Genomic DNA, 56,757 nt, shown 5'->3' with positions numbered 1-56,757 from the left:
AGACGCCGACCGCGGCCGACTGACCCGATCGCGCGGGCCGATCGTTCTCGCCGAAACACGCGTCCTCGAGTGGCGACGCCGTCACCCGCCGGGGCGACGATGTCGTCCCGCCGCCGGGACGACGTTATCCTGCGGCGGACGGTCCGGTTGCTTTACATCGCAAACCCAACGGGTTCGTGGAACGGTGCCGAACTTCCGGTGATGTCGCCGACGTCTTCCGTCAAACGGTGGCTGGTTAACGGGGTCGCGATCACGATCCCGCTCGCGGTCACGCTCATCGTCCTCAGTTTCGTGCTGAATTTCGTACTGAACGTCCTCTCGCCGGTGGTGCTCGCGATCCTCTACGTCTGGCCGACCGATCCGCCGACGCCCGTCGTCCAGCTGACGACGCTCCTGTCGCTGTTCGGAACGGTACTGCTTGTCGGATTCGTGGCCGATCACACCTCTGGCCAACGGATCTCGCAGAACGTCCACGCGACGATCGAGTCGATTCCCGGCGTGAGCACGCTCTACGCGAGCGTCCGGCGGGCGAGCGACCTCCTCCTCGACGACGATACCGACCAGTTCCAGGACGTCAAACTCGTCGAGTTTCCCCACGAGAACGCGCACATGCTCGGGTTTCTCACTGCGGACACGCCCGCGTCGATCGAGCGCTGTCTCGGCAGAGACGATCTGCAGACGATTATGATCCCGCTCGGACCGAACCCCACGACGAACGGGTTCGTCCTCCACGTCCCCGCTGACCGCGTGTACGACGTCGACGTGTCCGTCGAAGCGGCAGTCCGATCGATCGCGACACTCGGCGTCGCGATCGGGCCAGCCGACGACGCCGAAAGCGGGGAAACCGATCGGTCCCCGCAGGCCGTCCCCGCAAGCGACGCGTAGCTTCCTGCAGGAGACGACGGCGACGGGCCGGTTAGCCGTCGTGACTGACCGGTGATCCGACGTATCAAGGTCCCTGTACGGGGATATCATTGGCCGTGGGATGGGAGGGAGAGCCATGCAGTCAGCATCCGACCTGCTCGTCGCCTGTCTCGAGGCCGAAGGAGTCGCGTCCGTCTTCGGTGTACCGGGAGAAGAGATCGAGGACCTGCTGTTCTCGCTACGGGATTCCTCGATCGCGTTCGTTCCGACCCGTCACGAACAGGGGGCGTCGTTCATGGCCGACGTACACGGTCGCCTCACCGGCGAGGCGGGCGTCTGTTGCTCGACGCTGGGCCCCGGCGCGACGAACCTCATCACCGGCGTCGCGGACGCCCACCTCGACAAGAGCCCCGTAGTCGTGATCACGGGCCAGGGCGGCCGGGAACGACTGCACAAGGAGAGCCACCAGGCGCTCGACGTGGTCGACGTCTTCGAGCCGATCGTCGAGTGGAACACGCAGATCGCGGAACCCGAGATCGTCCCCGAATCGGTTCGCAAGGCGTTCAAACTCGCCGAGTACGAGAAGCCGGGCGCGACGCACCTCGAATTTCCGGAGGACGTCGCCCGGGCAGAAACCGACGCCACGCCGATCCCCACCCGCGATCGGGTGCGCCGCCCCGATCCGGACGACGATGCGGCCGATCGGGCCGCGACGCTGCTCGAATCGGCCGAACGACCGATCATCCTCGCCGGCAACGGCGCGGTTCGAACGCGCGCAGCAGACACCATTCAGGCCCTCGTCGATCGACTCGGCGTGCCCGTCGTCGCGACCTACATGGGCAAGGGTGCGATCTCCGACCGGGAACCGGCCTCGCTGATGACGCTCGACTCCGGGCCGAACGACGAGGGTGCCAGGGCGATCGAGCGCGCCGACTGCGTCGTCGCGGTCGGCTACGACATCGCCGAACACGACCCGGCCGGCTGGAACCCCGACCTCGAGAAAACGATCGTTCACGTCGACCACGAACCGGCCGAAGTCTACCGCCACTACAATCCCGACGTCGAAATCGTCGCGGACGTGGGTGCGGCGGTCACGGCGATCGACGATCGCGTCCCCGACGGGGCGTGTTCGCTCTGGTGTCCGGAGCTCCACGACCGCCTCCTCGAAGCGGTGACGGACCCTCCAGGGTCGGATGAGCCGATCACCGTCGAAGGCGCCCTCCCGCTGCTGCGCGAGACCATGGCCGACGAGGACGTCTTGGTCTCGGACGTCGGCAGTCACAAGATGGCGATCGCGCAATCGTTCCCGGTGTACGAGCCGAATACCTGCGTCATCTCGAACGGGCTGGCGAGTATGGGGATCGCCGTCCCGGGGGCGGTCGCTGCGGACCTCGCGGTCGACGCCAACATCGTCGCGGGGACCGGAGACGGCGGATTCCTGATGAACGCCGCGGAACTCGAGACGGCGACGCGGCTCGATTGCGGGTTCACGGTAATCGTGTTCAACGACGACGACTACGGACTCATCTCCGAGAAGCAGCTCGAACACCGCGACGAACAGTTCGGGACGGGGCTCACCAATCCCGATCTCGTGACGTTCGCCGAGAGCTTCGGGATCGAGGCGTATCGTCCCGACACGTGGACCGAGATCGATCGAGTACTCTCGGAGACGGTCCCGTCGGACGACCTGGCTCTCGTCGAACTCCCGCTCGAGTGATCCCGCTCTCTCGATGGACCCTGCTCGGGATCACGAACTGACGGGAGTCGCGGGGTGCGTTCCCGTCCACCGCTGGTTCGCACAACGTTCTTCGAACCGCATCCCGTAGCGGCTCCCATGTCACCGCCGACCCGGCGACAGTACCTCCTCGCGATGGGATCGGCCGCCACCCTCGCCGGCTGTCTCGGCCCCCTCCTGGACGACGACCTCGAACTGGCGACGCCCGAGAGCGTCCCCGAGGACGACTGGGAACCGCCGGACTGGGAGCCGGCGGCGGACGCCCCGGTCGAAGACGACGTCTCGGCGACGACCGTCGTCACCGACCTCGAGATCCCGTGGGACCTCACGTTCGCCGGGGACGACGCATTCGTCACCGAGCGCGACGGGGGCGTGTACAGGTTCGCGACCGACGCCCTGACGAGCGAGGCGGGACTCACGCCGGCCGACGGAGATCGGGTTCTCGACGGCGACGACCTCCCCGATCGGGCAGCGCCCGGCGAGGGCGGGACGCTCGGCGTCGCAGCGCACCCCGACTCTCCCGATCGGTCCGGCCTGTTCGTCTACTACACGGTCGACGACGGGGACCTCTCGAACCGCGTCGTTCGGTACGATCGCGACGGCGACGACCTCGAGCCGATCGTCGAGGGGATTCCGGGGGCGCGGATCCACAACGGCGGGCGGATCGCCTTCGGACCGAACGACGACCTGTGGGTGCTCACGGGCGACGCGGGCGCTCCCGCGTCAGCGCAGGATCCCGGCTCGCTCGCGGGTGCCGTGCTCCGCACGACGCCGGATGGCGATCCGGTGGCGGCGAATCCCGACTGGGGGGCGGACGGCGATCCACGGACGTACACGCTCGGCCACCGAAACCCGCAGGGGATCGACTTCACGCCCGAGGGACGGCCGATCGTGACCGAACACGGCCCGCAGGCTCGCGACGAGGTCGCGGTGATCCAGCCGGGCGGGAACTACGGCTGGAACGTCGCCCGCGGTGGACCGGACGATCCGCAGTACGGCAACTACGCCGAGTACGACGACGCGACACCGCCGATCGTCAACACCGGCGAGACGACGTGGGCACCGTCGGGACTGACGTTCTACGACGGCGACTCGATCGCGAACTGGCAGTACAGACTCCTCGTCGCCGGACTCGTCTCGAACACGCTGTACGCCGTCTCGCTGTTCACCGAGCGCGTTCCGACGTTCGAATCTGGTGTCGCGTTCGACGCACCGTGGCTCGACGATCGGTTCACGGCCATCGCCCACCCGCTATTCGACGGCGCGTACGGACGACTGCGCCACGTCGACCAGGGACCAGCGGGGGCGTTGTACCTGCTCACCTCGAACCGGGACGGCCGGGCGAGTGGCGAGTTCCCGCGTGACCGCGACGATCGGATCGTCAGACTCGATCCGGCGTGACCCGCGGTCGGGCCACCCGATCGATCGGCCCGGTAGTCGGCGTACCGGCAACGTCGAACGGGGTCGATGACGCAAGGCCTATGCCGTTCACCCTCATATGACCCGACATGGACTTCCCACCGAACCAGGGCCTCGATCAGGACGAAGTCGACGAACACGTCGAAGAGACGATCGCCGACAACGAGGTCGTCCTCTTCATGAAGGGGACCGAACTCATGCCCCAGTGTGGGTACTCCCGTCGTGCACTCGGTCTGATCGACCAGTACCGCGACGAGTACGAGACGGTCGACGTCCTCGAATCGCTCGACGAGTACCGCGCCGCGCTCGAGGCCCACAGCGGCTGGGAGACGATCCCGCAGACGTTCGTCGACGGCGATTTCGTGGGCGGTTCGGACGTTCTGGCCGAACTCGAGGAACGCGGTGAACTGGCCGAGACACTCGACGTAGAATAAGAACACCTCCCAGACCGGAGTTAAATTTATCCAGACGCGTGACTGATGCATTTAATAGCAGATCATATAAGTCACCCTCCCGTACTAGAAACTCAGCGACTGTCGCCGCACACCTTCCCACTATGTCAACAGAGGAATCCAGACACGTATATCGGCTGCACTCGACCCTCGAACTGCCACTCGAAGACCTTCGCGAACACGTCGAGGGCGCCCAGTTCCCGAACGGGATCGCTGACGTGGAGATCACGCGGCGAAACAACACCCTCATTCTCAAGGCCGTCGCCGAAGACGATTCCGTCAGCAAGTACACGCCGACGGCCCAGCTCAAAGCGAGCGTCACCGAAAACCGGGTCTACGAGGAAGATCCGGAAGAGCGCCGCAACTCCTTCCGGTGGGACGAAGAGGAAGAAGAGGAGATCGAGTCGGAGCTCGTCGAATTCGCCGCGTTCAAGGGCGATCGCGAGACCGTCCTGCAGAACTCGCTGCTCCAGTACGAGATGTTCCTCGTCCTCTGTGGGATCGCCGAGACGGCAGAGAAAGGCACGCTGACGGCGATTTCGGAGCGTGGCGGTGACCTGGAGGCGACGCGGATCGTCGAGGGTGAACCGCGCCCCGCGGACATCGAGGTCGTGGAAGGCCCACGAGACTCGGGTTCCGGGCAGGGCGGGGTCAACTGGCGGGACAACAAGTTCATCAGCGACTGAGAGTACACAGCAGCGTTCTATATTTTCCGCCGCCGGGAGCGGCCGGTGGAGCCGGTGAAGTTGGTTCGACGCTCAGAGCATTCAACGGCGCGGACTAACCGGATTTCAGTGGGTGTAGCTGGCTGCTATCAAGTCGATGTGTCCACTGCCAGAGCATGCCGTACACGGGTTCGACACCGAGCAAGCAAAGACTCGCTTGTGTCCTCCATCGGAGCTGACTTCCGGGAGGAGGGAACGCTCTCGAAGGACCCTTATTCGTCTTCGTCCGCTTCGACGAACCAAACAGGTTCGGATTCGGGCGGCTCCGTCTCGTCGTCCGGCGCCTCGTTGCCGACGGTCTCGTGGTCGGCGTCACCGCGTTCGCGCGGTCGTGCTTGCTCGGCCGAACGGTCATCGATCGACGGCCGGGATTCGTCGTCGTGTTCGAACTCGTTGACCGGACCGCTCTCGCCGAGTTCTGTGTTGGAGTCGTCGTCCGGCCGTCCGAGGTCCTCGTCGGCAGTGGCGGCGAGGTCAGGTTCCTCCGCGTCCGTAGTGGCCACCGCCGGAGGAGACCCGTCGCCGCCAGCGTTATCGCCGGACGACAGCGATGCAGGGCTGCTGTTCGCATCGGTCACGAAGGTATCGAGTTCCGTAGCGAGCACCGACGCCTGTTGGCTGAGGTTCGTGATGGCTCGCGAGACCTCGGTGAGTGCGCTCGTCTGCTCTTCGGCGGCTGCGGCAACGTTTTCGGCTTCGGAAACCGTCTCCTGCGAGATCGTCGCCGCATCGTCGACCATGGCGACGACCTCCTGGGTCGAGGCGGCCTGCTGCTCGGTGGCTGCGGAAATCTCCTGGACGCCCTCGTTGGTCCGCTGGGCGTAGGTGGCAATATCATCGAGCGACTGTGCGGCGTTCTCGACCGCGCTCTTGTGTTCGGCGACCCGGTTGCTGGTCTCCTGGACCTCGGCGGCCGTCCTGTTGGTCTGGGACTTGATCTGCTCGATCGAGTCCTCGATGTCCGCTGCGGCCTCTTTGGTGTCGGCTGCGAGTTCTTTAACCTCCGTGGCGACGACGTCGAAGCCGCCGTCGTCTTCGGCCGTCGAGCGAGTGGCCTCGATGTCTGCGTTCAGCGCCAGCAGATTCGTTTGATCTGCGACCTCGGTGATGAACTCGACCAGTTCGTCGATCTGCTCGATCTCGGACCGGAGCGACTCGATCTCCTCGACAGCCCGATCGGACTCGGATTCGATTTCGTTCATCCCGTCGATCGCGGCCTGAGCGGCTTCGCGACCCTCTTCGCCCGTCTGAGCGGTTCGTTCTGCGATGTCCGCCACCTGGTTTGACGAGGAGGCAATCTCCTCGATAGTCCTCGAGAGCCCACTCATCTCGGCGTCGACCGACTGGAGGCTCTCGTTCTGTCGCTTCGCACCGTCGGAGATGTCCTGGATCGACGAGGTAACCTGCTCGGAAGCCGAGCGGACCTCCTCAGAGCTAGCCGTTACTTCATCGGAGGCGATCGCGACGTCCTCAGCGAACTGCTTGAGGTACTCGGTGGTCGACTCGATCTCGGTGATCATCTCGTTGAATTCGATCGCGATCTCACGCATCGCTTCGTTCTCGCTCTCGGGATCCATCCGTCGTGTCAAGTCGCCAGCTGCACACGCCTGCATCACGTCGGAGTACTCGTCGCCCTTCTGCTCCAGATGCCGGTTGACCTCTTCCGCGTTCTCCCGGAGACGAACAGCCTCACGACGGGCATTCTCCGCCTCCTCGATCTTGGTCTGGAGTGCCTCGCTCTTGTGCTGTAGTTCGTCGATGGTCACGAGCCCGGTATTGACCACCAGAAAGACGAACACCGCACCGAACAGGAAGACGAATCCTGTGAGTAGCTGGAATATCTCCTCGAATCCACTGATCGTAACCCAGAGGGCAGCGACGTATCCGACCAGAAAAAACGCCATCAGTACGAGCAGTCCGCGCCACCGTCGCCGATAGGCGTTTTCATCGAGTCGCTGCAACAGTGTCCTCGTATAGATGGTCGAACTGAACATCACGACCGTCCCGAAGACGATGAGAAACTGTACTACTGTCGATACGTTCATCGACGCACACCCCAAGCATATCTCTTCCCGAAACCGTCCGGTAAACGACCACTATTTATCACCGGCCTCATTCCCAACGAAGAATTCACGTGACGTAATACGAGCGTCCTCGGTGTCGTCTGGAGATTGGGTATCGGATGTATTTCCGAAGCATCTTGTTCGAGCATCAGGTTGTATGCTGTCGCAATGTACAAACTCATAACAGTGATGTTGCAGGTATTGTTTGAATCCATATGTTATGAAAAATACAATCGCATAAACTACAGCTTGGCTAACAGGAGACCAGTGTGACGTCGCCTTCCGATCGCCCAAGACGTCTCGTTGTTGTCACGTAGTGGTGCTGACGAGGTTTGTTCCGGCTCTCTACCACCGCTCACCTCTCTCAACTGACCGCCTACTGAGATGTGACAAGTTCTGGAACTCGGCTTCGTTTTCCTCTACGTGCTCTTGCCGGCGTATTTTTTGTCTTCGGCCACGTCCACGATGACCTGCTCGTTGCATACGATTTCGGGCCACCTGTCGGAGTTGCGATCAGTCGACGACGCGTATAGTTCATCATCGATCGAAGAGGTGTATTTCCGTCTCGGGGTCGTCCGAACCCTATGGGACCTCCGCAGGGCCGACGGCGATTTCTGACGATGGCGGCCGTCAGCACGATGACGGGGTTCGCCGGATGTGCGCTGCGATCGTCCGCCGACGAATCCAGGTCGAACGAAGCGCAGGATGCGATCGAGCGACTACCGGAGACGCTCGGACTCGAGACGCTGATCGACGGATTGGCGTTTCCACTGGCCGTGGAATTCGCACCCGGCGTGGATCGACGGTACGTCGCAGAGCGGGACGGCCGCGTCGTCGTCCACGAGTCGGACGGCCGTCTCGACGACCCGATACTCGATCTGCGCGAGGCGATCGAGACCGGAGGTGAGCGAGGCTTGCTGGGCATGGCGCTTCATCCCGAATTCGACGAGAACCGACGTCTGTTCGTCCACTACAGCGCCCCGCGCCGGCCGGGGACGCCGGACGACTACGATCACACGGGAGTGGTCGCGGCGTTCGAGGCGACCGACGACGGCAGGCGAGCGAAGCGTGATTCCGAACGCATCGTCCTCGAAATTCCGCAGCCACAGGACTTCCACAACGGCGGCGATATCGCGTTCGGACCGGACGGCTACCTCTACGTCACCGTCGGTGCGGGCGGCGGTGGCGGCGGCGGTGGACAGGACGTGACCGAAGACTTCCTGGGCAGTATTCTGCGTCTCGACGTCGACGAGCGGACGAGCGAACAGGAGTACACCGTGCCCGACGACAACCCGCTGGTCGGTCGACCGGGACTCGACGAGTACTACGCGTGGGGGTTCCGGAACCCGTGGCGGATGTCGTTCGACGACGGCGACTTCTTCGTCGCCGACGTCGGCGAGAACGACTACGAGGAAGTGAATCTCGTCCAGAAGGGCGGCAATTACGGCTGGAACGTCAAGGAGGGAACCCACTGCTACAGGGACGAGGACTGTCCGGACGAGACGGCCGCGGACGTCCGGGGCGGCGAACCGCTTCTCGATCCGATCGTCGAGTATCCACACGCGGCGGAAGGAGCAGGCGTTAGCGGCGTGTCGGTCATTGGCGGATACGTCTACCGCGGCTCGGCACTGCCGGCGTTAGAGAGCGTCTACGTCTTCGGTGATCTCGCGTCGGACGGACGGTTGTTCGCTGCCGTTCGACCCGCCGACAGCGACGAGCAGTGGCCGACCGGCGTCATCGAGATCGACGACGAAGCGAAACTCGAGCAGATACTCTCGTTTGGCCGGGACGCAAACGGGGAGCTGTACGTACTCGGAACCGGCGCTGACGGCGGCGGTCTCTATCGCATCGTTCCAGCCGCGTGATCGGATCGACACCGATTCGTCCGCCGATGCGGCGGTTTCCGGCCACGTGCTGGGCCTCGGCATCGTGTTCGTCCACGAGGTTCTGGTCGATCGTTCCGATCCGACCGCGACCGACCGATCGCCGACGAGTCGCAGCCGACCGGGTAGGCGCTACCAACTGGTCCTCTCGACGACCGCGATCGGGCACCGCAACCGAGACGAGGGGAACGGAGACGAGGGGAACGGAGACGCGGCTCTCACGTCCGATCGCGCGACGATCTTCCCTCCACTTCGTCCGAATCGTCGTCGATCGACTCCTCCGGGTCCGCGTCGGAGTCGTCCGGCCGCGATTCCTGCTCGGCGCGCTCGCTGATTTCCTCGACGGTCTCGATCACTTCGTCGACCTCCTGGCTCACCGTGTCGCTGACCGACTTCTCGACCTCTTCGCTGACAGTATCTCCGACGGACTTCTCGACTTCCTCGCTGACCGTCTTCTCGACCTCTTCGCTGACCGTCTCCTCCACCGTTTCGCTGACCTCCTTGCTGACCGTCTCCTCGACCTTCTCGGCCACATTATCGACCTCCTGACTCACCGTGTCGCTGACCGTCTTCTCGACCTCTTCGCTGACAGTGTCTCCGACGGACTTCTCGACTTCCTCGCTGACCGTGTCACCGACCGTCTTCTCGACCTCTTCGCTGACCGTCTCCTCGACCCGTTCGACGACCTCGCTGGTCATCCAGTCGGGATCGAACCGAGCCATCTTCCACCCGACGTGGATCATGTAGGAAACCAGCACGCCCAGTCCGAACGCGATGCCGATGCCAGTCCCGACCACGAGGATGAGTACGACTGCGACGAAGATCATCACGCCGTACAAGAGATCGACGACGAAGTCGACTCGATTCGGGTTCATCGTCGCTCACGCTCTATTCGAACGATATGTGCGGTCTTCGGGTCCATGGCCGACTATTTGAACTCGAGACGGGAATAGTCGTTCATCAACGGCCGGACAGTCACCGAGACGGAACTGTTCGCGTTCGCGATCGGACTCGAGTCCCCGATCGCGACCGCCCGGTCACCGATCGCCAACGGCGGGACCAGCGCCGTGACGCCGGGCAGACGATCGATCGGCGGTGACGCCGCAGACCCCGCCGAAGACGGCACTGACGCGGGTACCGATCCAGCCACCTCGAGACAGCTATCAACAGGCCGACCGGCGAGAGACGTATCTGGCTCGGCGAAGTAACGAACCCATGGATGACCCGGGAACCTACTCGATCGCGGGCCGACTCACCGTGGCTGCGTTCGTGGCGGTCGCGCCGACGATACTCTTTCTGGGCCTGGTTCGCGGACTGGAGCGGTTACGGGACGACGCCTTCCTCGCCGAGTGGGCACGCAAACAGGGCCAGGATCCCGACGACTTCGCGAACGACGACGTGCTGACCGTGCTCGCACGCGGCGCCGGGATCGAGGTAGACGAGTCGAAGACGGGGTTCTGTCCCGCCTGTGGCAGCGCGAATCGATCGGACGTGACGTACTGTCGGGAGTGTCTCGCTCGCCTGTCGTGACGTCGAACCGGTGGCTGCCGATCGTCGATCGCGGGGTGGAGAGCCGCCACAGTCGGGTCATCCCGACTGCGAATCGGCGTCCAGGTGAACGGCTGCCGGGGACGCGTCGCGGTAGACGGCCGCGCTGAGCATCCGGTCGACGTCGGTATCGGCCTCGACCGCGATGTCGATGGTTCGGCCGTCGACGGTGGTGATACTGAGGTGTGTCTCCCGCTGGCGGTCGAGACCGATCTCGTCGAACCGGTCCCGGTGTCGCTGTCCGTACCAGACGAGTGCCAGCCCACCGAGCGTCGTGACGACGAACAGCGGGGCCACGAGGGTCGAAGAGAAGAGCCCGACGCTGACGAGGACGAGGACGGAGACCACCCCGGTACCGACGAACAGTTGCTCGCGCGACGTATCTTGACCGTCTCGCCGGCCCGCGTGAACGATCGCGGTCGTAATCGCGACGGTCGCGATGGCGAGTCCCACCGTCACCGCGTCTCGGACGACACCGCCGGTCGAGAGCCGTCCGAAACCGACGAGCAGGACTCCGATCGCCAGGATACCACCGACGAGCCCCAGCACGCGTTGCCCCTCGGGCCCGCTGCTGAAGCGCAACCTGGTTCGCTGCCGGCTCTCGATCGAACTGACGTAGTCGTACCGGATATCCGTGAACGAGCCGCCGTTCGAGACGCACAGCAAGCGCCGATCGGTGAGGCCCACGGCCAGCCGCTCCCGGGTCGGGTTCTCGAGAAAGCGCCCCGACGTGAGACGCTGCACTGATTCGTCCTCGACCAGATGATCCGAGAGCCGCTCTTCGGCGGGCATCATCACCGAACGAGTAGTCCATCGCGACACATAGTAAGCCACCCCTTTCCGCGCGCTGTGACGGCCGTCGCGCAGGTCGGGACGACACTATCGGGGCCGAGAACGGGGGTTCTCGACGGTGGACCGTCACTTTACGACCGATCCGAGCGGCCCTCGACGAGAACGGTGGCGTGGCGACGTTGGGCCAAGCGTTATTCCGCTTCGGACCGTCCGTTCAGTAATGCACCCGCTGATTTCGATCCCGCTGCAAGTCGGCGATCCAACACTGGCCGTCGGCGGACTCGTGCTGGTCGTCGCGATCATCACCGTCTGGTCGATGGTCGAGATCGTCGACGCGTACGACAGGGGCGCGCTCACGGTCTTCGGGGAGTACCGAAAGTTGCTCGAACCGGGACTCAACATCGTCCCGCCGTTCGTCTCGCGCGTCTATACGTTCGACATGCGAACCCAGACGATCGACGTCCCCTCTCAGGAGGCGATCACGCGGGACAACTCGCCCGTCACCGCGGACGCGGTCGTCTACATCAGGGTCATGAACGCCAAACGGGCGTTTCTCGAGGTCGACGACTACGAGCGCGCAGTGTCGAACCTCGCCCAGACGACCCTCCGTGCCGTGATCGGCGATATGGAACTCGACGATACCCTGAGCCGGCGCGAGATGATTAACGAGCGCATTCGGACGGAACTGGACGAGCCAACCGACGAGTGGGGAATCCGCGTCGAATCGGTCGAGGTCCGCGAGGTGACGCCGTCCCGGGACGTCAAGGGGGCGATGGAACAGCAGACCTCCGCGGAACGCCGACGCCGGGCGATGATCCTCGAGGCGCAGGGTGAACGCCGGAGCGCGATCGAGAAAGCCGAGGGCGACAAACAGTCGAACATCATTCGCGCACAGGGAGAGAAGCAAAGCGAAATCCTCGAAGCGCAGGGTGACGCGATTTCGACCGTCCTCAGGGCCCGATCGGCCGAGTCGATGGGCGAGCGGGCGGTGATCGACAAGGGGATGGACGCCCTGACCGAGATCGGTGGGAGCGAGTCGACGACGTTCGTCCTGCCCCAGGAACTGTCCTCGATGATCGGCCGCTACGGGAAACACCTCACCGGCAGCGACGTCCAGGAACGGGACGGCCAACTCGAGAGCCTCGAGTTCGACGAGGAGACCCGCGAACTGATCGGGCTCGACGACATCGCCGAGATCATCGGCGAGATCGAAGCGGAGTCGACCGTCGACGTCGAGGCGATGGAACAGGAGGCCCAGGCGATCAAGGAGGGCGACGTATCGCGCCAGCCCGACGAGATCGACAGCGTGTCGGAGACGTCGCCCGGTTCCCGGCCGGATCAGGAGACGGACGGTGGGGACGACGGGGACGACGGATCGGACCAGCGCTGAGGGACGGCCGAGGGACAGGAGACGACGTTTTTTCCGCGGGATTCGGTCAGGTCACCGCGCGGGCAGATCCTACGACGGCAACGGACACAGACTGGCGGTGAAGATCACCGTCCCGTCGGTCTCGTTCCGCGCGCCGTGGACGACCCCCCGTTCGTGGAGCACGACGCCGGGCGCAGCCACCTGGTCGCTGTCCCCGTCCTGCACCACGGTGACCGTTCCCTCGAGCACGTGGAAGACGTTCGTACTATCGGCGTGTTCGTGTGGATCGAGTTCGGCACCCGGACCGAGTGCGAACGCCTTCACGAGCACGTCGTCGGTGACGACCAGTTCGGCGGTCTCGACTGCGCCGTCGGCGGGATCGAGGTCCGCGACGACGTCGGGGTATCGATCGAGGGACATACGCGTTCAGTTCGACGGCCCGACTGATATACTGTCGGCTCTCTCCGATCGGGTTAGGCGCGGACGAAACCGAGACGAGTGTCGAATATCGAACTGGATACGGGAGTCACGACGATCGCAGAGTCCACGCTCGACCGTACGTTTTTGAAACGAGAATTTCAATCACGAGTATGGAACCGGATCACGCGGACCCCGAGCGGGCCGGCCAGCTTCACCACGTCGAACTGTACGCCTCCGATCTCGCTGCGTCGGTCGATTTCTGGAACTGGTTGCTCGGCGAACTCGGGTACGAACGCAAAAACGAGTGGGACGGCGGTCGGTCGTGGCGCAACGGGCCGACGTACGTCGTCCTCGTACGGGCCGACGACCCCGACGCCGCCTACGATCGACGAACCGCCGGACTGAATCACCTCGCGTTCCACGCTGGCTCCCGTGAGCAGGTCGACGAACTCACCGCAGGGATCCGCGAACGCGAAGACGCGAGCGTCCTCTACGAGGATCGCCACCCCTTCGCCGGCGGGTACTACGCGCTGTACTGCGAAAGTCCCGAGGGGATGAAGGTCGAAGTCGTCGGCCCGGAGTGAGAAGATCGGGTATCCTGGGGGACGGTCCGGGGACCGAAACTCGACTACGTCGGTTCGGACTCGTCCCGCCGTCGGCCGGGCAGCGCCTTGAATCCGGGTAACAGCCGGGCGATCCGCGTCACGTAGCCGAACTTGAACAGGCCGACCTGCGAGAGGATCCCCAGCGTGACGAGCGCCAGAAACAGCGGCGAGGTGACGTCGAACAACAGGGGATCGGGATGTAGTGCCTCCTGCGCGGCGGCGAACTGGTCGATGGTGAGCGATCGGGAGGCGAAGGCGGCCCCGACGAACGCCGTGATGGCTCCCAGCATCCACTTCGTCAGGAACATCCCGAGGACGGCCGCGGCGACGCCGATCGCGATCGCGGCCCCCCACTCGAGGTACCACTGACCGTCGACGAGGAGCGGAGCCAGCGCGGTCGCCCCGACGAAGGTGCCGACGACGAAACTCAACACGGCTACCGCGACCGAGAGGAGGAGGTAGCCGGCGAGACTGCCGGCGATGGCCCCGATGACGACCGGGACGACGAGAGCAGCGATTCCATCGACGCCAGCGGCGGCGGCGATGGTCGGTCCGACGAGATATCCGCCACAGCCACCGAGAACGGTCCCGAGGAGTACGACGCCGTACACCGAGAGCGCGGCACCGGCGAACAGGAGGACGGTGCCGCCGAGTACGAGTCCGAAACTTGTGAGATCGATCATGGTCTCGAAGTAGGTATCAGATCCCCATAAATAATTGGATCGATGACTGTCACGTTTCCGAAACGGTTTCTCGGATCATCACTCGCCAGCGGACGGCGACCCCTTCGAAGAGTACCTGAGCCGGCCGTTCCATCGGAGTCGGCGGACCACCGATCGTTTTGTCAATACAGAGAGAACGGTCGTCTCGCTGGCAACCGAAACCGAGACGGAGACGGAAACGGAGAACGCGGAGACGAGCACTGTCGACGTCCTCCGATACGAATCGACCGACGACCGACAGTACCGGACGGTCCCGGCCGGAAAGGGACAACCACTCGTCGACGCCCACGTCGAAGAGGTGCGGAAACGACAATTGATGCGACGACTTCTGGCCGTCGGCCTCGTGGCCTTCGTCGCCGGATACGGCGTCCTCGCCGATCGCCTCGTCCTCGGTACCCTCGGAGCCGGTGCGATCCTCGTCCTGTTTGCTGTCGCCGATCCGGGCGAGGAGGAGTTGGTGTCGATCCTCGTCGACCGAAACCGGCCGCGGGATCGGGCCGAGCGGCTGTACGACGTCGAAACGCACGCCGAAACCCTCACGTAATCGGACCGAACGGCGAATACGGTGGCCAGAATCGATAGGCTCCCGACCCGCGAGCCGCCGGCCGGGACGGTCAGTTCCCCGCTACTCACGATTACTGGACTACTAACAATACTGAGTGTACCCGAAGGGAGGGCCACGAGGTGTTCCAATGAAACATCGCTTCTCCGCTCCGCGATCGGCCCACGATCACGGTGATACTCGCACTGTCGCCCCGGACGGGATCGTGGCAGGTCACGGACGGACACGACCCTCCATCGGGGCTAGCGCGGGGGCGAACCACGACTGCGATACCCCCTCCATCGAGGAGGTGCAGTAATGCAGGTCTGTTCGATCGTCGGTGCGCGCCCGCAGTTCGTCAAGGCTGCAGTCGTCTCGCGGAAACTCCGAACGATCGGGGAGGAGATACTCGTCCACACCGGCCAGCACTACGACGAAGAGCTGTCGGACGTCTTCTTCGAGGAACTCGCCATTCCGGAACCGGACTACAATCTCGGCGTGCGATCGGGTCCACACGGGGAACAGACGGCGAACATGATCGCGGCGCTCGAGCCCGTCATCGAGGACCACGATCCCGACGTCCTGTTGCTGTACGGCGACACGAACTCGACCCTCGCGGGGGCGATCGTCGGGTCGAAGTGCGACGTCACCGTGGCCCACGTCGAGGCCGGGCTTCGAAGCGACAACCGGGACATGCCCGAAGAGATCAACCGAATCCTCACCGATCACGCCGCCGATTGCTGTTTCGCACCGAGCAAACGCGCCGTCGAGAACCTCGCCGCCGAGGGAATCACGAAGAACGTCTACTGGACCGGCGACGTGATGTATGACGCGATCCTCGAGGCCCGAGATCGGTCGATCGAGGGGTCGACCATCCTCGAGGACCTCGGACTCGACGCGGGCGAGTTCGTCCTCGCGACCGTTCACCGCGAGAGCAACACCGACGTTCGGTCGAACCTCGCGGCGATCCTCGACGGCCTCGCCGACGCGCCTCGCCCCGTGGTTTTTCCCGCGCACCCGCGAACGGTGGACCGTCTCGAGGAGTACGGCCTCCGGGACCACGCCACGCGGGAGTTCAAACTGATCGAGCCGCTCGGCTACCTCGATTTCGTCCGGCTGCTGGACGCGGCCGAACGCGTCGCGACGGATTCCGGCGGCGTCCAGAAGGAAGCGTTCTTCGTCGAGACGCCCTGTATCACCCTCCGGAACGAAACCGAGTGGACCGAGACGGTCGACAGTGGCTGGAACGTTCTCGTGGGTCCGGATACCGATCGAATCCGCGCGGCGCTGCGGGCCGATCGTGATCCCGAATCGAACGTCCAGCCCTACGGCGACGGGCTTGCCAGCCCTCGCATCGTCAGCGCGCTCGCACAGCAACTCGACGACGTCGATCAGGAGACGGACGTCGAACCGGAACTGTCTCCGGTGACGTGATAGTCCGGCTGGACCGATCCGGGCTCCCGTCAGAGGTTTCCGCTCCCAAAAACGGTTTAACCGAGGTAATTATATCTAATTACACCCCATGACAGAGAACTTCCCCGAGTACGTCGACGTCGACTACGACGATGGCGACGGTGAGGACCCCGAAGAGTATCCACACATTCAGGACAAGATCGAGAAGGCGATCGAGGTCACGCGCGAGGGCCTCGAGTCCTACGAGAACCCGGCGGTCATGTGGACCGGCGGCAAGGACTCGACGCTGACCCTCTACTTCATCAAGGAGGTCGCCGACCGCTTCGACCTCGAGGTTCCCCCGGCGGTGTTCATCGACCACTACCAGCACTTCGACGAGATCCACGACTTCGTCGACCGCTGGGCCGACGAGTGGGACCTGGAGGTCATCTACGCGCGCAACGAGGACGTCGGCGAGTACGTCGACGAACACGACCTCGAACCGGGCGACGACATCGAGATTTCCGAACTCTCCGAGCACAATCAGCACCACGTCCGGAACATCCTCGAGTACGAGGAGGACACGTTCCCGTTCCTGCTGGACACCTACGTCGGCAACCACCTGCTGAAGACGGTCGCGCTCAACGACGCGCTCGAGGAGTACCACATCGACGGCGTCATCTCCGGCGTCCGCTGGGACGAGCAGGAGGCCCGCGCCGATGAGACGTTCTTCTCGCCGCGCCACGATCCGGACATCTACCCGCCCCACGACCGCATCCAGCCCATCCTGCAGTTCGACGAGGCGGCCGTCTGGGAGGCGTTCTGGAACTTCGTGGTTCCGGACACCGTCGACGAGTTCCCCGAGGAGGGCTACGTCCCCGAGGCCGACGACGACCTCCCGGAGGGCGTCGAGCAGAACGACGTCCCGATCTCACCGAAGTACTTCGCCGGCTTCCGATCGCTCGGCAGCGAAGTCAGTACCGAGAAGAGCGACCAGGAACCCGCCTGGCTACAGGACCTCGAGGGGACCACCGAGCGCGCGGGCCGCGCCCAGGACAAGGAGGACCTGATGGAGCGTCTGCGCGACCTCGGCTACATGTAGCGCGGGACTCGAGAGCGATCGATCGTCCTTCCGTATCGGTTTTCGTTCCGAATCGTCCCCGTAGCTCCCGCCAACGAATCGCTCGATCCGACGGAATTGCGTCCCGAATCACTATATCGATGCGAGTGAACGACCGAAGTATCCGTGACCATCTATCGAACCAGGGACGGTCTCCGTCACCAGTTCAGGGACGTACTGAACTTCTACTATCCGGACTGTCTCGATACCGCGATCGGCGGCTACGTCGCACAGCTCGACGAACGGGACGGCCACGTCTACGACGCGCGGACCAGACACCTCGTCGCGACGGCCCGGGGAGTCCACAACTTCAGCCTCGGCGTCCTCGCCGACGGGCCGGACTGGTGTCGGTTCGCCGCCGAGCACGGCCTGGGATTCCTCTCGACGGTTCACTGGGACGACCGGCAGGAGGGATACGACTGGCTCCTCGACGGTCGGACCGCGACCGATCGGACGCGGTACTGCTACGGTCACGCCTTCGTCCTCCTCGCAGGCGCGCGAGCACACCAGGCCGATATCCCCGGTGCTCGAGCGGAACTCGAGCGGGCGTTCGACGTTCTCGAAGCGCAGTTCTGGGAGCCCGAGCACGAACTGTACGCCGATCGGGCCACGCCGGACTGGGGGACGGTCTCGTCGTACCGCGGCCAGAACGCGAACATGCACGCCTGCGAGGCGTTACTCGCGGCCTACGAGGCCACTGGTGAGACGCGGTACCTCGACCGCGCCTACACCGTCGCCGATCGGTTTACCCGCGAGATCACGAGTGCGACCGACGGCCTGCTGTGGGAACACTACACCGAGGAGTGGGGTCCCGATCTCTCGTACAACGAGGACAGTCCTCGACACCAGTTTCGGCCCCCGGGGTACCAGCCGGGCCACCACGCCGAGTGGGCGAAACTGCTCGCGCTGCTCGCCGATCACCGATCGGAGGGGTGGCTCCGCGAGCGGGCCCGCGAACTCTTCGACGCCGCGGTCGACCTCGGCTGGGACGACGAGTACGGCGGTCTCTACTACACGGTCGACGCCGACGGCCAGCCGATCGTCCCCGACAAGTACGGCTGGGTTCACACGGAGGCCATCGGGGCGAGCGCGCTGTTGAGTCGGGACGACGACGAGTACGTCGACTGGTACGATCGACTCTGGGAGTACTCGCGGGCCCACCTGATCAACCCTCGCTACGGAAACTGGTACGAACGACTGGGCCGGGACCACGATCGGGACGGCCCAAACCACGGGCCGGAGGTGGAACCCGGCTATCACCCGCTGACGAACTGCTGGCTCGCGTTACGGGCACTCGAGGCCGAACCCGATCTGTTCGAGGCCGATCAGGAGCGGCCCAACTGAACGGCTCTGTCGAAAACGGATCCCGCAGTCATCGTTCGGCGTGAAACAGCGTCACTACCGGTGCGTATTGACCGGCGAGAGCCCCATCACTTGTAGGGAATTACCGGAATTCAAGGAGAAAGCCCCGTGCGTTAGCGCGGGGATGAATCTGACAACAGGGACGCCAACCACGATAAGTAAGTAGTCCGACAGCATATCGTGAGGCAAGCACATCTGACGAAAACTGGAGTTGGCTTGGGGTCTCCGTTAACAAAAAGCAACCCTGCGTCGGATGGCTACTCGGCCTTCGGGCCGAGTCGGGTCGATGACACGGCCTGTGAGATGCAAGCGGATACCCAAGCACACACGCCTCTTTCGAGGCCCGACGCACTACTCACAAACCACAGCCGAGGTCCCAGTGGTCTCGGTCAGGGTGCCTTCGAGGACGCAGGAACAGCTTGCTGTCCCACGAAGGAATCCTCGCGCTTCAGCGCGGGGAGGATGTCAAGGGAGATCTGATTGAGTCGATTCACACGCGGATCGCACAATCCCGGTACGATCGGGTGTGCAGTGACGGTTAGTGGCGACGATAGTCGGCTGCCTCTGCGTATCCACGTGCGATCCGACGACTCGAAGCGAGGACGGCGTACGCGCCGACGAGCGATCCGGCGACGGTATAAAGTCCGCCCAGATCGGCGAACGCACTCGAGACGGCGAGACCGGCGAGAAACAGCACGATGCCGGAAGCCCAGCCGACGAAGTAGGCGGCGTGGCTCGCGACCCCGACGAGACCGGAAACGCCAGCTCGAAGCGAACCCGCTCGGGCGTAGTTTGCGAGTGCGATCGGCAGGACGTACGCGTAGCCCGCGAGGACGACCAGAATCGTCGTCGAACCGGCGAGAACGAAGATCGCGTTGGCGTCCGTGGGTGGCTGGTCTGCCCCGGTAAGCAGCCGAACGGTTACGAGAGCGGTCCCGATCGGCACGATGCCGTAGCCGACCGCCAGCAGAGTCGCACCGAGACTTCGCGTGACCAGCGCCCGCTCGAGAAACGGCGGCGGGTCGCCGACGTGGCCCCGCGAAAGGACCGTCGTGGCGTACCCGACGAGCGGAACGAGCGCGATCACGGGGAGAGCGATCGCGTGGACGAAGACGCAGAGCCACGCCGAGAGCAGCGCCTTCTCCCCGTGATCGCCCCGAATCGGATACGCCAGTGCCTCCCGCATACGGTTGCGTCCACACGCCGCTGTCTTACCCCTTGCGCGATTGATCGGCCATTCGGGGAGCGGGACGCCCCGGGGAGCGGCATCCGAGTGACGAAACCGGCTGCAACTCGAGAGTTGCTCAGGTACTCGTGGAGTCACCGGGTTCGGCTGACCCGCCCGTCTCGAGCCAGGCTATCGAATCGGATCCGACAGTCAGGCTCGAAATAGTGTAATTTCTAATACTACTCGAACGTGAGTGAATAGCATACTATTATGTAATATCGCTTCTTAGGTCGCTGTAGTTTCGGTCAATGACTGAGGACAACACGATAACGCGACGACGATACCTTCAAGCAAGCGGTGCGATCGGTGCAGTGACCCTTGCCGGCTGTGCAGAGGACGAGACAGCCGACGGCGGCGAACTCGAGATCGTTCACTGGTGGACCGCCGGAGGGGAAGAAGAGGCGCTCAACGCGTTGCTCGATGGCTTCCAGGAGGAACATTCGGACGTCGAGATCAACAACAATCCGGCTCCCGGTGGGGCCGGCGCCGCGATCGACGCCGAGATCCAGACCCGCGTCCTCGATCAGGACCCGCCGAGTACGTTCCAGATCTGGCCAGGCGAGGCACTCCGGCCGTATACCGACGCCGACGCGCTGGAACCCGTCGACGACCTGTGGGAGGACGAGGCACACGACGCCTATCTCGACGGCGTCGTCGATGCGGCCAGCCCCGAGGGGGACATCGTCTCGGTGCCGATCAACATCCACCGACTGAACAACGTGTTCTACAACGTCGAGGTTCTCGACGACGCGGGGATCGACGTCGACGCGATCGAATCACCCGGGGACCTCCTCGACGCGTTCGAGACCGCCGACGAAGCCGGCTACGTCGGCCTCGCCCAGCAGACCCAGCAACCGTGGGGAACGCTCCAGCTCTGGGAGGTCGTCTTCACCGGCCAGCACGGCGTCGACGCCTTCCAGCAATTCCTCGACGGCGAGGCGGCAGATCTCGAAGACGAGATCAACGAGTCGCTGTCGCTCGTCGCGGACTACAGCGAGTACTTCAACGAAGACGCCGGCACGGTCGCGTGGGACGAAGCTAACGCGGACGTGATTACGGGTGACGCGGCGTTCCACCACAACGGTGACTGGGCCGCCGGCGAGTACCAGGGCGCCGACGACTTCGAGTACGGTGAGCAGTGGGACTACGCCCCGTTCCCCGGAACCGAGGGCGTCTACACGCTGGTGATGGACTCGTTCGTCATGCCGACGAACAACCCCTCGCCCGACGCGACCGAGGCCTTCATCAGTTACTGTTCGACGATCGACGCCCAGGAACGGTTCAACCCCCGCAAGGGATCGATTCCGCCGCGAACCGACGTGCCGACCGACGAATTCCCGCCGTTCCTGCAGACCCAGATGGACGACTTCAAAGGGTCCGACACCCAGATCACGTCGATCGCTCACGGCAGCGGTCTCAAGCCCGACCTGGCCAGCCAGGTCGAGGAGGCGTTCGCCGTGTTCACGGACAACTGGAATCCCGACGAGACGACCCAGGAACTTGTCGAAATCTTCTAACGTATCTCGAACCGGTATTTCATGGGCTTTGATATACGACGAGTACTCGATCGTCTCCGTCGATCACTCCGCCGGAGGCGCGACGACGCGTCGGGCGAGCACGTGAGCGGGTCCGATCAGCGAGATGTCCGAACCGACGGAGGACCGACAACCGAAGACGGCAGCCGACTCGCGCAACTGCGCCACAGCGACGCCGTCGAGGCGCTCCCGTTCTGGCTCCCGCCGGCGATCCTGATGGGGTGGTTCGTCTACGGCGCGATCGGCTGGAACCTGCTCATCTCGTTGACCGACTGGAGCGGCCTCCAGCAACCGGAGTACACCGACCTGTCGCTCGAGATGTACGCGCAGATGCCGTCGGATCCGTCGTTCATCGCTGCATTTCGCAACACGGTAATCCTGCTCGTCGCGTTCACCGTCGTCTCGCTCGCTATCGGCCTCGTGCTCGCGATCCTCGTCGACCAGAACATCCGCTTCGAGAACACGTTCCGGACGATCTACCTGTTGCCGATGGCGCTGTCGTTCGTCGTCACGGCCATCTTCTGGTCGTGGATGTACAACCCGAGCACCGGGATCATAAACGTCGTGCTTCGGTGGCTCAGGTTGGACTTCCTCGCGATGAACTGGATCGGCGACCCCCGGACGAGGCTCGCGGCGATCATCTTCGCGCTCACCTGGCAGTTCAGCGGCTACGCGATGGTCGTCTACCTGGCCGGGTTACGCGCGATTCCGGACGCTCACTACGAGGCGGCGAAAGTCGACGGAGCGAGCACGATCCGCATGTACTGGCGCGTGATCGTGCCACAGCTCAGCGCGTCGACGACGTCCGCGGCGGTCGTGTTGATGGTGTTCGCGCTGAAGGCGTTCGACTTCATCTTCGTAATGTTCGGCGACAACCCCGGTCGGTCCGCGGACATCCTCGCGGTGATGATGTTCCGCGTGGCGTTCTCGCGGACCCAGTGGGCTTACGGTGCGGCAGTGGCGACCGTCCTCTTCCTGATGGCGCTCGCGGTCGTCGGCCCGTACCTGTACGTGCAGTACAAGCGAGGTGATCTCTGATGGGATTCCTGACTCGACCGAGCGGCATCGAACGGCGCCGAGGTGACGGCGCGTGACGGCGGCCGAGCGGACAGAACCGGAGACGCCCGGCGATCGGCTCGCGGAATCAGCCGAGACGGTCGACATGCAGCGGGTGGCACTCTATGTCGCCCTGCTCGGGTTGATCGGGTTCTACCTCTCACCGCTGTGGGGCGGGCTGACGACGGCGTTCAAGAACCGGGCGGGCTTCCTTCGGACGACGCCACTCGAACCGCCAAAGCCGGAGTGGTTCACCGTCGAACCGTGGGAACTGGCGTTTGCAACCCTGCAGGGCGGATTGCTGAACAGCGTCGTGTTCGTCATCCCGGCGACGCTCCTGTCGGCGATTCTCGGCAGTTTCGCCGCCTACGGCCTGACGAAGCTGTCCTGGCGGGGACAGGTCGGAATCCTCGTGATTTTCCTCGCGGGCGTGTTCCTGCCGTACCAGTCGGTGCTGGTGCCGCTGCGACAGTTCTGGTCGATGGTCGACCTCGCGTCACTGCTCGCGTTCGCCCCGTTCCTCGCGAACCGGGCGGACCTGATCGAACTGACGATCACCCACACCGCCTACGGCATCCCCATCTGTACGGTCCTCTTCCGATCGTACTACAAGACGATGGACGACGCGATGATCGAGGCGGCCAAGATCGACGGCGCAAGTGCCGTCGGCATCTACAAACGGATCGTCCTCCCGCTGTCGATGCCGATGTTCGCGGTGACGCTGATCTACCAGTTCACCCAGATCTGGAACGATCTGCTGTTCGCGCTGGTGCTCGTCACCGCGCGATCGAACTACGTCGTCACGCAGTCACTGAACGAACTCCAGGGATCGATGGCACAGCAGTACAACATCCAGATGGCAGGCGCGTTCATCGCCGCGCTACCGACGATCCTCATATACGTCGTCTTCGGACGGCAGTTCGCGAAAGGGATCACCGGGGCATCATGAACAGGACCATGACGATCGAACCCACGACTGTGAACACGGACGCGATCACGAACGGCACGGACGAACCGATGACTACGTACGCAACCACGACCAGGACGGTGTCAACCGATGGCTGAACTCACGCTCGAGAGCGTCACGAAACGGTTCGACGACGGTGGCGACGAGATCGTCGCCGTGGAGGACGTATCGATCGACATCGAGGACAGCGAGTTCCTCGTGCTGGTCGGCCCGTCCGGCTGTGGAAAGTCGACGACCCTCAGGATGATCGCCGGCCTCGAAACGGTTACCGAGGGGACGATCTCGATCGAGGACGAGGTCGTCAACGACCAGCCGGCCCAGCAACGGGACATCGCGATGGTGTTCCAGAGTTACGCGCTGTATCCGCACATGACCGTCCGCGAAAACATGCGATTCGGCCTCGAGGAGTCGACCGACCTCCGGGACGAGGTCATCGACGAGCGCGTCACGGAAACCGCGACGTTGCTCGAGATCGACGACCTCCTCGACCGCAAACCGAGCGAACTCTCCGGCGGGCAACAACAGCGCGTCGCGCTCGGACGGGCGATCGTTCGCGATCCGTCGGTGTTCCTCATGGACGAACCGCTCTCGAACCTCGACGCGAAGCTCCGATCGGGGATGCGGATGGAACTCCAGCGGCTGCAGGACGACCTCGGGGTCACGACGGTCTACGTCACCCACGATCAGACCGAGGCGATGACGATGGGCGATCGAATCGCGATTCTCGACGACGGCCAGTTACAACAGGTCGCGACGCCGCTCGAGTGTTACCACCGGCCGAAGAACCTGTTCGTCGCCGGCTTCATCGGCGAGCCATCGATGAACTTCTTCGACGTGACCCTCGAAGACGATCGGCTCGTCGGGAACGGGTTCGAGTATCCGCTGTCGGCGTCGATCCGGGACGAACTCGGGGACCATCGCGAACTGGTTCTCGGGATCCGACCGGAGGATGTCGAAATCCGCGACGCCCGCGAGACCGACCACGACTTCCCCGTCCACGTGACCGTCGTCGAACCGATGGGGAACGAGAACAACCTCCTCGTCGGGTTCGACGCCGAGGGGAACGACGCGAGGTTCAACGTGACTGTCGAGGGAATGAGACGAATCGAACGGGACTCACACTACGTCGCGCGCGTCCCCGAATCCGCGATCCACGTCTTCGATCGACAGACGGGGGTGGCGCTTCACAACCGCGAAATCGACGAGGAAGCCGAGTTGCTCGAGTCCCACATCTAACTCCTGGCGCCGCCGGTCCATCGACGGCTGTTCGTCGCACGGCAGTATCGGAGGCCCGCTCAGTGCAGCGCGCGGTACTCGCCGTGCTTGACACCGATGACCAGCATGATCAACCCGAACGCGATCATCGACGGTGCGACCATCGTCAGCACGGTCTCCATACTCATCACGGGTGCGGCGAGCAAGCCGCCGATCCCGAGGCCGATCACGACGATGAACGCGATCGCAGTCTTCGGAAGGTCGAATTCCATGCGTGTCCGTTGGGATGCGGGTACCTAATGGTCCCGGGAATCGGCAGTCCGCTCGCGTCGGGCGATCGAACGCGAAAATTCGGCGGCTGCCCGCCGTGGATCGCTTATTCGGACGGGCGAGCCAGGTTCGCCAGCGCGACGACGCTCCCGAGGAACCAGCCCAGCGGGATCGAGATGCCGAGCCACATTCCCGCGTAGGCGGCGCCCTCGAGCTGGAAATTCGCCCGGAGGTACCCGTTTATGTTACCGACGAACAGGACGTTGTCGAGCACCCAGACGGCGAACTCGTAGCTGGGATCGAGGACGTAGGGATGCAGCGACGGCGTCACGAGGGCGGCGACGACCGGCGGGAGAAATAGCGCCGTCATCGCGAATGGGTACGCGAGGGCGACCGTCACGCCACGACCGCCGACCTTCGAGAACGTCGCGGCGATCGCCGTCGAAACCGTCGCGACGACGCTCGCCGCCGCAACTGCGAGAACCGCGTCCAGGGGGATGTCGACCTGTTCCATGTACGACATCGCACCCCAGGCGATCGTCAGCAGTCCCCAGCCGAGCAGCGCGACGCCCGTGACGCCGACGATGCCCAGTCTGGTCCTGGTCGAGTCGAGTTTCGCCGCGTAGTAGCGGGTCGCGAGTCCGATGACGGTGAGCGGGTAGAGAAGCACCAGGCCGATCTTCCCGAGCGCGCTCCAACCGTGATAGCCGACTTTCTGCGGGACCGTCTCGGGCTTCCACTTCCCCATGACGGAGTGGCCGCGGCCACGCTGGCGTGGAAAGACGAGTTCCATCCAGGCACCGTGTAACCGCTGGAGGTCGGCCCTGATCGCGCCGACCATGCCACCACCGCCACCGCGTCGTGAACGGGTGGACATACGCGAGCCAAAAAGCCGATGTACCGTAAACGTTCCTGATTTTTCTTCCCGAGCGATAGGTTACGGGGCCGTCAGTTCCACGGCGCGAAGCCCGGATCGACCTCGCGATTCGTCTCCTCGATCGCGTCGATCGCGTCGATATCCGCTTCATCTAGCTCGACGGCGAGTGACTCCCAGTTGTCACGAATGTGTGCCTCGCCGGTCGCCTTCGGGATCGCGGTGACGCCCTTCTCGCGGAGCCAGGCGAGACTGACCTGCGCCTCGCTGGCGTCGTGTTTGTCGGCGATCGCCTGAATCTCCGGCCGGTCGAAGACCGCGCCGCGGGCGAGCGGAGAGTAGGCGACGACCTCGACGTCGTGACGCTCGCAGGCCTCCCGGAGATCGGGCTGGGGAAGCATCGGGTGGAGTTCGACCTGGTTCGCCAGAATCGGTGCGTCACAGACGTCGATCGCCTCTTCGAGTTGCTCGGGCAGGAAGTTACTGACCCCGACGTTCCGGATCAGCCCCTCGTCGTACAGTTTCGAGAAGGCCGAGAGGGTTTCTTCGGGCTCGTACGTCCGGGCGGGCCAGTGGACGTACAGCAGGTCGAAGTAGTCGACGCCGAGCCGATCGAGGCTCTCCCGAGCCGTCTCGAGGACGTCGTCGTGCGCGAGGTTCGAGATCCAGATTTTCGTGGCGAGGAAGACGTCCTCCCGATCGACGTCGGCCCGTGCGAGGCCCGCACCGACCTCGGCCTCGTTCTCGTAGGCCTGTGCGGTGTCGACGTGTCGATACCCCATCTCGAGGGCCGTCCGGACGCTCTCGGCGCACTCGTCGGGGTCGGTGTTTTGCCACGTGCCGAGACCGAGCATCGGAATTCCGTTCGCGGTTGGACAGGTCGCCGGAGAAATCTCTTGGCTCATGTCCAGAGGGTGGGCCACGACGCGAAAAGGGGTTGCGAAAGCGGAAGCTGACGGTGGCCGGTTCCCGGACCGGGAACCGGACGACTCGTCCGGACTGCCAGAGCGATTCTCCGATCGATCGCGGTTCCATCCCGCGATCGGCGGTGCAGTGACTTTCAGCCGATCGGCTCACAGTTCGGGCGCGACGCTCCGTTCGAACGCTCGCGCGCTCTCCAGGACCGTCGCGTCGTCGAACCGCTCGCCGACCAGCATCAATCCGACGGGGAGTCCGTCGGCGGTTCCGGCGGGAATCGAGAGCGCCGGGTGGCCGGTGACGTCGAACGGCGCCGTGTTCTCGAGCATATTGAGCGCGCGATCGATCGCCTCGAGGCGGGTCAGATCCGGCGTCACTTCGTGGGCCGTCTGCGGCGTCGTCGGCAGAGCGAGCACGTCGACGTCCTCGAGGGCGTCGTCGTACTCTGCGGCGAGTTTGCGGCTCAGGTTCTGTCCCTTCGCGTAATACCGGCCCCGGTACTGCTCCGAGAGGTACTGGCCGAGCACGAGCGTCAGTTTGAGCGTCGTGAGGTAGTCCGATCCCTGCGATCGGCGGGCGCGGCCGAAGGCATCGGCCAGTTGCGTGTCGTAGAACCCGTTTCCGAAGTGACCGACGCACTCCGACTCGATCGTCGCGGTCGTCCCCTCGACGGCGATCGCGTTCCAGATGACGAGACCGTCGAGGTGCAGCGGGATCGAAACCTCCCGGACGTCGGCGCCTTCGTCTGCGAACGCGTCGAGGGCCTCTCCGACCGTCTCGTCGACGCCGTCGTCGCTCTCTTCGCGACCGAACCCTTCCTCGAGAACGCCGACGGTCACGTCGGCGGGATCGGGGGCGCTCCCGACGCGATCGGTGTAGGGCTGCGTCTCCACCGCTCCCTGTCGCGGATCCAGACCGTCTCTTCCGGCGATCACCTCGAGAACTCGAGCGCAGTCCTCGACCGTCTTCGCCATCGGACCGGCGTGATCGAACGAGCGACCCAGGCCGGCGATGCCCGTGTACGGGACGAGACCGTGCGTCGGCTTGTGGCCGACGATGCCGCTCCAGGATGCGGGAATGCGGATCGAGCCTCCCTGGTCGCCGCCGATCGCGACGTCGACGTCACCGGCGGCGACGGCTGCACCGCTCCCGCTCGAGGAGCCTCCGGCGATGTGGTTCTCGTCGCGCGGATTGAGCACCGGACCCGTCGCCGAAAGTTCGCCGCTCCCCGAGAACGCCATGTCCTCCATGTTGAGCTTCCCGGTGATCGTCGCGCCGGCGTCGAGGAGTCGGGTGACGATCGTCGCGTCCGTCTGCGGGACGTAGCCGTCGAACAGCTTCGAGCCGAGCGTCATCTCGACGCCGGCCAGCGAGACGCTGTCCTTGAGTCCGACCTCGTAGCCCGCGAGGGGTCCCGAGTCCGCGCCGACCACTTCGCACTTCGTGACGAACGCGTTGAGCGGGTCCTCCTCTCGATCCGGTCTGTACCCGGGGTCTCGATCGTGGTACGTTACGTCCGGTTTCGGTTCCGAAAGCTCGTCGAGTCGTTCGTACCCGACGAGCGTCTCCTCGATCGCCGCGGCGAATTCGTCGACTTCGGCGTCCGAGAGCTGGATGTGGTGGTGGGCCGCCAGCTCGCGGATCTCCTCCGGCGTCGGCGGTCGGACGGTTGGCGGTGACTCCGACATAGCGTGTCATGTTCCACCAAGGCAACCATAAACGCACACGCTCGGGATCAGCGCGTGGAACTGCGATCGGTCGAACGCGGTGGCCCCGTTTGCCCGGTCGTCCCGGCCAGAGGGCGTCGGCGCCCGACGGGAACGCACGGACACGGTGAACCCGCCGCCCGTTCGTCGAGTCGACGCAGTCGACGACAGAAGACGGTCGCGCTTACTGGTACATTCGCAACGGCTGGGCCTGTGAACTCTCGTCCTGGCCGATCTGTTGCATCTGCCGGGCGAGTTGCTCCCGTTTCTGTCTAATTTCCTCGGCCCGATCGATCAGCGCGTCCACGTCGATCGAGAGGTCGGCGATCGGGGCGACGCCGTCCTCGAGCAGGACGCTCGCGGCTTCCGGATCGGGGAACTGCGGGTTCGACTGGACGACGAGGCCGACGCTGTCGTGGCCTCGCTGTGCAGTACGATTGATGAGTGCTCCCGTCGGGCCGGTGACGACGCCGTCTTCCGGCGGGGCGTCGATGTCCAGACGATCGAGCCTGTCGCCGGCGTCGCCGGTCGCGATGCCGTACACGTCGGGTCGATCGTCTCGCTCCGCGGGCAGGCCGCTGAGGTAGACCGGCGTCGCATCCAGGGAGCCGATCCACCCCGTCACACAGTCCGCGACCGTCTCGATGGCCTGGGCCCTGATCGGCGTGTCGCTCTGGAGTGCGAGCAGGTCGTGCTCCTCGCTGACGTAGATCCGGACCGGCGGACGGACCGTTCGATCGCCGCCGCGGTAGACGCCGACCTGTGGCAGTCCCTCGCAGTCGACGTTCGCGTAGTGGCGCATGTCGAGTTCGCTGACGAGGTGATCGGTCGCGATCTTGCCGACGAGTCCGAGGCCCGGAAAGCCCTCGACCAGGATCGGGTCGTCGAGGCCCACCTCGGGTCCCTGTAGCTGGATGCCCGTCATATCGACACGATCGGTGGACAGTGCAATAAATGCTGAGGCGGCGCATTCGTGACAGCCGAGGGTATTCGCCAGCCGGCCGTGCTTCGAAACCCACAAACGCCGGCCGTTCGAACCCGACTGTAATGGAGCCACTCGAGCGGTATCGACCGATCGTCGACGACTTCGAGGCGTTTCTCGCGGCCTGTCGGCGGCCGCTCGGCAACGCCGTTCGCGCGAACACGATCAAGGCCCCGGTCGATCGCACGCTCGACGCGCTCGCGGAGGACGGCGTCGCCTACGAGCAGGCCGACTGGAACCCGCGCGTGTTGCGACTCGAGACCGATTCGCCGGGATCGACGTGGAGTTCGTTCCACGGCTTTACCCACGGGCAGGAGGAGGTGTCGGCCGTGCCGCCAGTCGTCCTCGACCCCCAGCCCGGCGAACGAGTCTGGGACTGCTGTGCGGCCCCCGGCGGGAAGGCGACCCAGATGGCGGCGCTGATGGACGACCGCGGGACGGTCGTCGCGAACGACAACAATCTCGGGCGCATCTCGGCGCTCCGGTTCAACGCCGAACGGCTCGGCGCGACGAGCCTCGCCGTGACGAACGCGGACGCCCGGAACTACTCGCTCGATCGGTTCGGATTCGACGCGTTCGATCGGACGCTCGTCGACGCGCCCTGTTCCTGCGAGGGGACGATCCGGAAGAACCCGGACGCGCTCGACAACTGGTCCGAGGGTCACGTCTCTTCCGTCGCGGGTATTCAAAAGGGCATCATCCGCCGGGCGATTCAGGCCACGCGCGAGGGCGGCACGGTCGTCTACTCGACCTGTACTTTCGCCCCCGAGGAGAACGAGGCCGTCGTCCAGCACGCGCTCGACGAGGAGTCCTGTCGGGTCGTCGACTTCGACCTCGGACTAGAGTACTCGCCGGGGCTCACAGAGTGGGACGAAGACACGTACGACGAGAGCCTCGAACGGGCCGCCCGGATCTACCCGCACCAGAACGACACCGGCGGATTCTTCGTCGCGAAACTGGAGGTGACCGCTCCATGACGGACGACGCCACGCCGGGCGAGGACCGTGAACTCGCACAGAACGACGGCCAGCGGTTCGATCGCCTCCCCGCCACGGACGCGGACCGAACCGTCGAGGGGCGGGTCAGCCGCGAGGCCGTCCTCGACTACTTCGCCGATCGGTTCGGGATCCCGCCCGAGACCTTCGACGACCACTCCTTCTGGGAGAAGGGTGCGGGCAAGATCTGGATCTACGGCGGCGCGGCCCCGACGCCGATCGAGATCGAGGCGATCGGGATGACCTGTCTCCGCACGAGACAGGAACACTGGAAGCCGACGACGGACTTCGCCCAGCGGTTCGGTCGGCACGCGACCGACTGCGTGATCGACCTCGATCGGGACGCGGCACGGCGCTTCGCGGCCGGCGAGGACCAGGAACGCGACTGGGACGGCGACTGGGGTTACCTGATCGCCGCCCACGAGGTCGCGGGCGAACGCGAACCGCTCGGGGTCGGCCTCTACGTTCACGGCGAACTCCGATCGATGGTGCCGAAAGGGCGCCAGCGGGAGTTATAACGGCCGAAAGACTCCGAATCAACCATCGTTCCAGGCCCTCCCACTGACCGCGCCCGTCGAACGGCGGGGCTGTACCGCACCGAACCGGCGGACGCCCGTCTACGCCTCGATCACCGCTCGACGATCGTTCCGCCGGCGAGGCCCTCCCACTCGACGCGGTAGCCGAGTCGCGAGAGCACCGCGCTCGCGTCCTCGAGACCGTAGCGATCGAGGATTTCTTCTGCCTCGTCGAGGGACAGGCCAGTTTCGATCTCGTCGGCGAGCGCCTCGAGTACTGCGGGACGAACGAGCGTCCGGCCCACCCGCTCGTGGTCGGGAAACGCGACGTCCGCGAGCGCGTCCTCGCTCACGCCGTGGCTCGCGGCCAGCGACTCGATCGCGACGACGTCGGCGTCCGGGCGGAGTTCGGCCGGCAGGTCGGCGGCACTCTCGGCGACCAGCTGGCGCTCGTACTCCTGGAGCACGTCGACGACGTCTTTCACCCGGACGGTACCGGAGTACGGAATTGCCCGGAAGTCGCGGGCGGCGATTTCCTCGCCGACGCCGAGCGACTCGTCGACGGCGACGAGCAGTTCGACGTCCTCGAGGTCGTCGAGCTGAGAGAGCTTCTTGTCGACGTACTCTGGGGTCCAGAAGCCCATGATCTCGAGGTACACCCGGAAGTCGCTGGCCCCGGCCCCGTCCCCGCCCTCGGAGGAGACCGACGACTCCGTGCGAGCGCTGCCCGCAGGACGGTAGTCGAACGCGAAGTCGGGGATCATCACGCGCGTGCCCGTCGCGAGCGGTTCGGGTTCCCGGACCAGTTCCCAGTCGAGATCCAGGTTCGAGACACGGGCGGCGAAGTCGGCTTCGACGCTGCTATCGAACGAGACGTCGGCGACCGGCTCGGCGTCGGGGACCCGGACCGGGTCCTCGTCGGACAGTTCGAGCCTCCGCTCGGTACCCCGATCGTCGATCGTCGCCGTGAGTCGCCACGTCTCGCTCTTCGCGATCGTTCGCAGGAGTCGCGCGAACCGGGTGCCGTACCGCCGCGTGGCCCGGAAGAGGTGGGTCGGCCCCGTGACGACGACCTCGCGTTCGATCGGTTCCGTCCCCTCGGCGGCCGGCCTGTGGATCTCGTACATCAGTCGCAGCCGCTTGATCGCCGAGACGAGCGCCTTCGGATCGCTCGATCGGACCCGCAGTTCGGTCGCGTCGAACAGGGCCGTCTGCGCGAGCGAGAGGTTGTACTGGGCGAGCAGCCCGTCGGGATCCCAGCGTGGCGCAACGGCGGCGAGCACCTGTCGCTCCTCGAGGTCGGCGTACAGCGATCGCTCGACGGCGTCTGCGCTGGAATCGAGGGCGGCGCCCGCCCGGGCGAGCGCCGCCGATCGCTCGTCCTCGGTGACGACGCCCACGGCCTCGCCGGCTTCGAAGGCGGCCCGCCGAGCGCGCTCGGGGTCGATCGGGGACTCAGTCTCGAACGTCGCGTCCCGATCGACGAGGGCAGCGAACCCGCGGACGAGTTTGAAGTCGTCGGCTTCCCGCTCGAGATCGGTCAGAGCCGTTTCGAGGTCCCCTCGCGCCTCGCCGACGTGACCCTGGTAGGTACCGATGACGCGGGCGGCGAGCGGGCGGTGCTCGCGCGACGCGAACTGGGGACGGTAGCCGCCACCGGCCCGCGAGACGCGGAGCAGGTCCTTCGTCAGCATCTACGTCGGCTTCCGGCCGCGAGGGCAAAAGTGCCCCGCCACAACGGTGTCTCGCGTGGCACCGTCGCCGACGGGCGCGGAACCCGGGCGCGCGATCGGGCCGGATAAATTCGCACCGGGGGGAACCGCCGCCGATCGGTCCCGATGGTCGCTCAGCGACGCCGCTTTGCGACGCGTTCCTCGGACGTGTCGGCGGTGACGACCTCGTACAGCAGCGCCCGGCGACCGTCGTCCGTGGGCCGCAGAATCCGGCCGAGTCGCTGGGTGAACTCCCGCTCGCTCCCGCTGCCGGAGAGGACGACTGCAACGGACGCGTCGGGCACGTCGACCCCCTCGTCGAGCACGTTCGAGGTCGCGATTCGGGTGTAGGTCCCCTCGCGGAAGCGCTCGAGGACCTCCCGCCGTTCCGCGGCCCCGGTCTGATGGGTGATCGTCGGGATCAGGAACCGCTCGCTGACGTCGTACGCGAGGTCGTTGTGCGCAGTGAAGACGATCGTGCGATCGTCGCGATGGTCCGCGAGGATCTCCTCGAGGGCGTCGATCTTGGCTTCGCTGCCGTACACGATCTCGCGGGCGCGCTGGCGGGCGAGCAAGGCCTCGCGCGCGGCCGGGTCCGAACCCGATCGCTTCACGAGTTCCCGGTAGTCCGAGCCGCTTCGCATGTCGATGTTCGAGCGGGCGAGATAGTCCGTAAAGACCTCCTGCTTTCGCTCGTATTCGTCGCGCTCCGAGGGTGTGAGCGACACCTCGAGTCGCTTGATGTCGTACGGTGCCAGGTGCGTGCCGGCCAGTTCGTCGGGATCGACCCGGTGGATGAGAGGGCCGACGATATCCTCGATAACGTCGTGAGCACCGTCGGGCCGCTCGAACGTGGCGGTGAGACCGAGTCGGGCGGGGGCCGCGAGCAGGCGGGCGATCTCGCGGTAGCCTTCGCCGCCGAGGTGGTGGACCTCGTCGAAGACGACGAGGCCGAACCGATCGCCGACCGAATCGGCTTTCAGGTAGGCCGAATCGTACGTCGAGACGGTGATGGGGCCGAGTCGCTGTTCGCCGCCGCCGAAGCGACCGACCTCGACACCGTCGGGCGACGGAGCCGTCCGACGAACTCCCGAATCGGCGTTCGATTCGGGAACGCCGAACTCCCGGTCGAGTTCGCGCGCCCACTGCTCGAGGAGGTCGATCGTCGGCACGACGACGAGCGTCGGGACGGAGAGCCGTTCGATGGCCCCGATCGCGATCACGGTTTTGCCGCTGCCCGTCGGTAACTCGAGCACGCCCGCGGGGGCACGGGTCGGTTCGCTACCGGCCTTCGCTGCGGTGTCACCGCTACCGGCCGTGAGCGCGTCGTCAGCCCACCGATCGGTCTCGAACCACGCGGACAGTGCCGTCTCCTGGTACGTCCGGAGTTCGTACGCCGACTGGAGGTCCGGAAGGGATGCGAGGTCGAGCACGCGATCCGCGACCGCGGCGTCGACCTCGTCCAGTGCCGATCGAAGGGCGGCGTACCGGAAGGCGGGCACTCGCCACCCGTCCGTTCGCGGATCCGTCTCGAGGTCAGGAACGCGCTCGCGAATCGCCGACTCGAGCGCCGGGTCGAACCCGTCGATCCGGACCGTTCCGTCCTCGTACCGGAGCACGATCGCCGGTTCGTCGTCTCGTCCCGTCGTCACGGCCGGGACTTGGGGACCGGACGCCCAAATAGTGTCGGTCGGGTGCCGGAGAGCGCGGGCGGTGCCGCCGAGAGCGGCTGTTCTCTCGCCCGACTCGGTCGGCGATCGGCGCCCGGAGTCGGTCGCACGCTCGATCGGTGGCCGGCCACGAACGGGCGTACCTCAATCCTTTTATTACCGCTGTTCCTTGACTGGCACATGAGCGAAGACGAGGGCACGAACGCTTCCGCCCAGGGTGTCCCGTCCGAGGAGCAATCCGACGACGGCGAGACGCACGTCGCCGAGACGGAGGGGGCGGCGAGTGAATCGGACGCGGAGGTGAACGCCGACGGGAGCGCGTCGAACGGCTCGAACGCGAAACCGAAACCGGAACCGGATTCGGGATCCGAATCGTCCGCGGAGAGTTCCGCCGCACCCGAGACGAGCGAGGACGTCCAGCAGATCCTGAACCGCGTGACCGAGTACGACGACCAGCTCGCCCACCGGGTCAACTCCATCGTCGAGGAAGCGCGGGACCTCAACGGGACCGTCAAACACCAGCGCGAGGAACTCGAGGACCTCACCGAACGCGTCGAGGCACAGGCCGAGACGATCGGCGAGTTACAGGACGAACTCGAGGCACACCGGGAAGCCCTCGCCGAGCGCGACGAACAGATCGAGGAGTACGAGGAAGAACTGGAGGACCTGAAGAGCCGGCTCAAACGCAAGCAGGCCGACTTCCAGAACTACAAGAAGCGCGCGAAAAAGCGCCAACAGCAGATCAAGGATCGTGCTACCGAGGACCTCGTCGAGCGGCTCATCGGCGTGCGCGACAACCTGAAACGCGCTCTGGAAGAAGAGAGCGGTGACGTCGACGGCCTCCGGGACGGCATCGAGATGACCCTCCGGGAGTTCGATCGGATCCTCGAAGACGAGAACGTCTCCGAGATCGATCCCGAACCCGGCAGCGAGACGGATCCGCAGCGCCACGAGGTCATGATGCGCGTCGACAGCGCCGAGCCGGAAGGTACGATCGCCGACGTGTACACGCCCGGCTACGAGATGGGCGAGAAGGTCATCCAGAACGCGCAGGTGACGGTCTCGAACGGCAACCTCGACGAGCCGACCGAAGGGGCGGACCGGACGGACGACTCCGACGACGGGGATTCGGCTGCCGACGACGCGGCGACCGAAGGAGACGAGACCGACGAGACGATCGAGCTCGGCGGCGGGATCGCGGCCGACGCCGGTGACGAAAACGACGAATCGGCCGATCGGGAGCAGTAACCGCGTTCGATCACTGGCTCTGTCGGGCGATCGCCATCTCGCCCGAACGGGTGACGCGGGTCGTTTCTCAGTCTCCGTCTGCGAGTCCATTTTCCGCCACGGCATCGTCACACGCCGCCAGACGTCGTCAGGGCCGTCTGCGGTGTTCCCGCGAACACCGGTCGGCCAGCGAGGGCAGCTGTCGGTCGACCCGATCGGAGAGTTACGGGTGTCTGGGCGGGCTGTGGAACGAACGCGGTCAGCGGCGCGTGGTGGTACGGCCCGCGATACCCCGGCCCATACTATAATACCAAGTGCGATCGGTCATCGGTGGTAAGCTTTAAACCAAAGTGACCGCAAGGAATTTCATGATGGCGAGCAACAAGATTCTCGGAATCGACCTCGGGACGACGAACAGCGCGTTCGCGGTGATGGAAGGCGGAGATCCGGAGATCATCGTCAACGCGGAAGGTGAGCGGACGACACCGTCCGTCGTCGCCTTTACCGACGAGGAGGAACGACTCGTCGGGAAACCGGCGAAGAACCAGGCTGTTCAGAACCCCGAAAAGACGATCCAGTCGATCAAGCGTCACATCGGCGAGGAGGACTACACCGTCGAGATCGAGAACGAGGAGTATACGCCCGAACAGATCTCGGCGATGATCCTCCAGAAGATCAAGCGCGACGCCGAGGACTACCTCGGCGACGAGGTCGAGAAGGCCGTCATTACGGTCCCGGCGTACTTCTCGGACCGACAGCGTCAGGCGACCAAGGACGCCGGCGAGATCGCAGGCTTCGAGGTCGAGCGCATCATCAACGAACCGACGGCCGCGTCGATGGCCTACGGCCTCGACGACGACGAGGACCAGACCGTGCTCGTCTACGACCTCGGTGGCGGGACGTTCGACGTCTCGATCCTCGACCTCGGCGGCGGCGTCTACGAGGTCGTCGCGACCAACGGTGACAACGACCTCGGTGGCGACGACTGGGACCAGGCGATCATCGACTGGCTCGCGGACAACTTCGAGGAGGACCACGGCATCGACCTCCGCGAGGACCGGCAGGCGCTCCAGCGGCTCAAAGACGCCGCGGAGGAAGCCAAGATCGAACTCTCCTCGCGCAAGGAGACCGAGATCAACCTGCCCTTCATCACCGCCACGGACGACGGCCCGATCCACCTGGAGGAGTCGCTGACCCGTGCGAAGTTCGAGTCGCTCACAACGGACCTCATCGAGCGCACCGTCGAACCGACCGAGCAGGCGCTCGCGGACGCCGGCTACGAGAAGGACGACATCGACGAGGTGCTGCTCGTCGGTGGTTCGACCCGGATGCCGCAGGTCGCCGAGAAGGTCGAGGAACTCACCGGCAAGGAGCCCCAGAAGAACGTCAACCCCGACGAGGCCGTCGCGCTCGGCGCGGCGATCCAGGGCGGCGTCCTCGGCGGCGAGGTGGACGACATCGTCCTGCTGGACGTCACCCCGCTCTCGCTCGGTATCGAGGTCAAGGGCGGCCTCTTCGAGCGACTCATCGAGAAGAACACCACGATCCCGACCGAGGAGTCGAAGATCTTCACCACCGCGGCGGACAACCAGACCTCCGTGCAGGTGCGAGTCTTCCAGGGCGAGCGCGAACTCGCCGAGAAGAACGAACTGCTCGGCGAGTTCCACCTGACCGGCATCCCGCCGGCACCCGCCGGAACGCCGCAGATCGAGGTCACGTTCTCGATCGACGAGAACGGCATCGTCAACGTCTCGGCGGAGGACAAGGGTACCGGCACCAGCGAAGAAATCACCATCGAGGGCGGTGCCGGTCTCTCCGACTCCGAGATCGAGCGCATGCAGCGCGAGGCCGAGAAACACGCAGAGGAAGACGAGCAAAAGCGCAAGCGGATCGAGGCCCGCAACACCGCCGAGGCGACGATCCAGCGGGCCGAGACGCTCCTCGAGGAGAACGAGCAGGTCGACGACGACCTGCGTGCCGACATCGAGGCGGCCATCGAGGACGTCGAGGAGACGATCGACGACGACGAGGCGGAGGCCGACGACATCGAATCCGCGACCGAGGACCTGAGCAAGGAACTCCAGGAAATCGGCAAGCAGGTCTACCAGCAGGCCGGCGCCGGTGCTGGCGGTGCTGCCGGCGGTGGCGCAGGTGGCGCAGCAGGCGGTGCCGCGGGCGGCGCTGCAGGCGCGGGCCCCGGTGGCATGGGCGGCGGTCCGAACCCCGGCCCCGGCGCTGGTGCTGCCGGCGCGACCGGCGACGAGGACGAGGAGTTCGTCGACGCGGACTTCGAAGACGTCGACGACGAGGACGAAGACTGAACGGACGAGCCCTCGCCTACCGGCGAATCTCCGATTTGCGCCGGTGACGGGCGACGCGACGTCTGCTGGTTCCGGACCAGAATGGTAGTTCTCCGAACACTTTAGTGGCCGATCCGCGTACTCGTTTTCGATGACGTCGCCTCCCGACTCTCACGGCAGCGAACATCGTCGGCTTCGTCGCACCACCGGCGGGAGCGAGGGAACGATCGGCGATCGCGCGATTCGATTCGGCCTGTACGCGGCAGCACTGGCGGGTGGATTCTATTTCGGCGCACCGTTCGTCCGCGACACTGGCTTTCACTCCGCGGTGGTCCTCTACCCGGTGCTGGTTGTCCCGGGATTGCTCGACGCACTTCGGTGAGTCGCCGACTCGGGAGTCTTCGTCACCACGAGGCGGTCAATCGTGATTCGTCGCTTCGTGTCACCGATCGGAGCCGGTCTGAGCCGTGGAACTGGTGCTCGCAGGGGAACGTTCGTTTCAAGTGGCTCAACCGAGTACCATGGCGCAACGAATGAGCGAGGATTTCTACGACGTTCTCGGCGTGAGTCCCGACGCCTCGACCGAGGAAATCAAACAGGCCTATCGAAAGAAGGCCACCGAGTACCATCCGGACGTCAGCGACGATCCGGACGCCGAGAAGAAGTTCAAGAAGATACAGAAGGCGAAGCAGGTCCTGACCGACGAGGAGAAACGCCAGGCCTACGACCGAATGGGGCACGATCGGTACGAACAGGCCGAGAAGCACGGATTCGACGCCAGCGAGGACGGCCCCGGCGGTATGGGCGGCGGCCCGTTCGGCGGGATGGGTGGCGGCATGGGCGGTGGCGGCATGGGCGGCGGTCTCGGCGACATCTTCGAGCAGGTCTTCGGCGGCGGCCGCGGCCGCGGTCGCAGCCGCCCGCGGAAGGGGCGCGACCTCCGCACGGAACTCGAGATCGACCTCGAGGAGGCCTACGAGGGCGTCGAGAAGCAGTTCACCGTCGAGCGGCCGGAAGCCTGCGACGTCTGCGGCGGCGAGGGGCACCCGCCGGACGCGGACGCCCGGACCTGTCCCGAGTGTCAGGGTCGCGGGCAGGTGACCCAGGTCCAGCAGACGCCGCTCGGGCGCGTCCAGCAGACGACGACCTGTCCCCGCTGTGAGGGCGAGGGGACCCTCTACTCCGAGACCTGCAGCGAGTGTCGCGGCGAGGGCTACGTCCGCAACGAGGCCACGCTGACCGTCGAGGTGCCCGCGGGTATCCAGGACGGACAGACCCTCCGGATGGAGCGGGAAGGGGCGCCGAGTCCCGAAGGCGGGCCGCACGGTGACCTCCTGATCGACGTGACGATCGCCGACCACGAGGAGTTCGAGCGCGAGGGCGACGACCTCCGCTACCGCCTGCCGATCTCGTTCCCGCAAGCCACGTTCGGCGACACCGTCGAAGTGCCGACGCTGTCCGGAGCCGCCGAGTTCGAGATTCCGAAGGGAACCCAGAGCGGGGAAACCTTCCGCCTCGAGGGGAAAGGGATGCCCCGACTGCGCGGTCGTGGCCACGGCGACCTCTACGTCAAGGTACAGGTCGTCACGCCGGAGTCCCTCAACGAGGACCAGCGAGAGGCCCTCGAAGCGTTCGCCGAGGCCGGCGGCGACGAGATCGAGGTCACCGAAGGCTTCTTCGAGAAGATCAAGCGCGCGTTCTGACCGCGGTTCCTGTGTCGTTGAAATCCCGCCTCGCGACGCAACTCTCCCTCAGCGGCTTCATCGATCGGTATCGGGACGATCGTGAGCCGACACGCTCGCCGCGAGGACGATTCTATACTAGCAACTGTGCCCGTGTACATACCGATCGTACGGCCGTCGTCCGTTCGGATGCGCACCGAGTTTCGATAGCTGCGATAATTCCGCACACGGGTTACGTAGACGATTGTGCGTGTAGCCACGATCGTTACACCGGGAATAAGTATGGGGACGAGACTGGCAGAGACCCTCGATGGGCGTCAAACGAGCGTATCGGACGATCGCGCAAGCGCGGAAACTCGCCAGGGCGGAGCGTCGCTCCGGGTCGTCGTTCGACTTGTCACTCCGACAGCGGTTCCGGGGCTACCGGCGCGGCTTTCTGAGCAAGTCCAGGGTTATCTACGACTTCGAGGCACACGATCACGAGGCGTACCTCACCGACTACCAGCGGTTCCTCGGGACGAAGCGGATCAACGGCCACTGGAACGCCCTGATCGACAACAAACTCGCCTTTCACCGGGTCCTCGGAGAGTTCCCCACGCACAGGCCGATCGTGTACGGGCTGCTCGCCGACGGCCGATTTCACGCGTTCGATCCCGATGGGGCGTTTCGCAACGAGAGGGCTGCAGACGAGGCGCTCGAAGACGAAACCGACGGCCGCGGGACGGTGCTGAACGACGGCGGAGTCGAACCCGAGCAGTCGTCCCCGTCGACGAGGCCAACTGCAGCCCCCATCGACTGGGTCGACGAGCGCCTCTCCAACGGTGACCGACTCGTCCTGAAGTGGTTCAGCGGGGGCGGCGGGAACAACGTCTCCTTCCTCGAGCGACGGGACGACACGTACTACTACGACGGCAGCCCGACGAGCGAAGCCGAACTCGACGAGACACTCGCCTCCCTCGAGAACTACCTCGTCTGCGAATTCGTCGAACAGGCCGACTACGCGAACGAACTGTTTCCCGGCACGACGAACACGATCCGCGTTCTCACGATGTTCGACGAGCGCGACCGGGAGGCGTTCGTTCCGATCGCGATCCACCGGCTGGGAACGCGGGCGTCCGTGCCCGTGGACAACTTCTCGAACGGCGGGTTGAGCGCCGAGATCGATCGAGAAAGGGGCCGCCTCAGTGCGGCCGCGGCGTATCCGACCGAGGGGAGCGTCGAGTGGCACGAGACGCACCCCGACACCGGAACACGGATCGAGGGAACCGACGTACCCGGCTGGGCATCCGTGCGCGATCGACTGCTCGAGATCGCGGAGACGCTCTCGCACGTGCCGTACGTCGGCTGGGACCTCGTCGTCACCGGAGAGGGCGAGTTCTCGATCATCGAAGCCAACAGCTACCCCGGCGTGGCGTCGCTGCAGGTTCATCGACCGTTGCTCGCCGAGGAACGGACCCGGCGGTTCTACCGGTACCACGGGGTCATTTGAGGAGCGGAGCGAGCCGATGAGCGGGGGCGACCGGCGGATGACGCCGAACACGGCGGACTTTTCATCCAGTACCCGAAACGTCGTGTATGGAAACCGTCGACGCCCTGCTCACGCGTGACCGGCGCGACGATCGGCCGGCGCTCGTCGACGCGACCGGACGCGAGTTCGACTACCACTGGCTGTGTACGACCGCCTGGAAGTCGGGCAACTTCCTGCGCCACGCGGGGGTTCGCGAGGGAGTCACCGTCGGCGTCGTCGGCGCGGGGCCGCTCGCGCTGGAAGCGTTCTTCGGCACGACGCTGCTCGAGGGGCGGACGCAGTTCGAGCCGCCGACGGACCTGACCGCCGCGGACGACCTCCGGGCGCTGGTCGCCCCGGTCGACGCCCTCGATCGGTACGAGTTACCGCGGGGCGCCCAGCGGGTCGGCTACGGCGACAAGCCCGGGCAGCCTGACGTCCACCACTTCGACGCCGGCATCTGGAGCGAGAATCCGGCGTTTCCGCCGCTTTCCGTCGCCCCGGACACCGACATCCTGACCGACGAGGACCGGACCTACACCCACGAGGACGTCCTCGCCGCGGCGGGAGACGTGATCGACGAGTACGGCCTCGAAACCGGCGATCGCGTGGTCGTCCGGGCGTCGCTGTCCGATCCGCGGACGGTGGTCGCGGGCGTGATCGCGCCGCTGCTTACCGAGGGCGTGGTCGTCCTGACCGGGGACGAACCCGCGGAGGTGACGACCGATCGAGGCAGCCACGCCGTCTCGAGCGATTCGGTACCGGAGCCACGGCGGATCGATCCCGACTCGGTGGCACTCTCCTGAGCGGTGTCGACCGTCCGGAGCGACGGAAATTGAGTTTGATTGATGAAATCGTTTATTCCGCTGTTCGTCGTTCCTCCGGCTATGCCAGACGTTGCCATCGTCGGCGGCGGCCCCGCCGGACTGAGTGCAGCCCTGTTTACCGCGAAGAACGGCCTCGAGACGATCGTGTTCGACACCGACGAGACGTGGGTGCACAAGGCGCATCTGTTCAACTATCCGGGAATCCGGAGCATCAGCGGCGACGAGTTTCTGAAACTCACCCGCGGACAGGTACGGGACCGCGGTGCCGACCTGCACACCGACGAGCACGTGACCGACGTCGAACGGACGGACGGCGGCTTCCGGGTCGCGACCGACGACGACGCGTACGAGGCCGACTACGTCGTACTCGCCACGGGCGCGGACCGATCGATCGCCGAGGACGTCGGCTGCGAGTTCGACGACGAGGACACCGTCGACGTGAATCTCAGCATGGAAACCAGCATCGACGGCCTGTACGCGACGGGCGCGATGGTCCGGGCCGAGGAGTGGCAGGCCGTGATCGCCGCCGGTGACGGCGGGGCGGCGGCACTCGACATCCTCAGTTCGGAGAAGGGCGAACACTACCACGACTTCGACGTTCCCGACGACGTCGCCCGACTCGAGTCCGAGTGACGGGCCGTCGGACCCTGCGAGTTCGGGGCCGATGATTAACCGACCGGTCGGTCACGCCATTCTCATGGCGATCGATACCGTCCACCAGCTGTTCGTCCACAAGCTCGGCCAGCAGTACTACGTCGAACGGGAACTGATCGACACGCTCGACGAGATGGCGCTCAACGCGAGTAACGATCGAATGAGCCGGGGATTCGCCGACCACCGCGACGAGACGCGCACGCAGGTCGAGCGCATCGAGGACGCCTTCGACGCGCTCGGTGAACGTCCGGAGGCGCGAGAGGATCCGGTACTCGACGCCCTCGAAACGGAGCGGCGGACCCTCGAGGACCAGATCACGGACGACGACCTGCTCGATATGGTCTACCTGAACGCCGGCATGATGACCGAGCGGGTCGAGATGACGGCCTACGAGGGACTGTCGATGCTTGCGACCGAACTCGAACTCGGCAACGACGTGCAGACGCCGCTAGAGGCGAACTACGACGAGGAGAAGTCGGCGTACCGCGAACTCGACACGCTGTCGACGGCCTCGGAGATGAAGTCGCTGTGGGATCGGCTGACGCCCTCCTGAGGCGGCCGAGAGGTCCGATGCACCGATCGATCCCGGTCCGAAGCGAGACCGGTGACCTCACCGGCGGGCACCCCTACGCGGCCGTCGGGAACGGCCCGCGAGCGCTCGTCGTCCTGCCCGGACTGGGCGACGCGATGTTCACCGGCGTTTATCCACCGTTCGCCGGCTGGGCGCTCGCTCCGTACTTCGCCCGATACCTCGACGAGTACAGGGTATACCTTTGTAGTCGTCCCCGCGGGCTTCCGTCGGGATACGATGCCACCCGGGCAGCCGACGATCACGCGCGATCGATCGAGGCGGTCGCCGAGTCGAGCGAGGCGGTAGACGTGATCGGCGTCTCGATGGGTGGACTGATCGGTCAGTCGCTCGCCCGGCGCCGTCCGGACCTGGTCGATCGGCTCGTCCTCGCGAACAGCGCGTGCCGACTCGACGAAGACGCGCGGTCGGACGCCCGTGAACTCGAGCGGTACGCCCGCGAGCACGATTGGGCGTCGATCCGGTCAAAGCTCGCCGTCGACATGTTCTCGGACGGGCGCGCGATAACGTACCCGCCGATGATCCGGACGATCGGCCGGGCCCTGCTCCCCCGGCCCGCCGAACCCGCCGACGTGTGGCGATCGCTCGAGATGATTCTCGGCTACGACGGCTGCGATCGACTCGACGACATCGACCAGCCCGCGCTCGTGTTCGGCGGCGAACGCGACCCCTACTTCACGGCCAGACTCGCGCGCGAAACCGCCGCCGAATTGCCGAACGGGGACCTCGAACTCGTCCCCGGGGCGAAACACGGCGCGTTCCACGAGCGCAAAAGAACGTTCGACGCGACGGTGCGATCGTTTCTCGATCGGTGAGTCCCTACTCGACGTCCAGGGCGTCTTTCGCGTTGAGACGGCCGGCACCCAGGTCGGGATCGCTGTCACCGCTCACGAGGTCGGCACCCTGTTTGATGTACTTCTCCACCTGTTTCGCGGTTGTATCTGGGTACCGATCCCGGACGAGGCCCGCAGTCCCGGTGACCTGTGGGGCCGCCATCGACGTCCCGGCGAGCCAGTCATAGCTATCTCCGGGAATCGTCGAGAGCACGAGGTTCGTCGGGTAGGGCCACTCGACCGCGTTTTCGTCCTCCGAGAGGCTCTTCTCGAGGGTTTCGTAGCCACCGCCGGGCGCACCGACGTCGATCTCGTTGGTCCCGTAGTTGGAGTAGAACGTTCGCTCGTCGTTCGGGCCGGTCGCGCTGATGCTCGTCACGCCGGAGAGGCTGTTCGGGAGCGTGAAGAAGCCGCCCTGCTGGAGGTTCGCATCGCTGTTCCCGGCGCTGCCGACGAGGAGCGTCCCCTGCGAGGTGACGTATTGTGCGATCGGTTCCATCACGCCCCGGTACTGCTCGGCGTTGCCCTGCGGCGGGATCGGTGGCGTCCCGATACTCATGTTCGCCGCGTCCGCACCGACGTCGGCGGCGTACTCCATCGCGAGGAGGATATCGGTAAAGGTGGCGCCGCCCTCTTCTCCGAACACGCGCACAGAGACGAGTTCGGCGTCCGGTGCCGTGCCGATTACGCCGACCGCACCGGTCGCCGCCGTGATTCCGGCGACGTGGGTCCCATGGTAGCTCGCGTCCCCGGTGTGGGCACCGATTTCGCCGTCGATGATGGAGGCGCTCGCGTCCGTGTTCACGTTCCCGAGATCCTGGTGGGTGTGGTCGATGCCGGTGTCGATGATCGCCAGTCGACGGCCGTCTCCGCTCGCCCATCCATGGGCCTCGTCGGCAGCCGTGACGCGTTTGTCCCACTGGTAATCGAACAGCGCCGGCCAGCCGTCCTCGTCAGTCTCGGCGTCCGAGCCGTCGTCCTGACCCTTCGCCTTGCCGTTCCCCGAACCGCTGTCGTCGTCACCCACGTCGACGTCGGCCGACGCGGATAGTTCCGGACCCTCTAACTCGAACTCGAAGTCCGGGACTGCGATCGAAACGTCGTCGATCCCTTCGAGGTCGTCACTGGCTTCCTGGTCACCGGTGACGACGAGCACCGACCCGTCGGCGAGGCTGTGTTCGACGGAAAACCCCCGGCGACGAACCTGTCGCTCGATGCCGGTACTTCCACGGACGAGATACCGCTGTTCGCCGTCCGCGGACGCCAGTCCCGCAAACGAGAGCGTGATTCCGCCCGCACCGATCCCCTTCAGTACCGTCCGTCGATCGAGCATGTCGTCCATCATGAATTACACAGAAGCCAAGGGAAGTATGGTTAATAATCATTTCTATAATTCAACTCAGGTGACTCGAGTAACCGAATCACACTGATGGTCCCCGTTCCTGGACGAAACCGACAGAATGCGCTACAGTTCCGATCGCCGACGGGAGTTCCGGATCGCTCGATCACGCGACCGAGTCGTCGCTCCGGTGTTCGAACCGGTCACAGACCCGAGGCCACCCCGACTCGTGAGGCTCGACCGCCGTCGAGAGTCCCAGTGGCCGACTGGTAGCTCGATGGTGGTAGTGTCGTCACCGGCGATCGCGTCGAAGAGCGGTACGCTCGCCTCGCACGGGACGAACTCCTCCTTGCGGCCGAGCACGAGTAACACGGGAACGTCGATTCGTCCGAGGTCGATCGTCTGGCCGTTCAGTTCGCAGTCACCGGCAAGCAGACGATCCCCGAGGAGCAGTTCCTCGACGAACTCGCGGTACACCGCTCCGGGGATGTCGGGTCCGCCCACCATCCAGGCGAGTTTTCGACCGGACGGCTCGACGACGAGTTCGTCGAGCCAGTCCCAGAGCCGGAGCGGGGTCGTGACCGGAAATTCGACGGGTTTGCGGAGCAGCATCCGGCCTCGAGCAGCGGCGTCGAACGCGATCGGCGGCCCCTGAAGGCCCTGAAGGATCAGCGTGCGAACAGTGTCGGGAGCGAGCGCGGCGTAGCCGGCCACCAGCGGCGCACTCACCGAGTAGCCGAGGAGGTGGACGGCGTCCGTTCCCGCTGTCTCGCGGGCGACGTCGACGCAGTTGCGAAGGTATCGATCGACGTAACCTCCCAGCCGGATCGACCGGTCGATCGAGCGCGAACCATCGGCTACAAGACGTGGCACGCACTATTCCAGCACGTGCAAATCGAATGCGTCTTCTTCGGCCCGTTCCGCGAGGCCGTCGGCGAGAAGACGGTCCAGTTCGAGACCGACGCCGAGACCGTCGGGGAACTGTTGTCCGACCTCGAGACGGCGTATCCGGCGCTCGACGGGCGTCTCGTGGCAGCCGACGGCGGGGGGCTGGCCGGGGAGACCGTCGTGACCAGGGACAGGAAGAACGTCACGCACCTGGACGGGCTCGAGACGATCGTCGAGACCGATTCCGTAATCCGGCTGGTTCCGTCGGTATACGGCGGCTAGACGACGTCGTGACGGGATCGATGCGGACCGCCGACTCTTAAGTCGGCGCAGTGAATAGCACGGTCCGGTATGCAGTACGACGCGGTCCTGTTCGACTTCGATGGGGTCGTCGTCGAGACCCCCTCGCGGGATCGGCTCTCCGACGCCGTCGGACGCACCTACGACGCGCTCGGCGCGTCGGGACCGTCCCACGAGACCCTGCTCGCGCTCGTCGCCGGCGACTTCGACTCGCTCGCCGAGCGGTGTCGCAGCCTCGGGATCGACGCCGATGCGTTCTGTGCGCAGGCGGCGCGGGAACTCGTCCGAACGCAGCGGGAGGCGATCGAGCGCGGCCTGCGCTCGGTCTACGACGACGTCACCGCCGTCCGATCGCTCGATCGTCCGCTCGGGATCGTCAGCGACAACCACCCGGGCGTCGTCTCGACAGTCCTCGATCGGTTCGGACTGCGATCGCTGTTCGAGACCGTCCACGGGTGTCCCCTGACGCCCGACGGCCTCGCCCGGCGCAAACCCGACCCCCGGAACGTTCACGCCGCGATGGACTCGCTGGACGCCGACGCTGCACTCTACGTCGGCGATCGGGCCGTCGACGTGCGGGCGGCCCGCAACGCCGGCATCGATTCGGCACTGCTCCTGCGAGAGGACGAAGGCGGCGAGCGCGACACGGAGGCCACGTACCGGCTGGACTCGCTCGCCGAGTTGCCACCGATCGTCGCGTCCGGAGAGTAGTGTCGCGTCGGCCGAGTAGCCGCTGACAGCGCGGCAGGTTCGTGGGGGCGCTTTTTGGCCGCGCTCGATGTAGGACCGGTATGGACGAGGATCTCTGGATCGACCTGCGAGCGGCCTGCGCGGACCTCGATCCCGGGACGGAACTGGTCACACCGGTCTCCGAGCGCCGGTTCGAGATCGACGCGATCGACCCGGATCGGATCGCCGTTCGCTTCACCGACAGCGGCGAGCAACAGCCCCTCTGGCGGGAGCAGTTCGAGGTTTTCGTCGATCGGCTCCCCGACGAGGCGATTCCCGTGGACGATCTGCCGCCGCGGGTCGAGCCGTACGCGGCCGTCCTGACACTCTCGGGGGAGTACACCGTCACAGACGACGCGATTACCCACGACCCGGAGCGAGCCGTCGGGGGCGAGAGCCCGTACCTGATCTCGGCGATCGAGGCGCGAACTACGCCCGAGCGGATCCACGACGATGCCCTGCTGCTGGCCGACTTCGTCGAACGCCTCGAGGGCGACGTGGAGGAGCCGAAAACGCTCGATACCGGGTCGCTGACCGATCTCTACGTGTTGCTGTCGGACGTTCAGCGGGGTGCGGATCGTCTGCGAACGACGGTACGCGACCCGCTGCTCGAACGACTCGGCCTCGACCAGCGCCTGTCCGGCCGGTTCGGCGCAGTTCGCCGGACCACTCGCGAACGCCGCCGACCGAAGGACGAGGAGACCGTGTTCGACGCGCTCGACGAGCACGGTATCCCCCGCGAGTGGGTCACGGGCGTCGATCGGGACAAACTCGACGTCGTCCTGGCCGTCACCGACCTCTCGAAGTCGGCGGTGTACGACGTCGAGGAGGACGTCTACGTCCAGAAGATCGAAAGCGACGAGACCGAGAAGGGGACCCGACTCGAGGGGCTCGCGACGCGGATCGACGAACTCCAGGACGAGGCCGGTGACGAACTGTACGCGGAACTGGCGGCGATCGAAGATCGGCTCGAGGAGGCGCTGTCAGCCGACTAGTTCCCGAACGGCGACACCAGTCCCAGTGCGGCGGGTCGAAACCCGTTTCCGCCAGCCGTTCGTAGCGAGCGTATGTCGTCTCGAGGAGCCGGACGTCGGGTGCTGCTGGCACTCGTCGGGGGTTCCGTACTGGTCGCGTATCTCGGTCTCGCGGCGCTCACTGCGCTCGGTCTGGCCGTCCTCTGGCGTTCCACACCGGACGCGCTGACGACGCTCGTCCTCGTGGTCGTCGCCGCCCTGTTGGCCGGTTATCTGGGTTATCGGTTCGGGACCCGTCAGCTACTGTCACGTCTCGATGCGGCCGAACTCCCGCGATCCAGCGCCCCAGAGTTCTACCGACGACTCGATCGGCTCGACGGTCTGCTGAACGTCGACCGCCCGCGGATCCTCGTCGCGACGTTGCCGACCCCGAACGCGTTCGCACTCGGGTCCGCACGGACCGGCGTCGTCGTCCTCGATCGATCGCTCTGTCACCTGTGTTCCGTCGACGAACTCGAGGCGCTGGTCGCCCACGAACTCGCCCACCTCGAGAGCCACGACGCGTTCGTCCAGACGTTCGCGTACAGTCTGTTCCGGACGGTCGCCGGCGTCGTCTTCCTGGTGCTCCTGCCGATCACCCTCTCGGTTACGGGCGTCGCACGAGCGGTTTCCTGGGCGCGGGGCCAGCCGGGTTCGTGGGCCGACACGAGCGTCGCGCGGTCGCTCCGGTGGATCGATCGGGCCGTCGCCGTCTGTTTCCTCCTCGTAACCGCCGTCGTCCGGGCCCACTCTCGACGTCGCGAGTACGCCGCGGACGATCGGGCTGCAGTCGTCACCGGGAACCCCCTCGCGCTCGCCAGCGCGCTCCGGACGGTTCAGCGCGCCGCCGAGCCTCGCCACGGACTGCTCTCGCCGTTGTACGTCCACACTGACGACGAAGAGGTCCGGACCCGGCTCTTCGAGACCCATCCACCGACGGACGATCGGATCAGACGGCTCGTCGACCGCGAACGCGAGCGCCGCGGCCGCACTCGAGGACGGGAACGAACGCCGCCGCGGTGATGGCGGGCCGCTGTCGAGCCGTCACTCGGTTTAGTCGGCCGACGGCACGGAGGCCTCGACCGTCCCCTCGGGCACGATCCCGTCGTCCCAGCCCCTGGCCGCGTAGTACTCCTCGATCGCGTCCGCGAGATCCGGGATCTCGTAGGGGAGTCGATCGTCGCCCCGATCGAACCCGCGCTGGTTGTTGAAGTGGCGTTCGAGTCGGACGGTCGCCGCGCCGACGGCCATCAGATCGTCGTAGTCGGCGTCGAAGAGCATCTCGAGGCGCTCGTCGGTGACGTAGTCGCTCCCGAACGCACAGACGATTCCGGTGTCCCGGAACGCGGACGCGTTCTCCTCTTCGACGAGGGTTTCGGCCTTCCCGAGAGTCCCCTCCGGGTCGAGTTCGCCGCTGTACTCGAGGCTCAGTAGTCCGGCGTACATGTGATCGCCCCCGCGGTTCGCGACGGCGTAGGAGAGTCCCTGGCCGTGGAGGACGCGTCCGTCGTGAGCCGCGAACTCCATCCCCTTGACGGTGTAGTTGTCGACGCCGAGGTCGTCGTGGCACCGATCGACCCCCTCCGCGAGCCGATCGCCGATCCCCTCACGGTAGGCGATCTTCTCGGTCACTTCCTGGGCGAGGGCCGCGTTGCCGAACTCGTCCTCGCTGTCGAGGTACGCGGCGACGGTGACGCCGGCGGAGATCGTGTCCATCCCGAGGGTATCGCAGAGTTCGTTCGCTTTCATGACCTCGACGATATCGCCGACCCCCTGGCACGAGCCGAAGGAGTAGACGGTCTCGAACTCCGGGCCCTCGGTCTCGACGCCCGCCTCTTCGTCCCGCGTCGGCAGTTTGCAGGCGTACGCGCAGGCCGAACACGCGCCCTTCTTGTACTTCTTCTCCTCGACGGCGTCGCCGCCGATGTCCGCGGCGTGCTCGAACTCGTACTCCCGGAAGTAGCGGGTGGGCAGCGAGAAGTTGTCGTTGATGAACTCCGTGCCGCCCGTCGTCCCCTGCCGGCGCATCAGGTCGTCCGACTGGGCCGCTTCGCGGTGGACGTCCATCTCGGGCGGATCCGGGATCTCGATCGGCGGCGCCGCGTCGCCCTCGAACGTGACACACTTGACGTTCTTCGCCCCCAGCACCGCCCCCAGGCCGCCGCGGCCGAATGCTCTCGAGTCGAACGTCATCACCGAGGCGAAGCGGACGCGGTTCTCCCCCGCAGGCCCGATCGCGATGCAGTGTTCGGGCCCGAGGTCGTGCTGGGCTTGCACGTAGTCTGACGTCTCCGGCACCGTCGCCCCCTCGAGGTCCGGCATTTCCTCGAACGTGACCCCATCCTCCCGCACGTGGACGGCGAGCAACTCGTCGCTCTCGCCGACCAGTTCGAGGACGCTGATCCCGGTGCCGACGAAGTTCCGCGAGAGGTAGCCGCCGGCGTTGGTCGAGACGAGGCCGTCCGTCAGCGGCGACAGTCCCGTCATGTTCATCCGACCGGTAAAGGACATCTGCGACTGCTGGAGCGGCCCCGTCGACAGGTACGCCCGGTTTTCTGGGCCGAACGGGTCCGCGTCGAACGGGATCCGTTCGTGCGCGAGCGCCGTCGCGGCCGCTCGCCCGCCGACGTAGGTTTCGAGTAACTCGTCGATCGTCGTCTCGGTCGCGGTCCGCTCACCGACGTCGACGGTGAGCAGTGGTCCCTTCGCGTGACGCATTTCGTCCCCCAGATCGTCCTCCGATCTCTTAGCTCTGTGCGTTGGCGACGGCGGCGTGGCCGTTCCCGACTCGGCTCGCGAACCGATCGCCGTTCGGTTGTCCGGGGATCGATCGGATCCCGGACGCGCCTGCGCTCACTCGCCGTCGCTCCGATCCGGCACGCGTCGATCGAGGAACTCCCCGACCTGGCGGAACATGCGGAGCTTCTGGTTTCGATCGGTCGAGGCGTGACCTTCCTCGCCGAGTTCCTGGTACTCGAAGTCGCCGTTCGCGCCCGCCTCGAAGCCCGCGTCCTCGAGCGCGTTGCGGAAGAGCCGGGCCTGCGAAACGGGGACGCGATGATCGGAGACGCCGTGGACGATCAGCAGCGGTGCCGAGAGGTTCTCGACGTGCGTGATCGGCGATCGCTCCTCGTAGAGGGTGGGATTCTCGTCGGGCGCCCCGAGGTACTTCTCCATGAGTTCGGTGCGGAAGTGCGGCATCGTGTTCTCGTACATGTCCTCGAGGTCGGTGAGGCCGATCCAGGCGATCCCCGCGTCGTAGAGGTCCGGGTACTGCACGAGTTGCCAGTAGGTCGAGTAGCCGCCGTAGGAGCCGCCGAAGACGACCACGCGATCGTCGTCGAGCCAGTCGCGCGTCTCGAGGACGTGTTCGACGGCGGTGGCGACGTCGCCCTGTTCCGCACCGCCCCAGTCGTCGATCAGTCGCTCGACGAACTCGCGGCCGCGGCCGGTCGAACCGCGGTAGTTGACCTGCAGGACCGAGAATCCCTGCGAGACGAGTACCTGCGTGTAGAGGTCGAACGACTTGTCGTCCCGACTTCGGGGACCGCCGTGCGGGTTGACGACGAGCGGCGACGGTCGCTGGCCCGAATCGTACAGGAGCGCGCCGATTTCGAGTTCCTCGGAGGGGGCGTGTTCGACGGCCCTGGCCGGCGTCTCCGGAACGCCGTCGGAGCGGAACGTCACGTACTCCGCGTCGGCGAAGTCCTCGGGATCGAACGGGCCGTACTCGGCCTCCAGCAGCGTCTCGTACTCGTCCGTTTCGAGGTCGTACACGAGCAGTTCCGGTCGCCGGGTCGGCGTCGTGTGCTGCAGGAGCAGTCGATCGTCGCCGACGGCGTACTCGGACGGTCCCATCGGGGGAAGCGTCGTCACCCCCTCGGGGAGGTCCAGTTCGCGTCCCTCGCCGGTCGCGGCGTCGTAGACGACCGGCACCGCGAGGGGACCGCGGGTGCGTTCCGCGAAGATCCTCTCGCCGCCGGAGAGGAACGAAACCGGCACCTCCTCGTACTCGCCGTCGCCGTACCAGGTGATCGGCTCGGAATCGTCGGCCGCAGTATCGTACACGCCGACACGTCCGAGGTCGTCGGTGTTGTCGCCCACCAGCAATCGCGAGCCGTCGGGGCCCCAGTCGACGGGGATCGCCTCGGCGCCGACTTCGCCGATCTCGAGGTTCCGTGGCTCGGAGCCGTCGGCGTTCGCGACGTAGACGTCCCGATTGTCGAAGTCGTCGGTCTCGTTGGTCGCGTACGCGATTCGATCGCCGGTCGGCGCGGCGATCGCCCCGTGGACGGCGCGATCGTAGTCGGTGAGTTTCGTCGTGTCGCCGTCGAACGCGTGGCGATACACGTTCATCTGGCCGTCGCGATTCGATCCGAACAGGAGCGTCTCGCCGTCGGTGCCGACGTCGTAGATGACGGTCTGTCCGTCCATCTCGACGATCGGTTCGACCTCGCCCTCGCGGGTGAGCGCGTAGATATCGTTCTGTTCGTCGCCGGCCTCGTCGCGGTGGAAGAACACGCGGTCTCCGTCGGCACCCCACTGGACGAACCAGCGGGCGTTTCGCGGAACCTCGCCGTCCGACCACCGCGTCCGCTCCCCGGTCTCGACGTCGATCACGTGCAGTTCGTTGCGCCCGCTGACGTCGTAGTAGCAGGCGACTTCCTCGCCGTCCGGCGAGACGGTGGGATGCGCGATCGTCGGGAGATTCGCCAGCGCCGCGAGTGGATCGTCGACCGATCTGGTCATACGGTCCCCTTCGTGTAGAGAGATGTAAGTTTTCCACCATCGGAAATCGACCGGATGGCTGGCCCCCCGACCTCGTGAACCCGGGCCCGGCACTCGATCGCTGCACTGTCGCCCGCGATCGTGTCGCACTCGCCTCACGACCGAGGCGGTTGCAGCGGCCGAAGACCCACAAATGCTTTTGGCCACACGTCCCCTACGTCGAATCATGTACGTGCGGGACGCGAAAAACAGAGAAGAAGTCTGGCTTCTCGATCACATCGAGTCGATGGGGCTCGACGATACGGCGTTCCGCTCGCGAGACTACGTCGTCGCCGTCGACGAAAACTCCGGGGAGAAGGCCGGCTTCGGCCGCATTCGCATCCACAAGGTCGACGACTCGTCGGAGACCGACGATCGAGGGGATCGCGAGGACGCGGTCTGCGAGTTGACCAGCATCGGCGTCCTCGAGGGCTGGCGAAACCAGGGCGTCGGGGCCCACGTCGTCGAACGTCTGCTCGAGTACGCCGGCGACGAAGGGTTTTCCACCGTCTACGCGCTGACCGGCGAGAGCGCCTACCTCGCCCAGTTCGGCTTCCGGCGGATCGAGGAGTCGCGGTTGCCCGCCCCCCTCGAGGATCGCCTGTCGGCGAAACGCGACCGGACGGATCCGGACGCGGTCCCGCTCGTGATCGAGATCGATCGGTTCCGGATGCCCGATCGGCTGCGCGAGGCGTTCAAGCGAGCCCCCGAGCAGCGAGACGGGGAGTCGAACGAGGAGTCCGCCGAGGACTTCGGGATCGATCCGGACAGTGCGACGTACAAGTACGATACGGGTCGGTGATCGCCGGCGAGGGCCGGTGAATGGCGGCTATCTCAGCCGTTCGGTCCGGGTGGCCCCTCGTGGAAGCCGTACCGGACGGCGACCCAGCCGATCGCCGTGACGGCGAGGATCGGGGGCAGGATCACGAACGCCCAGAGCGGATCGAGGCCCCACCACAGGAGCAACAGGACGTACGCCACCCCGATCGCCAGAAACGGGGCGACGGAGAGCGCGGCGCGGCGGCGGTCGCCCCGTCGCTCGCCATCGTCGTTCGTCGACATCGACGGTTCCATGGGACGACCATCGACGGGGCGGGACAAAAACGCCAGTATCGATCGGGACGAGTCTCGCTGACGAGTGAGTCTCGACCGCTGACGACGGTCACGAGACGACGGCGGACAACTCCGTGACCGACCGACACGAGTTCATCAAGCTTGAAGCCCCATCCGAACCTCGATATTGATAATGTTCGATTCCGACGAACTCGAGGAGATCCGTGCCAGCAAGGCGGAGTGGCACGAGGAGGAGGTCCAGCCGGTGCTCGATCGGTTCGGCGAGCGCCAGGAGACGTTCACCACGGACACGGGGGGCCAGGAGGTCGATCGGCTCTACACGCCGGCCGATATCGCCGACCTCGACTACGAAGAGGACCTCGGAAATCCGGGCGAACCACCGTACACGCGCGGGGTCTACTCGACCGGCTACCGCGGCCGACTGTGGACGATGCGCCAGTACGCCGGGTTCTCGACGCCGGAGGACACCAACGAGCGGTATCACTACCTGCTCGACCAGGGCCAGACCGGGCTCTCGATGGCGTTCGACCTGCCGACCCAGATGGGCTACGACTCCGACGACGACATGGCCGCCGGCGAAATCGGGAAGGCCGGCGTGGCGATCGACTCGCTGTCCGACATGGAGACCGTCTTCGACGGCATTCCGCTGGACGAGGTCTCGACCTCGATGACGATCAACGCGCCGGCGTCGGTGCTGCTGGCGATGTACATCGCGGTGGGCGACCAGCAGGGCGTCGATCGCGAGGAACTTCGCGGCACGATTCAGAACGACCTCCTGAAGGAGTACATCGCCCGCAACACCTACATCTACCCGCCGGAGCCCTCGATGCGGATCATCACGGACATCTTCGAGTTCTGTGCCGACGAGACGCCGAAGTTCAACACGATCTCGATCTCCGGGTATCACATCCGCGAGGCCGGGTCGACGGCCGCCCAGGAACTCGCCTTCACACTGGGCAACGGCATCGAGTACGTCGAGGCGGCGATCGACGCCGGCCTCGACGTCGACGAGTTCGCGCCACAGCTATCCTTCTTCTTCAACGGCCACAACAACATCTTCGAAGAGGTCGCCAAGTTCCGCGCCGCCCGGCGGATGTGGCACGACATCATGGAGGAGCGCTTCGACGCCGACGATCCCAAGTCGAAGCAACTCAAGTTCCACACCCAGACCGCGGGCTCGATGCTCACCGCCCAGCAGATCGAGAACAACGTCGTCCGCGTCGCCTACCAGGCCCTCGCGGCGGTCCTCGGCGGCACCCAGAGCCTCCACACCAACGGCAAGGACGAGGCACTCGCCCTCCCGACCGAGGAGTCCGTCCGCACCGCCCTCCGCACCCAGCAGATCCTCGCCCACGAATCCGGCGCGGCCGACACGATCGATCCCCTCGCCGGCAGCTACTACGTCGAGTCGCTCACCGACGAGGTCGAAGAAGACGCCTACGACATTCTCGACGAGGTCGAAGAGCGCGGCGGGATGCTCGACGCGGTCGAACAGCAGTGGGTCCAGCGCCAGATTCAGGACACCGCGTTCGATCGCCAGCGGGAGATCGAGGAGCAAGAACGCATCATCGTCGGCGTCAACGAGTTCCAGGTCGACGAAGACCCCGAGATGGACGTCGAAGAAGTGACGGCGGAAGACCAGCAGCGTCAGATCGACAGTCTCGAGTCGGTCCGGGCCGATCGGGACGACGAGGCCGTCGACGCAAACCTCGAGGCCTTGCGCGAGGCAGCACGGGGCGAGGAGAACCTGATGCCGTACATCATCGACGCGGTGAAGGTCTACGCCACCGTCGGCGAGATCTGTAACGTCCTGCGCGACGAGTTCGGCGAGTATCAGCCCGGCAGCGCGGTGTAGGGTCGGTCCAGTTCCGTCTCGGACGCTCTCGGCCGATCGATCACGACGGTGCCGACGATTCGAACCCGGCCTCGAAATGCGAGCCTGCCGTTGAATACCGGTCCCGACGAACGGACCGGTATGGAGTCCGACGCCGACATCTCGACCGCCACGATCGAGGCCGGAGGTGCGACGATCCCGGCGCTCGGGTTCGGGACCGCGCGGATGACCGGCCAGGAGTGTCAGCGAGCCGTCGAGACCGCCCTCGAGATGGGGTATCGGCACGTCGACACCGCCCAGATGTACGACAACGAGGACGCCGTCGGCGCTGCCGTCGCGGCGAGCGACGTCGATCGCCACGACGTTTTCGTCACGACGAAACTGAACACGGGCAACCTCGCGTACGAAGCCACCCTCGAGTCGACCAGGGAAAGCCTCGATCGGCTCTCCCTCGCGACGATCGATCTCCTGTTGATTCACGCGCCGCGATCCCACACGCCGCTCGAGGAGACGCTCCGCGCGATGAACGAGTTACAGGA

Annotated in this window: 54 protein-coding genes (2 of these 54 running past the window's edge); 36 read left to right on the top strand and 18 right to left on the bottom strand. The window is 65.5% G+C overall.

Annotated elements, in window-relative coordinates:
• The 6 genes from MUG98_RS09125 to MUG98_RS09100 all read left to right on the top strand — a co-directional run.
• On the top strand, positions 1–23 hold the final stretch of the coding sequence (locus MUG98_RS09125; RefSeq protein ID WP_265111821.1) for a M14 family metallopeptidase. It extends 775 nt beyond the left edge of the window; the window shows 23 of its 798 coding nt (coding positions 776–798); its start codon lies beyond the left edge, outside the window; the stop codon is at positions 21–23.
• A gap of 178 nt (positions 24–201) precedes the next feature.
• Entirely contained in the window at positions 202–885 is a 684-nt protein-coding gene (locus tag MUG98_RS09120; RefSeq protein WP_265111820.1) for a DUF502 domain-containing protein, read from the top strand.
• 115 nt (positions 886–1,000) lie between these two features.
• Complete coding sequence (locus tag MUG98_RS09115; protein WP_265111819.1) at positions 1,001–2,581, top strand: acetolactate synthase large subunit; 1,581 nt, start codon at positions 1,001–1,003, stop codon at positions 2,579–2,581.
• A 117-nt stretch (positions 2,582–2,698) separates the two neighbouring features.
• Positions 2,699–4,000: a PQQ-dependent sugar dehydrogenase gene (locus MUG98_RS09110; protein ID WP_265111818.1), complete on the top strand. Its 1,302-nt coding sequence runs from the start codon at positions 2,699–2,701 to the stop codon at positions 3,998–4,000.
• Positions 4,001–4,107: 107 nt separating this feature from the next.
• Positions 4,108–4,452: a glutaredoxin family protein gene (locus MUG98_RS09105; protein WP_265111817.1), complete on the top strand. Its 345-nt coding sequence runs from the start codon at positions 4,108–4,110 to the stop codon at positions 4,450–4,452.
• Positions 4,453–4,574: 122 nt separating this feature from the next.
• Positions 4,575–5,156: a DUF7110 family protein gene (locus MUG98_RS09100; RefSeq protein WP_265111816.1), complete on the top strand. Its 582-nt coding sequence runs from the start codon at positions 4,575–4,577 to the stop codon at positions 5,154–5,156.
• Positions 5,157–5,407: 251 nt separating this feature from the next.
• Here MUG98_RS09100 and MUG98_RS25245 read toward each other — a convergent pair whose 3' ends face one another.
• The gene (locus tag MUG98_RS25245; RefSeq protein ID WP_320443124.1) at positions 5,408–7,240 is read right to left on the bottom strand and encodes a methyl-accepting chemotaxis protein; all 1,833 of its coding nucleotides are present in this window, start codon (positions 7,238–7,240) and stop codon (positions 5,408–5,410) included.
• 602 nt (positions 7,241–7,842) lie between these two features.
• Between MUG98_RS25245 and MUG98_RS09090 the strand changes: the two genes are divergently transcribed.
• A complete protein-coding gene (locus MUG98_RS09090) occupies positions 7,843–9,123 on the top strand; it encodes a PQQ-dependent sugar dehydrogenase (RefSeq protein WP_265111815.1) in 1,281 nt (426 codons plus the stop codon).
• A 236-nt stretch (positions 9,124–9,359) separates the two neighbouring features.
• On the opposite strand, the gene MUG98_RS09085 is transcribed toward MUG98_RS09090, so the two are convergent.
• Entirely contained in the window at positions 9,360–10,016 is a 657-nt protein-coding gene (locus tag MUG98_RS09085) for a hypothetical protein (protein WP_265111814.1), read from the bottom strand.
• 340 nt (positions 10,017–10,356) lie between these two features.
• Between MUG98_RS09085 and MUG98_RS09080 the strand changes: the two genes are divergently transcribed.
• Positions 10,357–10,671, top strand: coding sequence for a DUF7577 domain-containing protein (locus MUG98_RS09080; RefSeq protein ID WP_265111813.1), 315 nt, complete (start codon positions 10,357–10,359; stop codon positions 10,669–10,671).
• A 57-nt stretch (positions 10,672–10,728) separates the two neighbouring features.
• Here MUG98_RS09080 and MUG98_RS09075 read toward each other — a convergent pair whose 3' ends face one another.
• On the bottom strand, positions 10,729–11,484 hold the full coding sequence (locus MUG98_RS09075; protein ID WP_265111812.1) for a hypothetical protein: 756 nt from the start codon (positions 11,482–11,484) through the stop codon (positions 10,729–10,731).
• Positions 11,485–11,701: 217 nt separating this feature from the next.
• Here MUG98_RS09075 and MUG98_RS09070 point away from each other — a divergent pair, with 217 nt between their 5' ends.
• Positions 11,702–12,871, top strand: coding sequence for an SPFH domain-containing protein (locus MUG98_RS09070; protein ID WP_265111811.1), 1,170 nt, complete (start codon positions 11,702–11,704; stop codon positions 12,869–12,871).
• A gap of 69 nt (positions 12,872–12,940) precedes the next feature.
• On the opposite strand, the gene MUG98_RS09065 is transcribed toward MUG98_RS09070, so the two are convergent.
• Entirely contained in the window at positions 12,941–13,270 is a 330-nt protein-coding gene (locus MUG98_RS09065) for a cupin domain-containing protein (RefSeq protein ID WP_265111810.1), read from the bottom strand.
• A 170-nt stretch (positions 13,271–13,440) separates the two neighbouring features.
• Here MUG98_RS09065 and MUG98_RS09060 point away from each other — a divergent pair, with 170 nt between their 5' ends.
• Complete coding sequence (locus MUG98_RS09060; protein ID WP_265111809.1) at positions 13,441–13,854, top strand: VOC family protein; 414 nt, start codon at positions 13,441–13,443, stop codon at positions 13,852–13,854.
• Between the two features lie 44 nt (positions 13,855–13,898).
• Here MUG98_RS09060 and MUG98_RS09055 read toward each other — a convergent pair whose 3' ends face one another.
• A complete protein-coding gene (locus MUG98_RS09055; protein ID WP_265111808.1) occupies positions 13,899–14,558 on the bottom strand; it encodes a phosphate ABC transporter permease in 660 nt (219 codons plus the stop codon).
• Positions 14,559–14,913: 355 nt separating this feature from the next.
• On the opposite strand from MUG98_RS09055, the gene MUG98_RS09050 reads away from it, so the two are divergent.
• The 4 genes from MUG98_RS09050 to MUG98_RS09035 all read left to right on the top strand — a co-directional run bounded on the left by MUG98_RS09050 (position 14,914) and on the right by MUG98_RS09035 (position 18,994).
• Positions 14,914–15,141 (top strand): signal peptidase complex subunit 1 family protein, encoded by a 228-nt coding sequence (locus tag MUG98_RS09050; protein WP_265111807.1) that lies wholly within the window; start codon positions 14,914–14,916, stop codon positions 15,139–15,141.
• Positions 15,142–15,456: 315 nt separating this feature from the next.
• Positions 15,457–16,572, top strand: coding sequence for a non-hydrolyzing UDP-N-acetylglucosamine 2-epimerase (wecB, locus tag MUG98_RS09045; protein ID WP_265111806.1), 1,116 nt, complete (start codon positions 15,457–15,459; stop codon positions 16,570–16,572).
• Between the two features lie 88 nt (positions 16,573–16,660).
• Positions 16,661–17,632: a phosphoadenosine phosphosulfate reductase family protein gene (locus MUG98_RS09040; protein WP_265111805.1), complete on the top strand. Its 972-nt coding sequence runs from the start codon at positions 16,661–16,663 to the stop codon at positions 17,630–17,632.
• A gap of 144 nt (positions 17,633–17,776) precedes the next feature.
• Positions 17,777–18,994 carry an AGE family epimerase/isomerase gene (locus MUG98_RS09035; protein WP_265111804.1) on the top strand — a complete coding sequence of 406 codons (1,218 nt, stop codon included), beginning with the start codon at positions 17,777–17,779 and terminating at the stop codon, positions 18,992–18,994.
• Positions 18,995–19,550: 556 nt separating this feature from the next.
• Here MUG98_RS09035 and MUG98_RS09030 read toward each other — a convergent pair.
• On the bottom strand, positions 19,551–20,198 hold the full coding sequence (locus MUG98_RS09030) for a DUF4013 domain-containing protein (RefSeq protein WP_265111803.1): 648 nt from the start codon (positions 20,196–20,198) through the stop codon (positions 19,551–19,553).
• Positions 20,199–20,488: 290 nt separating this feature from the next.
• Here MUG98_RS09030 and MUG98_RS09025 point away from each other — a divergent pair, with 290 nt between their 5' ends.
• The 4 genes from MUG98_RS09025 to MUG98_RS09010 all read left to right on the top strand — a co-directional run bounded on the left by MUG98_RS09025 (position 20,489) and on the right by MUG98_RS09010 (position 25,034).
• On the top strand, positions 20,489–21,757 hold the full coding sequence (locus tag MUG98_RS09025) for an ABC transporter substrate-binding protein (protein WP_265111802.1): 1,269 nt from the start codon (positions 20,489–20,491) through the stop codon (positions 21,755–21,757).
• 21 nt (positions 21,758–21,778) lie between these two features.
• Positions 21,779–22,813, top strand: coding sequence for a carbohydrate ABC transporter permease (locus tag MUG98_RS09020; RefSeq protein WP_265111801.1), 1,035 nt, complete (start codon positions 21,779–21,781; stop codon positions 22,811–22,813).
• Between the two features lie 52 nt (positions 22,814–22,865).
• Complete coding sequence (locus MUG98_RS09015) at positions 22,866–23,780, top strand: carbohydrate ABC transporter permease (RefSeq protein ID WP_265111800.1); 915 nt, start codon at positions 22,866–22,868, stop codon at positions 23,778–23,780.
• Between the two features lie 108 nt (positions 23,781–23,888).
• Positions 23,889–25,034 (top strand): ABC transporter ATP-binding protein, encoded by a 1,146-nt coding sequence (locus MUG98_RS09010; protein ID WP_265111799.1) that lies wholly within the window; start codon positions 23,889–23,891, stop codon positions 25,032–25,034.
• A gap of 59 nt (positions 25,035–25,093) precedes the next feature.
• Here MUG98_RS09010 and MUG98_RS09005 read toward each other — a convergent pair whose 3' ends face one another.
• From MUG98_RS09005 to MUG98_RS08985, 5 genes are all read right to left on the bottom strand, one after another.
• Positions 25,094–25,285 carry a DUF7333 family protein gene (locus MUG98_RS09005; RefSeq protein WP_265111798.1) on the bottom strand — a complete coding sequence of 64 codons (192 nt, stop codon included), beginning with the start codon at positions 25,283–25,285 and terminating at the stop codon, positions 25,094–25,096.
• A 104-nt stretch (positions 25,286–25,389) separates the two neighbouring features.
• Positions 25,390–26,160: a hypothetical protein gene (locus MUG98_RS09000; protein ID WP_265111797.1), complete on the bottom strand. Its 771-nt coding sequence runs from the start codon at positions 26,158–26,160 to the stop codon at positions 25,390–25,392.
• 71 nt (positions 26,161–26,231) lie between these two features.
• Positions 26,232–27,062 (bottom strand): aldo/keto reductase, encoded by an 831-nt coding sequence (locus tag MUG98_RS08995; protein ID WP_265111796.1) that lies wholly within the window; start codon positions 27,060–27,062, stop codon positions 26,232–26,234.
• Positions 27,063–27,230: 168 nt separating this feature from the next.
• Positions 27,231–28,763: an amidase gene (locus MUG98_RS08990; protein ID WP_265111795.1), complete on the bottom strand. Its 1,533-nt coding sequence runs from the start codon at positions 28,761–28,763 to the stop codon at positions 27,231–27,233.
• A 202-nt stretch (positions 28,764–28,965) separates the two neighbouring features.
• Positions 28,966–29,706, bottom strand: coding sequence for a proteasome assembly chaperone family protein (locus MUG98_RS08985; RefSeq protein WP_265111794.1), 741 nt, complete (start codon positions 29,704–29,706; stop codon positions 28,966–28,968).
• Positions 29,707–29,828: 122 nt separating this feature from the next.
• Between MUG98_RS08985 and MUG98_RS08980 the strand changes: the two genes are divergently transcribed.
• Together MUG98_RS08980 and MUG98_RS08975 are read left to right on the top strand one after the other, a co-directional pair.
• On the top strand, positions 29,829–30,740 hold the full coding sequence (locus MUG98_RS08980) for an RsmB/NOP family class I SAM-dependent RNA methyltransferase (protein WP_265111793.1): 912 nt from the start codon (positions 29,829–29,831) through the stop codon (positions 30,738–30,740).
• A complete protein-coding gene (locus MUG98_RS08975) occupies positions 30,737–31,276 on the top strand; it encodes a DUF7122 family protein (protein WP_265111792.1) in 540 nt (179 codons plus the stop codon). The genes MUG98_RS08980 and MUG98_RS08975 overlap by 4 nt, the downstream gene beginning before the upstream one ends.
• 110 nt (positions 31,277–31,386) lie before the next feature.
• Here the strand turns inward: MUG98_RS08975 and MUG98_RS08970 are convergent, their stop codons facing one another.
• Positions 31,387–32,967, bottom strand: a complete 1,581-nt coding sequence (locus MUG98_RS08970) for a DUF790 family protein (protein WP_265111791.1) — start codon at positions 32,965–32,967, stop codon at positions 31,387–31,389.
• 152 nt (positions 32,968–33,119) lie between these two features.
• A complete protein-coding gene (locus MUG98_RS08965) occupies positions 33,120–34,637 on the bottom strand; it encodes a DEAD/DEAH box helicase (protein WP_265111790.1) in 1,518 nt (505 codons plus the stop codon).
• A 198-nt stretch (positions 34,638–34,835) separates the two neighbouring features.
• Between MUG98_RS08965 and MUG98_RS08960 the strand changes: the two genes are divergently transcribed.
• The 9 genes from MUG98_RS08960 (at position 34,836) to MUG98_RS08920 (ending at position 44,256) form a co-directional block, all read left to right on the top strand.
• Positions 34,836–35,903 (top strand): nucleotide exchange factor GrpE, encoded by a 1,068-nt coding sequence (locus tag MUG98_RS08960; RefSeq protein WP_265111789.1) that lies wholly within the window; start codon positions 34,836–34,838, stop codon positions 35,901–35,903.
• Between the two features lie 350 nt (positions 35,904–36,253).
• Positions 36,254–38,203, top strand: a complete 1,950-nt coding sequence (gene dnaK, locus MUG98_RS08955; RefSeq protein WP_265112436.1) for a molecular chaperone DnaK — start codon at positions 36,254–36,256, stop codon at positions 38,201–38,203.
• A 130-nt stretch (positions 38,204–38,333) separates the two neighbouring features.
• On the top strand, positions 38,334–38,564 hold the full coding sequence (locus tag MUG98_RS08950; protein WP_265111788.1) for a hypothetical protein: 231 nt from the start codon (positions 38,334–38,336) through the stop codon (positions 38,562–38,564).
• A gap of 151 nt (positions 38,565–38,715) precedes the next feature.
• Positions 38,716–39,885: a molecular chaperone DnaJ gene (gene dnaJ, locus MUG98_RS08945; protein WP_265112435.1), complete on the top strand. Its 1,170-nt coding sequence runs from the start codon at positions 38,716–38,718 to the stop codon at positions 39,883–39,885.
• 289 nt (positions 39,886–40,174) lie between these two features.
• On the top strand, positions 40,175–41,353 hold the full coding sequence (locus MUG98_RS08940; protein WP_265111787.1) for a sugar-transfer associated ATP-grasp domain-containing protein: 1,179 nt from the start codon (positions 40,175–40,177) through the stop codon (positions 41,351–41,353).
• An 86-nt stretch (positions 41,354–41,439) separates the two neighbouring features.
• The gene (locus MUG98_RS08935) at positions 41,440–42,177 is read left to right on the top strand and encodes a hypothetical protein (protein WP_265111786.1); all 738 of its coding nucleotides are present in this window, start codon (positions 41,440–41,442) and stop codon (positions 42,175–42,177) included.
• An 81-nt stretch (positions 42,178–42,258) separates the two neighbouring features.
• Positions 42,259–42,831, top strand: coding sequence for an NAD(P)/FAD-dependent oxidoreductase (locus tag MUG98_RS08930; RefSeq protein WP_265111785.1), 573 nt, complete (start codon positions 42,259–42,261; stop codon positions 42,829–42,831).
• 64 nt (positions 42,832–42,895) lie between these two features.
• Positions 42,896–43,405, top strand: coding sequence for a YciE/YciF ferroxidase family protein (locus tag MUG98_RS08925; protein WP_265111784.1), 510 nt, complete (start codon positions 42,896–42,898; stop codon positions 43,403–43,405).
• A gap of 17 nt (positions 43,406–43,422) precedes the next feature.
• Positions 43,423–44,256, top strand: coding sequence for an alpha/beta fold hydrolase (locus MUG98_RS08920; RefSeq protein WP_265111783.1), 834 nt, complete (start codon positions 43,423–43,425; stop codon positions 44,254–44,256).
• Between the two features lie 4 nt (positions 44,257–44,260).
• On the opposite strand, the gene MUG98_RS08915 is transcribed toward MUG98_RS08920, so the two are convergent.
• On the bottom strand, positions 44,261–45,619 hold the full coding sequence (locus MUG98_RS08915) for a S8 family peptidase (protein ID WP_265111782.1): 1,359 nt from the start codon (positions 45,617–45,619) through the stop codon (positions 44,261–44,263).
• 120 nt (positions 45,620–45,739) lie between these two features.
• Positions 45,740–46,486 (bottom strand): hypothetical protein, encoded by a 747-nt coding sequence (locus MUG98_RS08910; RefSeq protein WP_265111781.1) that lies wholly within the window; start codon positions 46,484–46,486, stop codon positions 45,740–45,742.
• Positions 46,487–46,501: 15 nt separating this feature from the next.
• Between MUG98_RS08910 and MUG98_RS08905 the strand changes: the two genes are divergently transcribed.
• From MUG98_RS08905 to MUG98_RS08890, 4 genes are all read left to right on the top strand, one after another.
• Complete coding sequence (locus MUG98_RS08905) at positions 46,502–46,783, top strand: ubiquitin-like small modifier protein 1 (protein WP_265111780.1); 282 nt, start codon at positions 46,502–46,504, stop codon at positions 46,781–46,783.
• 69 nt (positions 46,784–46,852) lie between these two features.
• The gene (locus MUG98_RS08900) at positions 46,853–47,512 is read left to right on the top strand and encodes an HAD family hydrolase (protein WP_265111779.1); all 660 of its coding nucleotides are present in this window, start codon (positions 46,853–46,855) and stop codon (positions 47,510–47,512) included.
• Between the two features lie 80 nt (positions 47,513–47,592).
• On the top strand, positions 47,593–48,525 hold the full coding sequence (locus tag MUG98_RS08895) for a DUF7983 family protein (RefSeq protein WP_265111778.1): 933 nt from the start codon (positions 47,593–47,595) through the stop codon (positions 48,523–48,525).
• Positions 48,526–48,597: 72 nt separating this feature from the next.
• The gene (locus MUG98_RS08890) at positions 48,598–49,566 is read left to right on the top strand and encodes a M48 family metallopeptidase (protein ID WP_265111777.1); all 969 of its coding nucleotides are present in this window, start codon (positions 48,598–48,600) and stop codon (positions 49,564–49,566) included.
• Positions 49,567–49,596: 30 nt separating this feature from the next.
• Here the strand turns inward: MUG98_RS08890 and MUG98_RS08885 are convergent, their stop codons facing one another.
• Together MUG98_RS08885 and MUG98_RS08880 are read right to left on the bottom strand one after the other, a co-directional pair.
• The gene (locus MUG98_RS08885; RefSeq protein WP_265111776.1) at positions 49,597–51,261 is read right to left on the bottom strand and encodes an aldehyde ferredoxin oxidoreductase C-terminal domain-containing protein; all 1,665 of its coding nucleotides are present in this window, start codon (positions 51,259–51,261) and stop codon (positions 49,597–49,599) included.
• A gap of 135 nt (positions 51,262–51,396) precedes the next feature.
• Positions 51,397–53,292 carry a S9 family peptidase gene (locus tag MUG98_RS08880; RefSeq protein WP_265111775.1) on the bottom strand — a complete coding sequence of 632 codons (1,896 nt, stop codon included), beginning with the start codon at positions 53,290–53,292 and terminating at the stop codon, positions 51,397–51,399.
• 205 nt (positions 53,293–53,497) lie between these two features.
• Between MUG98_RS08880 and MUG98_RS08875 the strand changes: the two genes are divergently transcribed.
• Positions 53,498–54,112: a GNAT family N-acetyltransferase gene (locus MUG98_RS08875; protein WP_265111774.1), complete on the top strand. Its 615-nt coding sequence runs from the start codon at positions 53,498–53,500 to the stop codon at positions 54,110–54,112.
• Between the two features lie 32 nt (positions 54,113–54,144).
• Here MUG98_RS08875 and MUG98_RS08870 read toward each other — a convergent pair whose 3' ends face one another.
• A complete protein-coding gene (locus tag MUG98_RS08870) occupies positions 54,145–54,384 on the bottom strand; it encodes a DUF8142 family protein (protein WP_265111773.1) in 240 nt (79 codons plus the stop codon).
• 172 nt (positions 54,385–54,556) lie between these two features.
• On the opposite strand from MUG98_RS08870, the gene MUG98_RS08865 reads away from it, so the two are divergent.
• Entirely contained in the window at positions 54,557–56,239 is a 1,683-nt protein-coding gene (locus MUG98_RS08865) for an acyl-CoA mutase large subunit family protein (RefSeq protein ID WP_265111772.1), read from the top strand.
• Between the two features lie 120 nt (positions 56,240–56,359).
• Positions 56,360–56,757 carry the beginning of an aldo/keto reductase gene (locus MUG98_RS08860; RefSeq protein WP_265111771.1) on the top strand. It continues 442 nt past the right edge of the window, so 398 of the gene's 840 nt are visible here — the first part of the coding sequence; its start codon is at positions 56,360–56,362; its stop codon lies beyond the right edge, outside the window.

The organism is Halosolutus halophilus (assembly GCF_022869805.1).
In the GTDB taxonomy this organism is placed as follows: domain Archaea; phylum Halobacteriota; class Halobacteria; order Halobacteriales; family Natrialbaceae; genus Halosolutus; species Halosolutus halophilus.
The sequence above is the reverse complement of the archived record's forward strand: the minus strand, read 5'-3'. Positions and strand labels throughout refer to the sequence as shown.

Bases quoted from the DNA above. Each gene is read 5' to 3' on its own strand.
- MUG98_RS09120 (WP_265111820.1), top strand. From the start codon at position 202: ATGTCGCCGACGTCTTCCGTCAAACGGTGGCTGGTTAACGGGGTCGCG.
- MUG98_RS09115 (WP_265111819.1), top strand. From the start codon at position 1,001: ATGCAGTCAGCATCCGACCTGCTCGTCGCCTGTCTCGAGGCCGAAGGA.
- MUG98_RS09110 (WP_265111818.1), top strand. From the start codon at position 2,699: ATGTCACCGCCGACCCGGCGACAGTACCTCCTCGCGATGGGATCGGCC.
- MUG98_RS09105 (WP_265111817.1), top strand. From the start codon at position 4,108: ATGGACTTCCCACCGAACCAGGGCCTCGATCAGGACGAAGTCGACGAA.
- MUG98_RS09100 (WP_265111816.1), top strand. From the start codon at position 4,575: ATGTCAACAGAGGAATCCAGACACGTATATCGGCTGCACTCGACCCTC.
- MUG98_RS25245 (WP_320443124.1), bottom strand. From the start codon at position 7,240: ATGAACGTATCGACAGTAGTACAGTTTCTCATCGTCTTCGGGACGGTC.
- MUG98_RS09090 (WP_265111815.1), top strand. From the start codon at position 7,843: ATGGGACCTCCGCAGGGCCGACGGCGATTTCTGACGATGGCGGCCGTC.
- MUG98_RS09085 (WP_265111814.1), bottom strand. From the start codon at position 10,016: ATGAACCCGAATCGAGTCGACTTCGTCGTCGATCTCTTGTACGGCGTG.
- MUG98_RS09080 (WP_265111813.1), top strand. From the start codon at position 10,357: ATGGATGACCCGGGAACCTACTCGATCGCGGGCCGACTCACCGTGGCT.
- MUG98_RS09075 (WP_265111812.1), bottom strand. From the start codon at position 11,484: ATGATGCCCGCCGAAGAGCGGCTCTCGGATCATCTGGTCGAGGACGAA.
- MUG98_RS09070 (WP_265111811.1), top strand. From the start codon at position 11,702: ATGCACCCGCTGATTTCGATCCCGCTGCAAGTCGGCGATCCAACACTG.
- MUG98_RS09065 (WP_265111810.1), bottom strand. From the start codon at position 13,270: ATGTCCCTCGATCGATACCCCGACGTCGTCGCGGACCTCGATCCCGCC.
- MUG98_RS09060 (WP_265111809.1), top strand. From the start codon at position 13,441: ATGGAACCGGATCACGCGGACCCCGAGCGGGCCGGCCAGCTTCACCAC.
- MUG98_RS09055 (WP_265111808.1), bottom strand. From the start codon at position 14,558: ATGATCGATCTCACAAGTTTCGGACTCGTACTCGGCGGCACCGTCCTC.
- MUG98_RS09050 (WP_265111807.1), top strand. From the start codon at position 14,914: ATGCGACGACTTCTGGCCGTCGGCCTCGTGGCCTTCGTCGCCGGATAC.
- wecB (WP_265111806.1), top strand. From the start codon at position 15,457: ATGCAGGTCTGTTCGATCGTCGGTGCGCGCCCGCAGTTCGTCAAGGCT.
- MUG98_RS09040 (WP_265111805.1), top strand. From the start codon at position 16,661: ATGACAGAGAACTTCCCCGAGTACGTCGACGTCGACTACGACGATGGC.
- MUG98_RS09030 (WP_265111803.1), bottom strand. From the start codon at position 20,198: ATGCGGGAGGCACTGGCGTATCCGATTCGGGGCGATCACGGGGAGAAG.
- MUG98_RS09025 (WP_265111802.1), top strand. From the start codon at position 20,489: ATGACTGAGGACAACACGATAACGCGACGACGATACCTTCAAGCAAGC.
- MUG98_RS09020 (WP_265111801.1), top strand. From the start codon at position 21,779: ATGGGCTTTGATATACGACGAGTACTCGATCGTCTCCGTCGATCACTC.
- MUG98_RS09010 (WP_265111799.1), top strand. From the start codon at position 23,889: ATGGCTGAACTCACGCTCGAGAGCGTCACGAAACGGTTCGACGACGGT.
- MUG98_RS09005 (WP_265111798.1), bottom strand. From the start codon at position 25,285: ATGGAATTCGACCTTCCGAAGACTGCGATCGCGTTCATCGTCGTGATC.
- MUG98_RS09000 (WP_265111797.1), bottom strand. From the start codon at position 26,160: ATGTCCACCCGTTCACGACGCGGTGGCGGTGGTGGCATGGTCGGCGCG.
- MUG98_RS08995 (WP_265111796.1), bottom strand. From the start codon at position 27,062: ATGAGCCAAGAGATTTCTCCGGCGACCTGTCCAACCGCGAACGGAATT.
- MUG98_RS08990 (WP_265111795.1), bottom strand. From the start codon at position 28,763: ATGTCGGAGTCACCGCCAACCGTCCGACCGCCGACGCCGGAGGAGATC.
- MUG98_RS08985 (WP_265111794.1), bottom strand. From the start codon at position 29,706: ATGACGGGCATCCAGCTACAGGGACCCGAGGTGGGCCTCGACGACCCG.
- MUG98_RS08980 (WP_265111793.1), top strand. From the start codon at position 29,829: ATGGAGCCACTCGAGCGGTATCGACCGATCGTCGACGACTTCGAGGCG.
- MUG98_RS08975 (WP_265111792.1), top strand. From the start codon at position 30,737: ATGACGGACGACGCCACGCCGGGCGAGGACCGTGAACTCGCACAGAAC.
- MUG98_RS08970 (WP_265111791.1), bottom strand. From the start codon at position 32,967: ATGCTGACGAAGGACCTGCTCCGCGTCTCGCGGGCCGGTGGCGGCTAC.
- MUG98_RS08960 (WP_265111789.1), top strand. From the start codon at position 34,836: ATGAGCGAAGACGAGGGCACGAACGCTTCCGCCCAGGGTGTCCCGTCC.
- dnaK (WP_265112436.1), top strand. From the start codon at position 36,254: ATGGCGAGCAACAAGATTCTCGGAATCGACCTCGGGACGACGAACAGC.
- MUG98_RS08950 (WP_265111788.1), top strand. From the start codon at position 38,334: ATGACGTCGCCTCCCGACTCTCACGGCAGCGAACATCGTCGGCTTCGT.
- dnaJ (WP_265112435.1), top strand. From the start codon at position 38,716: ATGAGCGAGGATTTCTACGACGTTCTCGGCGTGAGTCCCGACGCCTCG.
- MUG98_RS08940 (WP_265111787.1), top strand. From the start codon at position 40,175: ATGGGCGTCAAACGAGCGTATCGGACGATCGCGCAAGCGCGGAAACTC.
- MUG98_RS08935 (WP_265111786.1), top strand. From the start codon at position 41,440: ATGGAAACCGTCGACGCCCTGCTCACGCGTGACCGGCGCGACGATCGG.
- MUG98_RS08930 (WP_265111785.1), top strand. From the start codon at position 42,259: ATGCCAGACGTTGCCATCGTCGGCGGCGGCCCCGCCGGACTGAGTGCA.
- MUG98_RS08925 (WP_265111784.1), top strand. From the start codon at position 42,896: ATGGCGATCGATACCGTCCACCAGCTGTTCGTCCACAAGCTCGGCCAG.
- MUG98_RS08920 (WP_265111783.1), top strand. From the start codon at position 43,423: ATGCACCGATCGATCCCGGTCCGAAGCGAGACCGGTGACCTCACCGGC.
- MUG98_RS08915 (WP_265111782.1), bottom strand. From the start codon at position 45,619: ATGATGGACGACATGCTCGATCGACGGACGGTACTGAAGGGGATCGGT.
- MUG98_RS08900 (WP_265111779.1), top strand. From the start codon at position 46,853: ATGCAGTACGACGCGGTCCTGTTCGACTTCGATGGGGTCGTCGTCGAG.
- MUG98_RS08895 (WP_265111778.1), top strand. From the start codon at position 47,593: ATGGACGAGGATCTCTGGATCGACCTGCGAGCGGCCTGCGCGGACCTC.
- MUG98_RS08890 (WP_265111777.1), top strand. From the start codon at position 48,598: ATGTCGTCTCGAGGAGCCGGACGTCGGGTGCTGCTGGCACTCGTCGGG.
- MUG98_RS08885 (WP_265111776.1), bottom strand. From the start codon at position 51,261: ATGCGTCACGCGAAGGGACCACTGCTCACCGTCGACGTCGGTGAGCGG.
- MUG98_RS08880 (WP_265111775.1), bottom strand. From the start codon at position 53,292: ATGACCAGATCGGTCGACGATCCACTCGCGGCGCTGGCGAATCTCCCG.
- MUG98_RS08875 (WP_265111774.1), top strand. From the start codon at position 53,498: ATGTACGTGCGGGACGCGAAAAACAGAGAAGAAGTCTGGCTTCTCGAT.
- MUG98_RS08870 (WP_265111773.1), bottom strand. From the start codon at position 54,384: ATGGAACCGTCGATGTCGACGAACGACGATGGCGAGCGACGGGGCGAC.
- MUG98_RS08865 (WP_265111772.1), top strand. From the start codon at position 54,557: ATGTTCGATTCCGACGAACTCGAGGAGATCCGTGCCAGCAAGGCGGAG.